A 57,112-nucleotide genomic window follows, 5' to 3' on the forward strand; every position below is an offset into this window, starting at 1 on the left:
TGACTCGCTGTGGCAGCCACTTTAGTGAAACCGTTGCTGCAAACAAGAGGTTTGCAGCAACGGTTTAACGCTTTAGTGATGCTCGCGTGTGGCGCGGAATTTAATATCCGGCCAGCGCTCTTCGGTCAGGCTCAGGTTGACCCGCGTTGGGGCTAAATAGGTCAGGTGACCGCCGCCGTCGATGGCGATGTTTTCGTGCGCTTTGGTGGTGAATTCGTCGAGTTTCTTGCGGCCGTTGCACTCAATCCAGCGCGCACTCCACACGTTGACCGCTTCGTACGCGCATTCGACCTTGTATTCTTCTTTCAGTCGGCTGGCGACCACATCGAACTGCAGCACCCCGACGGCGCCTAGGATGATGTCGTTGCTGCGCTCCGGGAAGAACACCTGCGTGGCGCCTTCTTCGGCCAGTTCTTGCAGGCCTTGGCGCAATTGCTTGGACTTGAGCGGGTCTTTCAGGCGCACGCGGCGGAACAGCTCAGGTGCGAAGTGTGGAATACCGGTGAAGCCCAAGTCTTCGCCGGTGCTGAACGTATCGCCGATCTGAATTGTGCCGTGGTTGTGCAGGCCGATGATGTCGCCCGCGTAGGCTTCTTCGAGCTGTTCGCGCTCGCTGGAGAAAAACGTCAGGGCGTCGGCAATCTTGATGTCTTTGCCAAGGCGCACGTGGCGCATCTTCATGCCCTTTTCATACTTGCCGGAGCAAATGCGCATAAAAGCGATACGGTCGCGGTGCTTGGGGTCCATGTTGGCTTGGATTTTAAACACGAAGCCGGTGAAGCCTTCTTCGCTCGGCTCAATCACGCGTTCGTGGGCGGCGCGCGGCTGCGGCGCGGGGGCGGCCTCGACGACGCAGTCCAGCACTTGATCGACGCCGAAGTTGCCCAGCGCGGTGCCGAAAAACACCGGCGTCATCTCGCCCTTCAAAAACAGCTCTTGCTCGAATTCGTGACAGGCGCCTTGTACTAGCTCAAGCTCTTCCACAAAACGCTCGTACAGATCGCCGAGATGGGCGCGCGCTTCGTCCGAATCGAGGTGGTCGATGCGGCGCTCTTCGGTGCGTTCGTGACCGTGACCGGCGGTGTAGACGATGATGTAGTCGCCGGCGAGGTGGTACACGCCTTTGAACTCTTTGTAGCAGCCGATGGGCCAAGTGATCGGTGCGGCTTTGATGTTGAGTACCGCTTCGATCTCGTCCAGCAGTTCGATCGGGTCGCGAATGTCGCGGTCGAGCTTGTTCACAAAGCTCACAATCGGCGTGTCGCGCAGGCGGCAGACGTCCATCAGGGCAATGGTGCGTGGCTCAACGCCTTTACCGCCGTCCAGCACCATCAGAGCGCTATCGACCGCCGTCAGGGTGCGGTAGGTGTCTTCGGAGAAGTCTTCGTGGCCCGGGGTGTCGAGCAGATTGATCATGCAGTCGCGGTAGGGGAACTGCATCACCGAGGTGGTGATGGAGATGCCGCGTTGCTTTTCCATTTCCATCCAGTCAGAGGTGGCATGGCGGTCAGATTTGCGCGACTTCACCGTGCCGGCCACTTCAATGGCCTTGCCCATCAACAGCAGTTTTTCGGTGATGGTGGTCTTACCCGCGTCGGGGTGAGAAATAATGGCGAAGGTACGGCGCTTGGCGACCTCGGCAGCCTGACGGGACATGCGGGAAAACCTCGGGGATCAAAAGGGCGTCATAAAAGCCCGCCATTATAGCGCAAGCCGTCGGCGTGCTGCGTTGTGTTACGGTAAAAGGCTGTAGTGCCCTGCAAGGGCTGTTTTGTTGGTGGGCTGTGCAGCTTTTTTAACAATTTTGCCCTTGGTTGTCGGCTATTTTGCACGCTTGTAAAAAAAGCGCTCAAACCGAGGCATTTCGCGGCTTTGCCGGTTGAATCACGTGGCCATGCGGCCTAAAGTTCGCGCCGAACGTCCATGCTGGAACGATCCATTCGGCTCAAGTACTGCCGACGAGAGGTTAGCCGTTAGCGGCCAATCCTCGGCGACAAGCCTTGGGAAGTAGGCGAACCAAAGTGGGGATACTGAAGCGGCGTTCACTCCCCCTGACATTCACTCACTATGAGGATTTCTGGCATGTCGTCACAGCCGATCAAGCTTAACGATTACTTCTCTCCTGAAACGTTTCAGCGCATGAAGGCATTCGCCGATCAGCAAGAGACGCCTTTCGTCATGATCGATACCGCCACCATTGCGCGGGCTTATGACGAGCTGGAAAACGGCTTCCCGTTTGCCAAGGTGTTTTACGCGGTTAAAGCCAACCCAGCCGCTGAGCTGATCGACCTGCTGCGCGATAAAGGCTCGAATTTCGACATCGCCTCTATCTATGAGCTAGACAAGGTGATGGGCCGTGGCGTGGGCCCTGAGCGCATTAGCTACGGCAACACCATCAAGAAAGCGCGTGATATTCGCTACTTCTACGATAAAGGCGTGCGTCTGTTCGCCACCGACAGCGAGCCGGACTTGCGCAACATCGCCAAGGCCGCGCCGGGCTCCAAAGTTTATGTGCGCATCTTGACCGAAGGCGCCACCACGGCCGATTGGCCGCTGTCGCGCAAGTTCGGCTGCCAAACCGACATGGCCATGGACTTGCTGATTCTGGCGCGTGATTTGGGCTTGGTGCCTTACGGTATTTCGTTCCATGTGGGCAGCCAGCAGCGCGATATCGGCGCGTGGGATGCCGCGATCGCCAAGGTCAAAGTGATCTTCGAGCGCCTGAAAGAAGAAGACGGCATCGAGCTGAAAATGATCAACATGGGTGGCGGCTTCCCCGCCAACTACATCACCAAGACCAATGATCTGGCGACGTACTCGCGCGAGATCACCCGCTTCTTGAAAGAAGACTTCGGTGATGAGCTGCCGGAAATCATCCTAGAGCCGGGTCGCTCGCTGATTGCCAATGCCGGCATCTTGGTCAGCGAAGTGGTGTTGGTGTCGCGTAAGTCGCGCACAGCGGTCGAGCGCTGGGTGTTTACGGACGTGGGCAAGTTTGGTGGCCTGATCGAAACCATGGATGAGGCGATCAAGTTCCCCATTCACACCGAGAAAAACGGTGAGATGGAAGAAGTGGTCATCGCCGGCCCGACCTGCGACAGCGCCGATATCATGTACGAGAACTACAAGTACGGGCTGCCGTTGAATCTGGCCAGCGGTGATCGCATGTACTGGTTGTCCACCGGTGCCTACACCACCAGCTACAGCGCGGTTGAGTTCAATGGCTTCCCGCCGCTGAAGTCGTATTACTTGTAAGTATCGTGCGCTGATGTTGAAAAGCCCGCCCTTGTGCGGGCTTTTTCGTGTCTTCAAAGGGTCATGGCGCTGTCATACTGTGTACCGAAATGAACAGTGTTGGAGTCAGCATGACCCGCCGTAGCAAAATCGTCGCCACCCTTGGTCCTTCGTCCAGCTCGCGTGAGCAGATCGCCGCCTTGATCGCCGCCGGCATGGATGTCGCCCGTCTTAACTTCTCCCACGGCAGCGCCGACGATCACCGTGAACGTGCTCGTTTAGTGCGCGAAGAGGCCGCCAAACAAGGCCGCTTTGTGGCGCTATTGGGCGACCTGCAAGGGCCGAAAATCCGCATCGCGCGCTTTGCTGAGGGCAAGATTGAGCTGGCGCACGGCGCGGCCTTTCGACTGTCGATGAGCCATGATCGCAGTGCCGGCACGCAAGCGGTGGTGGGCTTGGATTACCCCGACTTGGTCAAAGACTGCGCCCCCGGCGATGAGCTACTGCTCGACGATGGCCGTATCGTGTTGCAAGTGGTGGCGGTGGATGCCGATGGCGTCGATACGCAGGTGACGATTGCCGGCCCGCTATCCAATAACAAGGGCATCAACAAGCGCGGCGGCGGTATCTCTGCCGAGGCGCTGACCGCTAAAGACCGCGCCGACATCCAGCTGGCGGCGGATATGGCGGTGGATTACCTCGCCGTGTCCTTCCCGCGTGAAGCGGCGGACATGCATCTGGCGCGTGAGTTATTGCAGCAAGCCGGCGGGCATGCCGGGTTAGTGGCCAAGATTGAACGCGCCGAGGCGGTGGCCGACTTGGCCGTGCTGGAGGATTTGATCCGCGCCAGTGACGCCGTGATGGTGGCCCGTGGTGACTTGGGGGTAGAAATCGGCGATGCCGAGCTGATCGGCATTCAAAAGCTGATCATTGCCCGTGCCCGCGCGCTGAATAAGGGCGTGATCACCGCCACGCAAATGATGGAGTCGATGACCAAGAGCCCGATGCCGACCCGCGCTGAAGTGTCGGATGTCGCCAACGCGGTGATCGACCACACCGACGCGGTGATGCTCTCCGGTGAAACCGCCGCAGGCGATTACCCCGTCGAGGCCGTAGCCGCCATGGCGCGCATTTGTTTGGGCGCTGAGAAACACGCCGAGCAAGTTCCCGCGGCTGAGGCGCGCGTCGAAACCTTTGCCCGTTGCGATCAAACCATCGCCGTGACCGCGATGTACGCGGCCAATCATTTTCCCGGGATTAAGGCGATTGTCAGCTTGACGGAAAGCGGCGCCACGCCGTTGACCATGTCGCGCTCACGCACGCAGGTGCCGATTTTTGCCCTGTCACCGCATGCGGCAACGCAATACCGCGTGGCTCTGTACCGTGGCGTATACCCGATTCCCTTTGATGTGGCGGCGCACCCGCGTGAGCATGCCAACCAAGCGGCGGTGGATGAGCTGCTGGCGCGTGGCTTGGTGCAGCCCGGCGATTGGCTGGTATTGACCAAAGGCGACTACCTTAATAGTCAGGGCGGGACCAATACGCTGAAAATCATTTGTGCCGGTGAAAAGGTGTTCTGATGGGCATTCTGCTCAACTGTGACATGGGCGAAAGCTTCGGCGCGTGGCGCATGGGCGAGGACGAGCTGGTGATGCCCTTGGTCGATCAAGCCAACATCGCCTGCGGCTTTCATGCCGCCGACCCATTGACCATGCAGCGCACGGTCAAGCTGGCGCTGGATAACGAGGTCAGCATCGGCGCGCATCCGGCCTACCCGGATCTGGTGGGCTTCGGTCGCCGCGCCATGGCCGTTGAGCCAGAAGAAGTCGAAGCACTGCTGCTCTATCAAATCGGCGCGCTGGACGGTCTTTGCCGCGCCGAAGGCAGCCAGGTCGATTACGTCAAACCGCACGGCGCGCTGTATAACGCCATCGCCAGCGATGCCAGCCTGTTGCGCGCCGCGCTGAGTGCGTGCGCGCGCTACCGTGAAGGCTTGCCTTTGATGGTACTGGCGCGGGTGGATAACAGCGCCAGTCAGCGTATTGCCGAGCAGCTTGGTGTGCCGCTGCTGTTTGAAGCCTTCGCCGACCGTGGTTATGCCGCCGATGGCAGCTTGTTGGTGCGTGGCACGCCCGGTGCGGTGCATGGCGAAGACGAGCTGATCTTGGCGCAAGCGCTGGCCTTTGCGCGCGGCGAACCGGTGAGCTTGGCCGGCGGCGGCACGCTCACCCTGCAAGCCGATAGCCTGTGCGTACACGGTGACCACGCGCATTCGCGCGCCGTGTTGCGTCGGCTGCGGGCGGCGTTGGACGCCCTCTGATGCACCTCGAACCTGCCGGTGCCAGCGCCGTGCAGGTGCTGTTTGATGAGGCGCCCAGCCCCGCCTTGAGTGAGCGCTTGGCCCAGTTGGCGTGCACCCTGCGCGAGCGCGTGCCAGCCGTAGATGACGTGGTGCCGGCGTGGAACAGTCTGCTGGTGCATTACCGTTTGTCGCAGTGCGACTACCACCAAATGGTGGCCCAGCTGTGCCCGCTGCTTGAGCAGTGGCAAGCGCAGCCGGTGCGCGTTACTACTGCAGCGGCTTTGACCATTGAGGTCTGCTACGACCCGCGCGTGGCGTTGGATTTGCCGTGGCTGGCCGAGCAGTGTCGCTGCTCGGTGGCGGATGTCATCGCGCAGCACCACGCGGCGACTTATCGCGTGGGGGCGATCGGCTTTGCGCCGGGCTTTGCTTATCTCAGCGGCTTGGCGGCCGGTTTAGCGCAACCACGCCGCAGCACCCCGCGCACGGCGGTGCCGGCGGGCAGCGTGGCGATTGCCGAACAACAATGCGCCATCTACCCGCGCACTTCACCGGGCGGCTGGCACGTGGTGGGGCGCACCGCGCAGCGCTTGTTTGATCCTCAGCACACGCCGCCCAGCCCATGGCGCATCGGGGGCGAGGTGCGCTTTGTCGCCATCGACTACGCCACATTTATTGCCCAAGGCGGCCAGCTGTGAGCGCCCTGCAAGTCATTCAGCCAGGGCCGTTAAGCCTGCTGATGGATGGAGGTCGGCATGGCTGGCTGCATCAGGGGGTTTCACCGAGCGGGCCGCTCGACGTCTTGAGTGCGGCGTGGGCCAATCGTTTGCTCGATAACCCAGCGCATGCGCCCCTGTTGGAGGTCAGCCTAGGCGGCGTGCAACTTCAAGCGCTGGACGATTGCCAGCTGGCCTTCACCGGCGCGCAGATGCCCTTGCAGGTGGCGGGCGTTGCCCAGCATCACGCGTCGAGCTTTATTTTGCGCGCCGGCGAGCGGCTGGAGATTGGCTACGCGCAGCGCGGCCAGCGCGGTTACTTGGCGATTGCCGGTGACTTTGCTGCGCCCGCGGTGTTGGGGAGTGTGGCCACCCAAGTGCAAGAAGGCTTAGGCGGGCTGCACGGTGACGGCCGCCCTTTGCAGGTGGGCGATACCTTGCGGGGTGGTTCGACCTTGTTACGCACTCAGCGCAGTGTGCCGTGGCGCTTTCGTCCGTCACTGGCTGCGCAAGTGGTGCTCCGCTTGTTGCCGGGCGGCGATGTCGCAGCGTTCAGCGCCGCCAGCAAAGAAGCCTTTTTTGCCCAAACGTGGCAGCTCAGCGCCGCCAGTAATCGCATGGGCGCCCGTTTAGCCGGCAGCGCGTTGGCAGAGCCACCCCGGCTGATCTATTCCAAAGCCATGACCTTAGGCGCAGTCCAAGTACCGCCAGACGGGCAGCCCATCGTGCTTATGGCTGATCACCAAAGCATGGGCGGCTACCCGCTGCTCGGCTGGGTTCACCCGCTCGACTTGCCCGCTTTGGCGCAACTGCCTGCCGGTGGTCATGTGCGCTTTAGCAGCGTGAGTTTGGATGACATGCAGGCCGAATGGCGGACCTTTTACGCCTTCTTCACGCCCTAGCGGCATATCGTGCGCGCTAGGCTTTGCCGCGAGCGATGAAATCTGTCAGTTTGAGCATTATCGAACTGACAGGAGCGCCTATGAACGCCGCCACCGAGCTATCGCGAGCCGATGCCGCCACGCCACAAGCCTTGCGTGCCTTGATCGAAAGCCGCCGCGCCGTGCGGCGCTTCACCGCCGAACCGGTGCTCAAAGAGGTCATTCGTGACTGCCTAGAGCTGGCCGTGCTGGCACCCAACTCATGCAACTTGCAGCCGTGGAGCTTTCAGGTCATCCAAGACCCTGCGTTGCTCGCCCGCTTGCACCCGGTGTGCATGAGCCAGAACGCCGCCAAAGCGCCGCTGATCATCGCCGTATTAGCGCGCCCTGACACTTGGCGCACGGCATGCGCTGGGGTTATCCAGCACTGGCCAGAAGGCGAGCCTCCCGCGCTGATCGAACGGTTTTACCGCAAAACCGCACCGTTTCAATACAACCAAGGGCTGCTCGGCTGGCGCGGTTTTTTAAAGCGTCAATTGCTGCGCATCGTGGGACTGAAAAAAGCCTTGATGCGCACCCCCAACAGCCATGCCGACATGCGCGTGTGGGCAGTAAAGTCCACCGCGCTGGCGGCAGAAAACCTCATGCTGGCGTTCCAGAGCCACGGCTATTGCACCTGCCCGATGGAAGGCTTTGATCAGGTACGCCTGCGCCGCGTGCTGAGCCTCCCTAAGCAGGCCATCCCCATCATGTTGCTGGCCGTCGGCAAACCCGGCGACAAGGCCGTATACAATCCGCGCTTGCGCTTCCCCTTGGATCAACACGTCAGCTGGCATTAACCATGAGCGATCAAGCAAACAAACCACTACACATCGAAGACCTGGTGCTCGGCGAGGGCAAAACCTGCGTCAAAGGCGCGCTGATCACCACCCAATACCGTGGCTGGCTCGCCGATGGCAGCGAGTTCGACTCCTCGTACGCACGCGGCAAACCCTTCCAGTGCGTGATCGGCAGCCGCCGCGTGATCGCCGGCTGGGACCAAGGCCTGATGGGCATGCAGGTCGGCGGCAAACGCAAACTGTTCGTCCCCGCGCATTTGGGCTACGGCGAGCGCAGTGTCGGCAGCATCCCGCCGAACTCGGACTTGTGGTTCGAGATCGAGCTGCTCGAAGTGCTCACCCGTGATGATTAAGCCCGCGCGGTGAAACGCGACGAGCTTATTCCCAATACAACCCATCCACCTGCCAGTGCTCGGCCAGATAGTCGATCAGTGCGCGCACGAGCGGTTGTTGATAGCTGCGCGATAGGTACACCGCCCACAGGGCATGGCGTGGTGGTGGGGTGTCGAGCAGCAGGGCGTTTAGCTTGCCCTGATTGAGTAATGGCTTGGCCAGATCGCAGGGCAGTAGAGCGATGCCCATGCCGCGCAGGCAGGCGTTGAGTAAGGTGCCCATGTCGTTGGCGAACAGTTGGCCGTGTATCGGCTGAGCGAGCACGCCGGCGTTGTGCAAAAAGTGCCAGTGTTGTTGGCCAAGATGCACTAGGCAGCGGTGCTGGCTTAGTTCGCTGGGGCTATTGGGGACGCGGTGCTGCGCTAAATAGCTGGGGCTGGCACAGACCACTGAATCAATCGCCAACAAGCGGCGGGCGATTAATTGTTCATCCGGCTGCACGGCAAAGCGCAGGGCAATATCGACGCGCTCATCCACCAGCTGCGCATTGTGATCAGACAGTTGCAAATGCACGCGCACCGCAGGGTGCAGCTGCATAAACGCGCTGAGTTGATCGAGCAGGCTGTTTTGCCCAACGCCCGCTGGGGCGGCAATGCGGATATCCCCTTGCAGGGCTTGTTGGCTACGGGCGCTGGCTTCCAAGGCGGCGGCTTCGTTGAGCAGGCGTTCGCAGTGCACCAGCGCATCACTGCCGGCGCTGGTGAGGCTGACGCGGCGCGTAGTGCGGTGCAGTAAGCGCAAATTCAGCCACTGCTCCACCTCTTGCACATGGCGGCTCACTTGCACGCGGCTGAGCTGTAAATGCTCGGCGGCAGCGGTAAAGCTGCCGCGATTAGTCACTTCTACAAAGCTGCGCAGGGCGTCGAGTTTGTCCATTTTTGTTTCTTTATGCGTAATAAACTGCTTCATTAAAGCGCGTTTATCGCGCCTTGGCTGCTCAATAAGCTGTTCTCCGTGCAATCACCCACAGGAGACACACCATGAACATTGCAGTTTTAGGCGCTAGCGGCTGGCTGGGCTCAACCATCAGTGCAGAAGCCTTAGCCCGCGGTCACCGCGTGATCGGCTTGGCGCGTAACCCGCAAGGCCTGCCGGAAGGCGTTACCCCACGTGCGTTCGATCTAAATACCGAGCAATCACTGGCCGAGGCGCTGGCTGGCGCAGACCTGCTGATCGCCAGTGTGGGCGGGCGCGCTGCCGGCAATCACGAGATCGTGCCGGCCACCGCCGCGCGCTTGTTGGCCGAGCTGCCTAAAACGGGCGTTAAGCGCCTGTTGTGGGTGGGCGGCGCCGGCAGTTTAGAAGTAGCGCCGGGCGAAGTCTTAGTCGCTCAGCCAAGCTTTCCGGCGGAATACAAAGCCGAAGCGATCGCCCAAGGTGAAGCGCTGGCGGTGTTCCGTGATAGCCCAAGCCCGCTGGCGTGGACGTTTGTAAGCCCCGCCGCAGAAATCTTCCCCGGCGAGCGCAGCGGCGCTTATCGCTTAGGCGGCGACCAGTTGCTGGTGGATGGCGAAGGCCGCAGTCGCATTACCGCCAAAGACTACGCAGTGGCCCTGCTGGACATAGTTGAGCAAGGTGCTCCTGCGCAAAAACGCGTTAGTGTGGCGTATTAAGGGGCTAGTGGCAGGCGTAGCGACAACAAGGCTGCTGCAAGCGAGCATCAAGCGGGCGGGTTAGCCATAGGCGTAACCCGCCCCACGCTGTATGGAGATGGTATTTATCTGACAGTTGACAGGCAGAAAAGGAAGAAAAGAGAAAAGGGGACTGATTTTAGGCACGGGTTTTCCGAGCCTAGTGCTGAGCATGCAAGTTATGGCCTTTCACTGCACATAGGCTTTTGCAAAGGCTGCGATTTTCTGGGTGGCCTGATAATCGACCAGTTGCAGGCCGCGTTCCTGGATGCTGTCCTTGGCTATCTGCACCGCTTTGCGGTGGCGGGGCGAATCGTTCTCTGCTATGAGCACGTTTTTCAGCTGAATAACCCCTTCCCGTTCTGCACGCACGAACTTCATCAGCCACTGATCGCAGTGGTCGAGGATCGCGCTCGGTTCGGCCTGATCAAAAGCTAAGGGCTTGATGGCGGCCACAACCTCACTGCGATGAACCAAGGGTAGGTGCAGCTTGGTCAGGTCACCGGTCAGGGTGTCATCACGGAAGCTGCGGATAGAGGCTTCCGTGAACAGGGTGCGAATTTCACGCACCATGACTTCCTCTCGACGATCACGCGCCATGCCTTGGCGGTCGATATAGCGGCCAAACAGCTCATCAAGCGTCGCGTCAAAGTTTTCCACCAGGATCGAGCGCATGGGGCTGAAGCGAATCAGCGACTCCTTGGGCTCGGTCAGGAAGCGGAAGTGGTTAACGATTTGGCTCTCTTGTGCTTCTGTCGTCATCGCTCGCACAGCATCCAGCTCGTTCTGGGCTATTTCCAGGGCCTTGGCGAAAACTGGGGCGCAGCCGAAGAAATGGTTAACCCTTTCCAAGTTCTCACTGGCCAGCCTGTACTCCATGCGCCTGCTGGCCGGGGCCGAGAGAACGATGCCGGCATTGGCAAACTCATCAGTTTCGACAAAAGGCGCAAAGCGCACGATGCAGTAGATGCAGGCGTCGCTCATATGGGTGTGCTGTTAGCCCCCTGCATCAGCTGGCCAGACGATACTGGTCTGCGTCCTGTTGCACCATGCCCAGCTCTTCCAGGGCATCCAGTACGGCCTGAACAGCGACCTTGGGTGAGCGTTTGAACTGGGCGGCGAGTGCGTCGGCGGGTAGTGGGCTTTGGCCGAGCGCATGGCGTACGGCAGCGACCTGTTCGCGCATTTGCTTGGGCCAGGTGAGCTTGCCGGTGGCGGCTGCGGCGGCCGGGATGGATTCGAAATCCGTTGTGTCGTCTAGCTCGGCTTCGCTTTGCTCCGGCGCGACGGCGGCGCTCGGGTTCTGGTACTCGGGGCGCAGCCAGCGGATATGACCACGGGCTTCCTCTGCAGCGCGTTCGCTGTTCAGCGCGACAAGGCGGCACAGCAACTCTTCTTCTGCTTCTGCCTGGGCTTCGGACTTATCCGGTAGCGGTGTGGTAGCGCCTGGCTTACCAGCCAGTTGCTCGGCCAAATCACTCCAGCCATAGGCGGCGAAGACAGCACGATCTAGTTCATCGTGCAGTTCGCGCAGCAAGGAGACCAGGCCCTGTTCGTGGATGGTCTTGTCTTTGGCGTTCAGCTGCTCGCCGGCACGCAGCTTTTCCAGCACGTTATACATGCCGGTTAGGGTGAGCCCTGGGTGCTGGGCCTGCTGGCGTTTGCGGTGTGCGTCCAAGCGTTCGGCCAGTTCGTAGATTCGCGCCTGCTGGGCGTGTGTGGCATCTGGGAAGGGGAAGGTTTCGAAGCAGTGGTTCTTTGTATAGCGAGCACGATCCTCAAGTGTTCCCCCAGCAGCAAAGGCCCATAGAGCATGCAGGCGGCTGCTGAGCACGCCGAAGAACAGCGGTGAATCAAGCGCAATTGCCATCAAAGAGCCGTCAGCTAGTGCTGTGCATGAATCTAGTAGTACGAATAGACGATGCTTGGCCACTTCCGAGGTGGCAATAAACGATGAGGTATTGGACAGTGCGGCACGCATGCCTGGGCGAGCTTCACCAAACAGCCACCAGCGCTCTCGGTGAGCTTTGCGATTTACATGGTCGCGAAATGGCTTCACTTCGGTTAACAAGCGCTGATAAAGCAAAGGATGCATGCACTCTGCATCCTGTTGCTCCAGGCCAAAGAAGTCGATTACCCATTCGGGTTGCCGGACTTTTGTCAGATCACTACCTGTCCAGTACTCGCGGATAACAGCTGCGTCAGCTCCATCATTCAGTAGTTTGCTGCGTGTCTCGGGAGTCAGGCGGAAGCCATCTCCTACGAGCTTTACACCCTGGAAACACGTGCCGGCAGAGGCCTTCAGAGGCTGGGCAGCTGAGACCTTAGCTCCGACGCTCAGGTCGGCGGAAATGGCTCCTTGCATCTGTACGAGCTGAGCGTCGATGACATCGCTTTCCTGCTCAGAAGCCTCCTCTCGGACTACGGTCGAGAGGCAGCCAGTCAGTGATTCCGCGGTGCCGACGGTCATCGCTATGCGCACAGCGGCGCCGTCCCCGGCGTCAACCCAGGGGTGATCGGGAATGGCATATGCAAGGCTTAGCGGTTTCTTGGCGCTGATTTGAGCCTCAAGGATGCGACGATTGAAGGTCTGCTTGATGCTGTTTGTAGTGATAAAGCCAAAGCGTTTTGCCTGCCCGGCGCGTGTCGTTTCAGCAGCGATATGCCACCAGTACATAACGAAGTCCGCCGACTCAGGTACCTCCGGCCAAGTGCCGCGCACGGCATCGACATAGCCGTCGCCCAGCGCCGTCCGCATGCGCTTGTTACCTATAAACGGCGGATTGCCCACGATGTAATCCGCCTGCGGCCACTCGGCCTTGCGTGGGTTGCGATAGATGTACTGCTCCACTTGCGCCGACTCATCCGGCACCTGTTCGTCGGTAATCGGGCTGGTCTTGGTGGTGATGCCGTCCCAGCTGGTGATGGGTTTGCCGGTTTCGTCGCGCAGTAGCTCCACGGCGTCATAGGCAATCAGTGCATCGCGGTGTTCGATATTGTGGAAGTCACGCAGCACCGGCTCGGGCGGGTTGACCTTGCCGTGGGTGCGGAAGTGCCATTGCAGGTAGCCGATCCACAGCACCATTTCGGCGATACGGGCGGCGCGCGGGTTGATCTCCATGCCGAGGAACTGATGTGGGTCGACGGTAAGGCCTTCGGTGTCCAGCATGCCGGTTTGGCCCAAATCGCCCAGCAGGTTGAGCACCTCGCCTTCGAGGCGCTTCATGTGCTCCAGGGTGACGTAAAGGAAGTTGCCGCTGCCGCAGGCCGGGTCGAGTACGCGTACGTCGCACAGGTGGCGCTGGAAGGCTTTCACTTCTGCAATGGCTTCCTTGTGCTTGCCCAGGCTTTCGTAGGTCAGTGCTGCCGCCTGTACTTCCTTCCACTCGGCGCGCAGTGGCTCGATCACGGTAGGCAGCACCAGGCGTTCAACGTAGGCGCGAGGGGTGTAATGCGCGCCCAGCTTATGGCGCTCGCGCGGGTTCAGCGCACGCTCCAGCAGGGTGCCGAAGATGGCCGGTTCCACATGGCGCCAGTCAGCCTCGGAGGCCTTTAGCAGCAGCTCCATCTGATCGCGGTCGAGGGCGATGGCCGACGCCTCGGCGAACAGGCCGCCGTTGAACTTGAGCACGGTGCTTTCCAGAATCGGCGAGAACCCGCCGCTGTTCATGGTTTGCCAGAGGTGTTCGAGCATCGGCGCAAAGGTGTCGGGCTTGTTCTTCAGGCGCTGCAGCAGTTCGGTAAAACCACGCTCGGGCAGTAGGCCAACGTCCTCGGCAAACATGGTGAACAGGGCGCGCATCAGGAAGCTGGAAACCAGCTGTGGTGAGTGACCAGCGGCCTCCAGGGACTTCGCCAGTTTGGCCAACTGATCGGCAATTTCGCGGGTGACCTTGGCCGAGCGGCGTGCCGGGTCGAGGCTGAGTGGGTCAAGCCAAACGGCACTAAGGCGCTCGCGCACGTCTTCTTTGCGCAGGTCTTCAAGGCGGATGCGGTGGCTGCGTGAATCTGGGTAGGGCGTGTAGGTGGCGCCGGAGCGGCTGAACTCGGCATACAGCTCGATGTTACGGCCCACGTCCACCACCAGGATGAACGGCGGGCGGCCTTCTTCGGCGGGCAGAGCGCGGGCGTACTGGTCGGCCTGGTTGTGGGCCTTGAGCATGGCCTTGTCCCAGCCGGAGCTGTCTAGGGTCTTGCCGGTTTGCTTGGCCTCCAGCACGAAGCTGCCGCGCTTGTAGAGGTCAATAAAGCCATTGTTGCTGCTGCCGTCAGGCTGGTTGATGACTACGCGGCGCTCAAACACATAGGCGTTGTCGCGGGTGTCGTCGCCGGCAGGCTCTGGCAGTGGCAGGCCAAGGAGGCTGCACAGCTCGGTGAGGAACAACTGGTAGTTGGCGCGCTCGGTGCCGCCAGCGTCTTTCCAACGAGCGAGGAAGGTGTCCAAGTGTTCCATCACGGTATTGCTCCGACAACTAGAAAAGCTGGGATTCTAACGGAGAGGTCAGGTCTAGGGTATGGCATCGCAAAACTGCGTAGTTGAGTGCAGTTTGGAGCGAAAAAGGGAGCGAAAACGAAAAAAGGACTGAAAAAGGGACTGATTTATTTTCTTAGGCATGCCTAGTGTGGTGCGCTGTGGCTATAAGTTGCCGGGCTCTGCGGTTGTTTCGGCTGGCGGTAAGCGTAGCCAACCTAAGACTTCGGGCGCTTGAATCGTCCAGCGGCCGGCTTGTTGGGTAAGCGCTAAGTTTTCGCGGGCGTTGCCGAAGGGGCCAGGGTTCTGTTGGGCAATCTCTAGGCTTGTGGCGCCCACACTGGCGATCACCGCGACGTGGCCATAGCGGTTGAGCAGCGATGGGCCAAATACCAATAAGTCATCCGCTTGCGGCGCTGTGCTGCCGCCGTTGTGAAACTGCAGCATGGCACGTTGGGTGTTCAGCTCGCCCTCGTTAAGGCGCGGGTCGAAGAAGTCTTTGGCGTGGCCGTAGGTGTCAGGCATGCGGTGGTTGTGGCGCTCGAAGTAGTAGCGCTTAACGAACTCTACGCACTGGTAGCGCAGGCCTAGGTTGTAGCCGTCTTTACTCAGGTGGCGGCCCTGCACGGTGTTGACCCCGCCGTTGTAGTAAATCGCTACGCCGTTTAGGGCGTCGAGCTGTTCGCCGACGGTATGGCGCGGGTTGAGGTTGATGCGTGTGATTGCCGCATAGCTCGCCAGCGCAAGCACTGGCAGTAGGCCGGCAATCAGCAGGGCGAGTCGGCGTTTAGTCATGGGTTAGGCCGCCTGCGCTTAACGCGCCTTGCGCTCGTGCTCGGCAATTTCACTAAAAGCTTGGCGGTGTGCGGCTTGCGCGGCGTAATCGCCACGCACTTCAGAGGCGTTTTTGCCGGTGAGGTTGCCACCGGTAAGCGCATCGCGGGAGAAAAGCACGGCGAACTTGCGGCCTTCTAATTCGAGATAGAGGTAGTAATAGTCTTCGGGCTTATTCGGCTCGGCAAACGCGCTGTAGGTGTAGCGGATGCGGTGGCTGAGTTGTGGTGGGTTTTGGATGACCGCACTGGTGTCGATGTCGTCATGTTCGGTGAGGTAAAACGCCTCGTTAAGCACATACGGCAGCTCGGCCAATTGTTCGGCGCTAAAGGGCTTAAGCTGGCGGCGCAGCATGGTGACGTTGCTGGCACTGCCATCGGCCTCAATGTTGCGTGGCTGGTATATGCCTTGGGTAAACCATTGGCTGGCGTCGAACATCTCCTCAACCTCGAAGCCGCCGTAATACATCATAATTTTCTTGGCCATTTCGCCTTCCTGTGCATTTAAGTAGAGCCCCGTCATGAGGCTTGCGGCTAGGGCAATGCTGCCTAGCAGAAATGCAGGGCGATGATTCACTGTTGGATTGTGCATGGCTGACGTCCTTGTGCCTGAGGCTCAACATTGTGCATGCGAAGGTGTGCCGTTGGTGTGCTTGCGGTCACTGTTTGGCTGTGCGCATAAATGCGCCAGAAAGCACAAAGCCGCGCAGTGCGCGGCTTTAAAGGTGGTGGGCCCACACGGACTCGAACCGTGGACCAAAGGATTATGAGTCCTCTGCTCTAACCAACTGAGCTATAGGCCCCCAGAAGGAGCGGGGATTATACGGAGGGCTTTGCGCGAGTGCCAAGGGTGTTGTGTTGCTTAAGGAACTGTTCGGCAAATTGGGCGGCAGGGATTGGATGGCTGATCAGAAAGCCTTGGCTGAGTTGGCAGCCTTCGTTACGTAAGAATTGTTCTTGCTGATGTGTTTCAACGCCTTCGGCGACCACAGTGAGGTCGAGGTTGAGGCCCAGCGCGAGTATGGCGCGGGTAATGGCGACGTCGTGTTGGTCGTGGGGTAGGCCTTGAATGAAGGCTTTGTCGATTTTAAGGGTGTCCAGCGGTAGCTGTTTGAGGTAGCGCAAGGAGGAGTGGCCGGTGCCAAAGTCATCCAGCGCTAGCTGCACGCCGAGGGTTTTTAGTTGTTGCAGCGTGTCGAGTGTGTCGTCGGCCTGCTGCATGATGAAGCCCTCGGAGATCTCCAGCTCAAGCTGATCAGCTGGGATTTGGTAGCTGTCGAGTAGGCTGCGAATTTGCTCGACCAAGCCTGGCTGTTGCAGTTGTGCGCCAGCTAGGTTGATGGCCAGTGGGCCAAAGTGGCCGTAGGCACGATGCCATAGGGCGAGTTGTCGGCTGGCTTGCTCCATGACCCAGTCGCTGATGGGGAGAATCAAGCCGCTTTCTTCGGCCAGCGGGATGAAGTCCAGCGGGCTGATGAGGCCTTTTTCTGCGTGGTTCCAGCGGATTAGTGCTTCTGCGCCGCACAGCTGGCCATCGCTAAGGCGAGTTTTGGCTTGGTAGTACAGCTCAAACTGATTGTTCTGCAGCGCGTGATGGAGTTGATGTTCGAGTTGTACGCGACGCAGGGCTTGCTCGGTTAGCTCCTTGCTGTAGAAAGCAAAACGATTGCGGCCTTGGCGCTTGGCGCGGTACATGGCGGCGTCGGCGTGGCTGATCAGCTCGGCGACGTTGTTGCTGTCTTGAGGGTACAGGCTGATGCCAATGCTGGCGTGGAGAAAAAACTCGTGTTCATCGGCGCGTAATGGCTGGTTGAAGCAGTTCAGCAGTTTGCGCGCGGCGTGTTCGGCGTCTTGGCTGGTGCGCCGGCGCGGCAGCAGAATGATAAATTCATCGCCGCCTAGGCGGGCAAGGGTGTCGTCGTCTTCTAGCTGTTGCTGCAGTCGTTCAGCGACGGCGCGCAGGAGGAGGTCGCCGACGGGGTGACCGAGGCTGTCATTGATGTGCTTGAAGCGGTCCAAGTCGAGGAACAGCACGGCGCCGCCTAGCGGTGTGCCTTGGGCGTTGCGCAGGGCTTGCTGCATGCGCTGCTCAAGCAGTAGGCGGTTGGGTAGTTGCGTCAGCGGGTCGTGCTGGGCGAGAAACTCAAGCCGTTGCTCGGCTTGCTTCAATGGGGTGATGTCGCTGAACACTGCGACGTAATGGCTGAGCGCGCCATGGGTGTCACGCACAGCGCTGATGTTGAGCCATTGCGGGTATTCTTCGCCGGACTTGCGCCGATTCCATAGCTCGCCTTGCCACTGCCCTTGGTCGGCAATGTGTTGCCACAGTTGCTCATAAAACTCGCTGGTGTGGCGGCCTGAGGACAGTAGCCTTGGGTTTTTGCCGAGCGCTTCTTCGCGGCTATAGCCGGTGATGCGGGTGAAGGCTTGATTGACTTGGGTGATGCGGCGCTGGGTGTCGGTCACCAAGACGGCTTCCATGGTGCTGGCAAACACAGTGGCGGCTTGGCGTAGTTCGTCCTCGAGCTGGCGTTGGGCTGTGACGTCGCGGGCGATGGTGAGCATGCAGGCGTCGCCGTTGATGGTGATTTGGCGCGCCGAAAGTAAGCAGGCGCGCAGGTCGCCGCTGAGGTGTTGGATGGACGTTTCGAAGTCGGTCACCGAGCCCTCTTGTTGCAACTGGGCTAGCATGGCTTGGCGGTCGCTGGGGTTGGCCCACAGATTCAGCGCTAAGGTGCTGCTGCGTTTGGCATCGTCAATGGTGATGCCGGTGATGCGCTCAAAACCCTGGTTAACTTCGAGAATCTGCCCGTCGCGCAGGCGCGTGAGGACTAAGCCATCGGGGCTGCTGTGAAAGGCTTTGGAGAACATTTCTTGCGAGAGCTGGATGTCGCGCTCGACATGTCGCAGCACGGTGACATCGCGCATCACGACAGTGAGTTGTGCGTCGGTATCAGGCAGATCCAGAGGGCTGGCGGAGATCAATACATCCACACGCTCACCTTGGCGCGTGATGAGGTGGGTCTCTAAGTTGTTGATGGTTTGCTGTTGCTCGATCAGTTTGAGGATTTTCAAGCCGGTTTCAGGCTCGCCCCAGAGACCCAGTTCGCCTGGGGTTTTTTCGATTAGTTCGCGCATATTCCAGCCGAGACGCTGTTCAAGCGCAGGGTTGGCCATTAATACGCGCCCATCATTGCGGCGGCACACGACCAGCATGTCGGGGCAATGCTCAAACACGGCGGCAAACCGCGCTTGGGAGGTTTGTCTAGCGATGTCGGCACTGCGACTGGCGTGGATGTTGATCAGTAAGCCGCGGCGCAGGCTCTGCTGGCCTTCTTGTATGACGGTGGTGATTTCATGCACCCAGCAGGGGTGGCCCTTGTGGTCGAGCAGGCGATATTCCAGCGTGTGGGCGAGACCGGCTTGGGTGCGGTTACGGGTTTCTTGCAGTACGCGGCTGGCGTCATCGGGGTGTAGGCGGCTTTCCCAGAAGCCCGTTTGCAGCCATGCGCTGGTTTCGAAGCCGAGCAGGGCTTCAGCCTGCGGGGAGACATAGCGAAACTTCCAGCTAGGCAGTTCCATTTCCCACGATATGGCAGACAGGCCTTCGACCAGTGCTTGGTATTGCTGCATGTTGTGGCTGATGACATGGGCCATGGCCTGACGTTGTTGGGCGTCGCGATATAACCGTCGATTGTTCCGCCATAAATACAGCGCCACGATCAATATGCCCAGTAGCGCGAGTAACGCGAAGAGTGTGCGTTGTTGCCACAGGCTGTCTTCGGCCAGGCGTGCACCGAGCCATGGCTCTTGCAGCGCTTCGTGGGTGTCGGCCGGCATCTGGCTAAAAATTTTGTTAAGGATGCCCGGCAGCAGGCTGTTCTTGGGCGTGGCCATGCTGAGTGAGTAGCGCCAGCTCAGTTGTCCGCTGCGTTGAATGTTGCTGAGGCCTAAGTGATGCAGCGCCCAATTGCTGGAGGCCAAGTCGTTCACCGCAGCATCAATTTGTCCCAGAGCGAGTGCGCTCAGTAGGCTACCGACATCCGCAAAGGGGTAAAGGTTGAGCGCGGGTTTAATCGCGGCAAGACGCTCGTGGGGCATGTAATCGCGAATCACCCCAACTTTGAGTTTTGCTAGGGCCTTAAGGTTGTGCGGTTGCGGGCCTTGTTGGCGGCTCAAAATAATTACGGGGTATTCAATATAAGGCTGGCTAAAGCTCAGGTATTGCTCGCGCTCGGCGCTGCGCACAATGCCGGCCAGTACTTGCACGCGGTTGTCTCTGGCTAGCTGCAGCGTATGGCTCCAGTTGTTGCTGGGAACCAAATTAATAGTGGCACCGACTTGGGTGGCGGCATGCCGTAGGTAGTCGGCCGCTAAGCCCAGATGCTGGCCTTGTTCAACGTACTCAAAGGGTGGCCAGTAGGGGTCGCTGGCTACTTGCCAGACAGGGTTTTGCTGTAGCCATTGACGCTCGGCTGCAGTGAATACAGGGGGCTCTTGTGCGGCGGCGGGGTTGGCGTGCAGTAGAAGAACCAAGCCCAGACTTGACGCCAGATTGAGGCAAAGTGATTGCCAGAAACGCATCAGTCACTCCTTATCTAATGCTTGGAGTCTAGTCGCCCGCACAGCAAAACGCCCAGTCGAAACTGGGCGTTTTTTGTTGCAGCGGCTGAGCTTATTCGTCGAGGAATGAGCGCAGGTGATCGGAGCGCGAAGGATGGCGCAGCTTGCGCAGGGCCTTGGCTTCAATCTGGCGGATACGCTCACGCGTCACATCGAACTGCTTACCAACCTCCTCAAGGGTGTGGTCGGTATTCATGTCGATGCCAAAACGCATGCGCAGCACTTTGGCTTCGCGCGCGGTTAGGCCGCCGAGAACATCGCGAGTCGCTTCTTTGAGGCTCTCAATGGTGGCGACATCGATCGGCAGCTGCATGGTGCTGTCTTCGATGAAGTCACCCAGATGCGAGTCTTCGTCGTCGCCGATCGGGGTTTCCATGGAGATCGGCTCTTTAGCGATCTTCAATACCTTGCGGATTTTGTCCTCAGGCATTTCCATGCGCTCGCCCAACTCTTCCGGTGTCGGCTCGCGACCCATTTCCTGCAGCATTTGGCGGGAAATACGGTTGAGCTTGTTGATCGTTTCGATCATGTGCACTGGAATACGAATGGTGCGGGCTTGGTCGGCAATTGAGCGGGTAATCGCCTGACGAATCCACCACGTGGCATACGTTGAGAACTTGTAACCGCGACGGTATTCGAACTTGTCCACCGCCTTCATCAGGCCGATGTTGCCTTCCTGAATCAAATCGAGGAACTGCAGGCCGCGGTTGGTGTACTTCTTGGCAATCGAGATCACCAAGCGCAGGTTGGCCTCAACCATTTCCTTCTTCGCGCGCAAGGCTTTGGCTTCGCCAATCGACATGCGGCGGTTGATGTCTTTGATCTGCGCGATGGTCAGCGTGGCTTCATCTTGCATTTCGAGCAGACGTTGCTGGCAGCGGACTATTTCGTCACGGCGAGCGCTTAACGCCTCGGCGTACTTGGGCTTGCCTTTGAGCACGCCGTCGACCCACTTCAGATCGGTTTCGTTGCCGGGGAAGCTGCCAAGGAAATCACCGCGCGGCATGCGGGCATCACGCACGCACAGCTGCATGATGGCGCGCTCTTGCTCGCGAATGCGATTGAGTGAGCCGCGCACGAAAGCAATCAGAGCTTCGTACTGCTTAGGCGCCAGCTTGATCGGCATGAATAAGGTGCCGAGCAGCTCTTGAGCTTCGATGAACTTGGCTGAGTCGCGCTTGTGCTTTTTCAGCAGCTTTTGCACCGCAGCCAGTTGTTCGGCGACCGCACCGAAGCGCAGCTTGGCTTCTTCAGGGTCTGGCCCGTCAGTGCCGCTGTCATCGTCATCATCATCGCTGTCGTCGTCATCGTCGTCATCGCTGTCGTCGCTGTCGTCGTCTTTGCTGGCGCTGTCGTCGTCGCTGCTGGCGGCGCTGGGCTCGCCATCATCGGGATCGATGTAGCCGATGAACAGGTCGGTCAGGCGACCGCCTTCTTCAAGCAGGCGATTGAATTCGGCCAGTACGCCCTCGATGGTGCCGGGGAACATGGCAATAGAGCACATGACCTCGCGGATACCTTCTTCGATGCGCTTGGCGATCACGATTTCGCCTTCGCGGGTCAGCAGTTCCACGGTGCCCATCTCGCGCATGTACATGCGCACGGGGTCAGTGGTGCGACCGGCTTCGGTTTCGACAGCGGCCAGGGCGGCGGCAGCTTCTTCTGCGGCGGATTCGTCCGTGTCGGACTCGGCCATCAGCAGGGTGTCGGCATCGGGCGTGTTTTCGTAAACAGTGATCCCCATGTCGTTGATCATGCGAATGATGTCTTCGACCTGTTCCGGATCGGAAATATCGTCCGGCAGGTGATCGTTCACTTCGGCATAGGTCAGATAGCCTTGTTCGCGGCCACGACTAATGAGTTCTTTGAGACGGGATTGTTGAGCTTTTACGGACATGTCGACCCTTTGCGAGGCAAGTCAAGGGTGAAGAAACAAGCTGGCCATTATATCGCCAAGCGTGGGTGAATTGCCAGTCACGCCTCGGGGGGCGGCTGGCTTTTGCGACTTAAGAGTAGACGCAGTTCGTCTTTGTGCGCGTCACTTAGGCCATTTTCACGTGATTGCTGCAGCAGTTGCGCGATGCGTTTATCGCGTTGTTGTTGCAGCAAGTGTTGCAAGCTATCGAGAAACTGTTGGCGCTGGTTGTCGCCATTGATCAGCCATTCGCGCTGGGCGAGGGCGCTCAGTAGCTTGCCTTGTTCGGTGCCGTGCCAGCGTGCCAGCAGGTGCACAGTGGTTTGTTCGGGGTGCTTGCGCAGCGACTCTAGGAGGGCGGCCAGCAGTTGTGAATAGCTGTCTTCGCCGCTCGTTAGGGCTTGGGTGTCGCCGGCCTCTTGCGCCAGTTCTGGGTGGAGCAGCAAGCAGCGTAACGCGCCCAGCAGAGGCGGCTCTACCGCAACGGCTACGCGTGGTGGCGGGTCTTTGCGCCAGTTTTTTTTGCCAAACTTATCGCTGTTCCACGGTTTGCGCGGCTTATCGGTGTTGGCGATGTGCGCGCTGGCGTCGGCGTAAGGCGGCGGGCCGCTGTCTTCTTGGTTGTTGAAGTAGTCGCCGGGGTAGTCGTGCTCGCTGGCGGCGGGGGCGGCGATTGCTAAGCTGGCGCTGTCGAGGCCGGTCAGTTCGCTGACGCGTTTGAGCATCAGGCTGCGCAGTTTTTCGCCCGGCACTTTGGCCAGCAGTGGCGCGGCGAGCGTGGCGAAGTGTGCTTTGCCTTCCAGGCTTTTGGGGTCGGCTTCGTGGCTGAGTTGCTGAAAGAAGTAGTCAGCCAGCGGCATGGCGTGTTGCACGATGCGCGCTTGAAAGGCGTCGAGGCCTTCGGCGCGGATCAGGGTGTCGGGGTCTTCACCTTCAGGCAAAAACAAAAAACGCACTTTGCGCCCGTCTTCCAAGGTGGGAAGGGCGGACTCTAAAGCGCGCCAGGCGGCGGCGCGGCCAGCTTTGTCGCCGTCAAAGCAGAACAGTATCTGCGGCACGAGGCGGAACATGCGCTTGAGGTGTTCTTCGCTGGTGGCGGTGCCGAGGGTGGCGACGCCGTTGCGGATGCCTTGTTGGGCGAGGGCGATGACGTCCATATAGCCTTCCACCACGATCAGCTCATTGAGTTGGCGATTGTGCTGGCGTGCTTCGAACAGGCCGTAGAGTTCTTGGCCTTTATGGAAGACGGGGGTCTCAGGCGAGTTGAGGTACTTGGGTTTGTCGTCGCCCAATACGCGACCGCCAAAGGCAATCACGCGGCCGCGGCTGTCACGAATGGGGAAGATGATGCGGTCGCGAAAGCGGTCATAGCGGCGGCCGCTGTCGGGGTTTTCGACCACGAGCCCCGCATCAATCAGGGCTTTTTGCTGCAAGCTGTCACCGCCCAGGTGTTGGCCGAGGTTGTCCCAGCCGGGCGGGGCAAAACCTACGCCGAAGTCGCGGGCGATTTCGCCGCTCAGGCCGCGCTTCTTGAGGTATTCCACGGCTTTGCTTCTGGCGGGGTGGTTGCGCAGGGCTTGCTTGTAGAACTGGTTGGCGGCTTCGAGCAGTGGGTACAGCGGTGAGTCTTTTGGCTCGCGGCGTTGCTGTGGTTGGCCTGGGCGGGTGTCTTCACGGACAACTTCAAGGCCGGCGCGGCGGGCGAGATCTTCCACGGCCTCGGGAAAAGGCAGGTGGTCGTGCTCCATCAAAAAGCTCAGCGCATTACCGCCGGCACCGCAGCCGAAGCAGTAGTAGAACTGTTTGTCTGGGCTGACGCTAAATGACGGTGTTTTTTCGTTGTGGAACGGGCAGCGGGCGCTGTAGTTCTTGCCGGCTTTTTTTAGCTGGATGCGCGAGCCCACCACTTCGACAATGTCAATGCGGTCGAGCAAATCATCCACGAAGCGTTGCGGAATCAAGCCAGCCATGGGGTGTTAGCGGTTCCGGCAAAAAAGTCGGGTGGAGTAGTGGTGTGCGATAAACGCAAAACGCAACCCGTAATCGACTGATGTCGCGGGTTGCGTTTTACGAGATCGCGAACGCCAGAGGCGTTGTCGCGCAAGCAGTGCTGAGGTGGCGGCGTGAGCCGGCCAGTCAACTCAGTACAGACGCTCGCGACGACGGGTTTCGCGAGAAACTTTCTTCGCATGACGCTTAACGGCAGCGGCTGCCTTGCGCTTGCGCTCAGTAGTGGGCTTCTCATAGAACTCACGACGGCGAACTTCAGCCAGAACACCGGCTTTTTCGCAAGAGCGCTTGAAACGACGCAGGGCCACGTCGAAGGGTTCGTTCTCTTTCAGTTTGACGAATGGCATCCAGATCGTACCTTTAAAAAGTGTGTTGCCTAATTTTTGAGTTACCAAAGCATTCGTTCGGCAACGGAATTCAAGGGGTGCGGATATTACCGCCACTTGTCGCGCAATGCAAAGGGTGTGTGCGTATCAATCGGCGAACGGCTGACTTGCGCGAGCGGGGAGACTATCATGGCGCGCTTTGTAATGCAGTGGAAAAGCAAATAATGCGCGTGTTAGGGCTCGAAACCTCGTGCGATGAGACCGGTGTCGCCTTATATGACAGCGAGCAAGGCCTGCTGGCCGATGCCTTGTTTAGCCAGATCGAGCAGCACCGTGTGTACGGTGGTGTGGTGCCGGAGCTGGCTTCGCGCGATCACGTGCGCCGCGCGGTGCCTTTGGTGCGTGAGGTGCTCGCCGAGGCCGGCTGTGCTTTGCAAGACGTTGATGCGATCGCCTATACCGCAGGCCCGGGCTTAGTTGGGGCTTTGTTGGTGGGGGCGTGTACAGCGCAGGCCATGGCCACTGCATTAGGTATTCCTGCGGTGGGCGTGCATCACATGGAAGGGCATTTGTTGGCCCCCATGCTGGAAGACACGCCGCCACAGTTCCCGTTTGTGGCGTTGTTAGTGTCTGGTGGCCACACCCAGTTGGTCCGTGTGGAGGGTATCGGGCGCTACGAATTGCTCGGTGAGTCGCTCGACGATGCTGCCGGTGAGGCGTTTGATAAGACGGCCAAGCTGCTGGGCTTGGACTACCCGGGCGGGCCGGAAATCGCCCGTTTGGCCGAGCAAGGGCAGGCGGGGCGCTTTGTGTTTCCTCGGCCGATGACCGATCGTCCCGGCTTGGATTTCAGCTTCAGTGGCTTAAAAACCTTCACCTTGAATACATGGACGCAGTGTCAGCAGAGTGGCGATGCCAGCGAGCAGACGCGCGCCGATGTGGCGCATGCGTTTCAGCATGCGGTGGTAGAAACCTTGGTGATTAAGTGCCGCCGCGCGCTGAAACAAACCGGCTTGAAGCAGCTGGTGATTGCCGGTGGGGTGAGTGCCAATACGCAATTGCGTCAGAGTTTAGAGGCCATGCTGGCCAAGCAAGGTGGACGGGTGTTTTATGCGCGGCCGCGGTTTTGCACAGATAATGGCGCGATGATCGCCTATGCCGGTTGTCAGCGTTTGCTCGCGGGGCAGCACGAAGGGCCGCAGGTGCGAGTCCATGCGCGTTGGCCCATGCAAGCGTTGCCCGCTATTTAAGGTGCGCTGGCTGGCGGTTAAAAATGCCGCTCTTTGCCGGCGAGTAAATCTTTCAGGTTGTGCTTGTGGTGCCAGAGTATGAGGGCGCACAACACGGTAAAAGGTAATAAAGCGCTGGGTTTTTGCCACGCCAGTAACGGTAATACCAACGGAGTGGCAATGATTGACGCCAGTGAGCTGGTGCGCCACAGGTAGAACACCAAAGCCCAACTGGATAACGCCAGCAAGGCGGCCGGTGGATATAGGCCGAGCAACATGCCCGCCGAGGTGGCGACGCCTTTGCCGCCGCGAAAGCGATAAAACACGGGGTGTAGGTGGCCAATCACCGCAGCCAGCCCGATCCATGCTTGTTCTTGCCCTGACAAACCATAGGCACGGGCGATCAAGATCGGCACAAGGCCTTTGCTGAGATCGCCCAGCAAGGTGGCAATCGCCAGTTTGCGGCTGGAGGTGCGCAACATGTTGGTGGCGCCGGGATTGCCCGAGCCTAACGTGCGCGGATCGGGCCGGCCGCTGACACGGCTTAGCCAGATAGCGAAGGACACTGAGCCCAACAGGTAGGCGCCAAGCGCCAGTAGCCAGAACATGAGCACACCTTGATTGTGGTGCTTGGATGATAAACAGCAAGGCTTGGCCTTGTCGCCCGCTGAATGAGAGCTTGCGCGTGGATTATGTAGTGATCGAAGCCCTAGAGGCTCAGGCCGTGATCGGTGTCTATGACTGGGAACGCGAGATTCGTCAGTTGCTCAGTCTTGATCTGACTCTTGGCTGGGATAATCGCCCAGCCGCCGCCAGCGATGATCTCGCACAGGCGCTGGACTACGCCGCAGTAGCCGCGCGCACCACCGACTTTATTGAGCAGTCCAGCTATGAGCTGGTGGAAACCTTAGTCGAAGACCTTGCCGCGTTGCTGCAACAAGAATTTAACGTGCCGTGGCTGCGCATTCGTTTGCGCAAGCCCGGCGCGGTAGCCAATGCGCGCAGCGTCGGCGTGGAGATTGAGCGCGGGCAGCGATGATGCAGGTGTACTTAGGCCTCGGCAGCAACATCGAGCGTGAAAGCAATATCACCCGCGGCTTGGACGCCTTGCAGGCGCTGTTGGGGCCGCTGGACGTGTCGCCGGTGTTTGAAAGTGAGGCGGTGGGTATCGTCAGTGCGCCGTTTTTGAATCTGGTGGTCGGCGCACGCACCGAGCTCAGCTTGCAGGCTTTGGATGCGGCGCTAAAAACCATCGAGTCGGCCAGTGGGCGTTATGCGCCCGATCGCCAAGGCCTGACGTTGGATATCGATATCCTGCTCTACGGGGATTGGCACGGCTGCCATGCGGGGCTGACGTTGCCGCGTCCGGAGCTGCGCAAAAATGCTTTTGTGTTGTGGCCCTTGGCTGAGCTGGCCCCGCAACTGCGCTTGCCCGATAGCGGTGACACCGCACACAGTGCATGGCAAGCCTATGCCAGCACGCAGACGTTGGCGCCCGTGCCCTTTGCTTGGCATGGGCAGGCGCTAACGCCGCCTGCCTTACTGTCCTGAGGCTTGTTTAAAGCTCGCGAGCGCTTGTAAGCGGGCTTGCTGCAGCGCCTTGCCTAGCTCGGCGCCGTCTAAACCTTGAGCTAAGAGCGGCTGCGCACTGACGCTGAGATAGGCGCTCGCCGCTGCGCGCAAGTAATCGGCTTGCGGGTAGGGCTGCAGGCCCAGCTCGTTGCGTCCGCGCGAGTCAGCCTCGCAGGCTCCGACAAACCCTTCCAAGCGCTCACTGCGACGGCTCAGGTCGAGCTTTTGAAACAGCTTAAGCAGTGTTTCGGCACGCAGCTCAAAGGCGCGGTGGCAGTGCGTGTGCAGTTCGCACACCAGCAAGGCAAGCTCTTGACAGTCGCGTGGCACTTTAAAGCGGGCATTCACGCGTTTGACCAGTTTGAGTCCGCGCGTCTCGTGGGCGATATGCCGTGGCCATTCGGCCGCTGGTGTGGTGCCTTTGCCCAAGTCATGCAGCAGTGCCGCCCAGCGTGCTGGCAGCGGCAGGTTGAGCACGGCACTTTGCGCGACCACTTGCATCACGTGCTCGCCGGTGTCGATTTCGGGGTGGTGTTGTTCCGGCTGCGGTACGCCAAACAGCTGCGCAACCTCGGGCAGTAGCTCACGCAGGGCGCCGCAGGCGTGCAGGGTGCGAAAGTACACATCGGGGCGCGGTTCCATCAGGGCGCGCGCGGTTTCTTTCCAGACTCGCTCGGCGGTCAGGGCGCTAAGCTCGCCGCTGTCGGCCAACTCGCGCATCAGGGTTAGGGTCTCATCGGCCACGCTAAAGCCTAAATCGGCAAAGCGAGCGGCAAAGCGCGCCACGCGTAAAACCCGCAACGGATCTTCGGCAAACGCAGGCGATACATGGCGCAGCACTTTGGCCGCCAAGTCCGCTTGTCCGCCGTAGGGGTCGATCAGCTGGCCGTCGTCGCCTTCAGCCATGGCATTGATGGTCAGATCGCGGCGGATCAGGTCTTGCTCTAGCGTCACATCGGCGGCGGTGTGAAAAGTAAAACCGCCGTAGCCGACGCCGCTTTTGCGTTCGGTGCGCGCCAGCGCGTATTCGGCACCGGTTTTGGGGTGCAAAAACACCGGGAAGTCAGCGCCCACAGGGCGAAAGCCTTGGGCTTGCATTTGCGCTGGGGTGGCGCCAACCACGACGTAGTCAATGTCGTGCACGGGACGGCCGAGTAAACGGTCGCGCACCGCGCCGCCGACTTTATAGATCTGCATAACCTGCCTCTTTGCGGGGTTAGCCGCATTGTCGCGCGGCGAGGTGGCTACGGCCAGAGCCAAGGTGTGCTTAGCGTCCTTGAGCGCGGCGGTCGCTGACCAGTTCGCCGCCGATGCCCCAGTTATCCAGCTCGACTTCGTCGATCACCACCACCGTGGTGGCGGGGTTTTTACCCAGCACATCGACCAGCAGTTGGGTGACACCAGCAATCAGCGCTTGTTTCTGTTCGCGGGTGACGCCTTCGCGGGTCACTTTAATGTTGACGTAGGGCATGTTGCGGCTCCGTGATGATTGGTTGAGGTTGAGGTTGAGGTTGAGGTTGAGGTTGAGGTTGAGGTTGAGGTTAAGGTTTTGGCTGCGCAGCGAATAGCGCGCTAAGCAGATGAGCATTGGCGCGGGCTACGCCGAGCAGTACCAACAGCAGTGCGGCGACGGTGGACCATCGCCATGGTTCAGCCAACAGCCAGATACCCGCCACTGCCGAGGCTGGCGGAATCAGCCCCATCAGCATGCCCATGCCGGCAGCGCCCAAGCGCGCCACGGCGCTTAAGTACAGCGGCATGGCTATCAGCATGGCCAGCACGCCTTGGTAGCCGGCCTGCAGTAACAGTTGTTGACTGGGCAAAAGCTGCCAGTCGCTACCGAGCACGGCGACATACCACGGCGCATATAAAACGGCGGGCGGCACACTGAGGGCGGCCATGGTGGTCAGCAGGTCGATGCGCCAGCGCCGCACCAGCACCGTCATCAGTGCCCAGCAAAGCGTAGCGCTGACGATAAAAGCATCGCCCAGGCCGAGCGTAGGGGTATGCCACGTTTCCACGATGAGGCAGAGCAGGCCGGCGAGCATTAGCAGCAAGGCTTGCTGGCGTGCGCGGCCTAACGGTTCGCCGAGCAGCCAGCGGGCTAGCAGGGCAATGGCAAACGGTAGCAGGCCAGGCAGCAGTACCGCGGCGTGGGCTAGCGAGGTCTGGGCAAAGCCTTGATAGACCAAACCGGCATAGCCCAGCCCGCCGATGGCGGATAAACACAGCAGGCGCGGGTTAAGCAGCGATCTTTTGCCGTAGTAAAGCCACAGCGGGGTGATGAGTACGGCGGCGGGAAATAGGCGCAGGGCGAGCATGTCCCACGGGCTTAAGGCACTCAACGCGCCATAGCGTGAGACGAGCATAAAGCCGATCCAAATCAACAGGGTGGCGGCGGCGATGAGGCTGCTGGGCATGGTGTATCTCCTTGATACGCAGCAGCTTACGTGGCATTTTTGTTCGCGTATAACGATTAAAATCGAACGAATCGTTCTCTTTTTAAGATTAATTAGGCTGATCATGTTGCGCTTACCCGAACTTAGCGATTTGCAGGTATTTCATACCGTGGCGCAGACCGGCAGCGTGACGCTGGCGGCCAAGCACCTACACCGCGTGCAGTCCAGCGTCAGTAGCCGCCTGAAGGTGCTGGAAGAGCAGTTAGGGGTGGATTTGTTTATTCGCCAAGGCAAGGGCATGCAGCTAAGCCCTGCCGGTGAGCGCTTGTTGGGGCATGCCGAAGATTTGCTCAGCCGCGCCGCGCAGGCGGTGCAGGTGGCGCGCAGTGATGAGCCGTGCGGGCCGTTGCGCGTGGGCAGCATGGAAAGCACCGCTGCGGTGCGTTTGCCGCCCTTGTTGGCGCAGTTGCACCGAGCGCATCCTGCGCTGGAGATTCAGTTGGCCACGGGGCCGAGCCATCCATTGAGCGAACAAGTGCTGGCGCAGAGTTTGGACGCCGCGTTTGTCGCCGAGCCGCCCGAGCATCCGGAGTTACAGCGGCGGGTGCTGTGGCAGGAGCGCTTGGTGTTGGTCGGCACCGCGAGTGCACCGAATACCTTATTGGCGTTTCGTCAGGGCTGCGCGTATCGCGGCGTGCTGCAGCGCTGGTGTCAGCAGCAGACGCTAACCCCACGGGTGATTGAGCTCAATTCATATCATGCGATCTTGAGCTGTGCCAGCGCGGGCATGGGCTTGGGTATCGTGCCGGAAAGTGTGTTGGCCAGTTACCCGTGGCGCGCGGCGCTGCACGAGCAGGCGCTGCCGGCGGCACAAGCGCAGGTGCCGACCTATCTGGTGTGGCACGCGGCGCGCCAGCACGCAGGGGTGTCGGCCTTACTGGCGTTGGCTGAGCGCAGTGTGACGGTTAGATCGGCGGAATGATCAGGTCCATGCGCGGTTGTTGTTCCTCCTCGTTGGGCGCTACCGGTTTGGGCGGCATGTGTACGCTGCTGACGCGCTGGTCGCCCTGCATGATGTCAAGGTGCACATCAAAGCCCCACAAGCGATGCACGTGCTTGAGCACTTCGCTGGCGGAGTCAGCCAGCGGGCGGCGTTCGTGTTGAGTGTGGCGGAGGGTCAGTGAGCGGTCGCCGCGGCGGTCAACATTCCATACTTGAATATTGGGCTCGCGATTGCCCAAGTTGTACTGCCCAGCCAGCGTTTGCCGTAGCGCGCGAAAGCCGCTTTCGTCGTGAATGGCGGTGACATTCAGCTCGCGTTGTTGATCGTCATCGAGGATGGCGAACAGTTTGAAGTCGCGCATTAACTTGGGTGACAGGTATTGCTGGATAAAGCTTTCGTCTTTGAAGCTTTTCATCGCAAATTTCAGCGTGCTTAGCCAGTCGCTGCCGGCGATGTCGGGAAACCAATAGCGGTCTTCGTCGGTCGGCGCTTCGCAGATGCGGCGAATGTCGCGGAACATGGCAAAGCCCAGCGCATAAGGGTTAATGCCGCTGTAGTAGGGGCTGTCAAAGCCCGGTTGAAACACCACGGCGCTGTGGTACTGCAGAAACTCGAGCATAAAACCATCATTGACCAAGCCTTGATCGTAGAGGTCATTGATCAGGGTGTAATGCCAGAAACAGGCCCAGCCTTCGTTCATCACTTGAGTTTGCCGCTGCGGGTAAAAGTACTGCGAAATCTTGCGCACGATACGCACCACCTCGCGTTGCCAAGGCTCTAGCAGCGGGGCGTGCTTCTCGATGAAATACAGCAAGTTTTCTTGTGGCTCGCTGGGGAAGCGCGGCTCTTTTTTACCGCTGCCTTTGTCGTGCGGCTTAGGAATGGTGCGCCATAGGTCGTTGATTTGGCGTTGCACCGCTTCTTCGCGCTCTTGTTGGCGCAGACGCTCTTCATCGGCCGAGATCGGATACGGGCGCTTGTAGCGATCGACGCCGTGGTTCATCAGCGCATGGCAGGAGTCGAGCAGCTCTTCGACGGCATCAATGCCGTGGCGGTCTTCGCATTGGCGAATGTAGTTTTTGGCGAACACCAGGTAGTCGATGATCGAGCTGGCATCGGTCCACGTGCGGAACAGGTAGTTGCCCTTAAAAAAACTGTTGTGGCCGTAGCAGGCGTGGGCGATCACCAAGGCTTGCATGCACAGGGTGTTTTCTTCCATCAGGTAGGCGATGCACGGGTCGGAGTTGATCACGATCTCGTACGCCAGCCCCATGTGGCCGCGCTTGTAGCCTTTTTCGGTGGCGAGAAAATGTTTGCCGAATGACCAGTGGCTGTAGCCAATCGGCATGCCGACGGCCGCGTAGGCGTCCATCATTTGCTCGGCGCTGATCACCTCGATTTGATTGGGGTAGGTGTCGAGCCCGTAACTGGCGGCGATCCGAGCGATTTCACGGTCGTATTCGCGGATCAGCTCGAATGTCCATTCGGAGCTGGTGGCGATGTATTTACGTTTTTTCATGCTTCGACCCTCCGCTTAAACAGCTCACGGAACACCGGATAAATATCGGCGGCGGACTCGATTTGCTGCTGCGAGAAGTAATCGGGGAAGCTTTCCTGTACCTCTTCGTAGGCATGCCACAGGGCTTGATGCTCGCGCGGGGTGATCTCCACATAGGTGAAGTACTGCATGTGCGGCATGATGTCGTTGACCAGCAAATCGCGGCAGATGGGCGAGTCATCGTTCCAGTTGTCGCCATCGGACGCTTGCGCGCCGTACAGGTTCCACTCGTTGGTGGGGTAACGCTCGACGATCACTTCGTGCATCAGCTTGAGCGCGCTGGAGACAATCGTGCCGCCGGTTTCGCGTGAGTAGAAAAACTCCTCCTCATCGACTTCTTTGGCGCTGGTGTGGTGGCGGATAAACACCACGTCGATGCGCTCGTAGTTACGCTTCAAGAACAGGTACAAGAGGATAAAAAAGCGCTTGGCCATGTCTTTGGTGGCTTGAGTCATCGAGCCGGACACATCCATCAGGCAGAACATCACGGCCTTGGAGGTGGGCACGGGGTGCTTCACCAACAAGTTGTACTTCAGGTCAAAGGTATCGAGAAACGGCACCGCCTCAATGCGCATGCGCAAGCGGCTGATGTCGTCTTGCAGCAGGCGAATCGCGTGCAGGTTATCGGGCTCCTCGCGTTGCAAACGAGCCAGTTCTTCTTCCAGTTGGGCAAGGCGCTTGCGCTTGCCGTGCGTCAGGGCAATGCGTCGTGCGTTGGCTGAGCGCAGGGTGCGCACGATGTTGATGCGCGACGGGTTGCCTTCGCTACTGATGCCGGCGCGCACGGTTTTGAAGCTGTCGGCGCCGGTGAGGTGGCGCTTGATCAGATTGGGCAGGGCGAGGTCTTCAAACATGAAGTCGAGGAACTCGTCTTGGGTGATTTGAAACACGAAGTCGTCCATGCCTTCGCCTTGATTGCTGGCGCTGCCCTGACCGCGCCCCGCACCGCCGGAAGGCGGGCGCTGAATGCGGTCGCCTTGGCTGAACTCTTTGTTGCCCGGATGCACGTTGTGTTGACTGCCGCCACGGCCGTGGTGAAACACCGGTTCGTCAATATCGCGACCGGGAATGCTGATCTGCTCGCCGTGCTCCATATCGGTGATCGAGCGGCGGCTGACCGCCTCTTCGACGGCTTTTTTGATGTGACCACGGTAGCGGCGCAAAAAACGCTGGCGGTTTACCGTGCTCTTGTTTTTACCGTTTAGACGACGGTCAATCACATGGCTCATAGGCTAGGCCCTCCGGGCCGGCGACTGCGGCGTGCAGCGTGGCACGGCGCAGGTCGCGGTATGCGGGCAACGGCTTGCGCTTATTGCGACTTGCGCACGCGCAGGTACCACTCCGACAGCAGGCGGACTTGCTTCTCGGTGTAGCCGCGCTCGACCATGCGTTTGACGAAGTCGTTGTGCTTTTGCTGATCCTCTTTGCTGGCTTTGGCGTTGAAGCTGATGACCGGCAGCAAGTCCTCGGTGTTGGAGAACATCTTTTTCTCGATCACCGCGCGCAGTTTTTCGTAGCTGTTCCAGTTGGGGTTCTTGCCGTTGTTGTTGGCGCGCGCGCGCAGCACGAAGTTGACGATCTCGTGGCGGAAGTCTTTGGGGTTGCTGATGCCGGCGGGCTTTTCGATTTTCTCCAGCTCTTCATTGAGCGAGGCGCGGTTGAGGATTTCGCCGGTTTCCGGGTCGCGGTATTCCTGATCTTGAATCCAGAAGTCGGCGTACAGCACGTAGCGGTCGAAGATGTTTTGCCCGTATTCGCTGTAAGACTCCAGATACGCGGTTTGGATTTCTTTGCCGATAAATTCGACATACCGCGGCGCCAAGTACTCTTTCAAAAAGCGTAAATAGCGCTCGCGCACTTCGGCGGGGAATTGCTCCTGCTCGATTTGCTGCTCCAGCACGTACAGCAGGTGCACAGGGTTGGCGGCGACTTCGTGCGGGTCGAAGTTGAATACCTTGGACAGAATCTTGAAGGCAAAGCGGGTGGATAGCCCGTTCATGCCTTCGTCGACGCCGGCGGCATCGTGGTACTCCTGCATCGACTTGGCTTTAGGGTCGGTGTCCTTGAGGTTTTCGCCGTCATACACCCGCATCTTGGAGAAGACGTTGGAGTTTTCAGGCTCTTTGAGGCGGCTGAGTACCGAGAACTGCCCGAGCATTTTCAGCGTGTCGGGCGCGCAGTGCGCGGCGGCCAGCGAGCTTTCGCTGAGCAGTTTCTCGTAGATGTGCACCTCTTCGGAGACGCGCAAGCAGTACGGCACCTTGACGATATAAATGCGGTCGATGAAGGCTTCGTTGTTCTTGTTGTTGCGGAAGGTGTGCCACTCGGCCTCGTTCGAGTGCGCCAGCAACACGCCTTGGAAGGGCAGTGCGCCCAAGCCTTCGGTGCTGTTGTAGTTGCCTTCTTGGGTGGCGGTGAGCAGTGGGTGCAGCACCTTGATGGGGGCTTTGAACATCTCGACGAATTCCATCATGCCTTGGTTGGCGCGGCACAGCGCGCCAGAGTAGCTGTAGGCGTCGGGGTCGTTCTGTGGAAAGTCTTCAAGCTTGCGGATATCGACTTTACCGACCAAGGCGGAGATGTCTTGGTTGTTCTCATCGCCGGGCTCGGTTTTGGCGATGGCCACTTGGTTGAGAATCGACGGGTACAGCTTAACCACGCGGAACTGGCTGATGTCGCCGCCAAACTCGTTCAGGCGCTTGGTCGCCCACGGCGACATGATGCTATTGAGGTAGCGCCGTGAAATGCCGTACTCCTGTTGCAAGATGTCGGCATCTTCTTCGGGGTTAAACAACCCCAAGGGCGACTCAAACACCGGCGAGCCTTTAATGGCATAGAACGGCTGCTTTTCCACCAAGTGTTTGAGCTTCTCGGCCAGCGATGATTTGCCGCCGCCGACCGGACCCAACAGATACAGGATTTGTTTCTTTTCTTCTAAGCCTTGGGCGGCATGGCGGAAGAACGAGACGATTTGTTCGATGGCGTCTTCCATGCCATGAAAGTCGGCGAACACCGGATAGCGGCGGATGACTTTATTGGAAAAAATGCGCGACAGGCGTGGGTCGCGCGAGGTGTCGACCAACTCCGGCTCACCAATAGCCTTAAGAATGCGCTCGGCGGCGCTGGCGTAGGCCCCCGAGTCTTGCTTGCACAGGTCTAGATATTCTTGCAGGGACAGCTCTTCCTGCTGGGTGGTCTCGTAGCGCGACTGATAATGACTAAAGATACTCATGCTCTGCACCTCGCACACGGGCTTGGCGACGGTAAACAGGCAAGTGCGCAGGAGCAGGTGGCGTGGTGCTCCCCCGAACACCGACGGTGGGTGCCGTCAGCCCTGTCAGCCGAGTCGCCGGCTGTTCCAGATTGGGTTGGCCTGACCTAAGCATAGTTGCTTTAGCCGCGACGCAAGGGTGGATTAACCCTGCAAAAAGCAAGGTTGTGACCGCCAAGTCACGCCGCCTGGGTCTTGGCGGGGGTTATCCACAGATGAAAAAAACAGGCGAAAAAAAGCCCGACACGCAAAGCGGGTCGGGCCGGTGTTGCGCGGGTGCGTGTTTACAGCTTGGCGGCCTCGGCCAGATCCGCCGGCAAGAAGTCCTTGCTGGAGTCGTAGTCAGGCTTTAACCACTGCTGCAGCGCTTGCAGATCTTCTGGGCTTAGGGTGCCGGCAGATTGCTTTAAACGCAGGTTGTTGAGGATGTAGTCGTAACGCGCATTGTTGTAGTCGCGCACGGCGGTGTACAGCGAGCGCTGCGCGTTGAGCACGTCAACGATGTTGCGTGTGCCCACTTGGTAGCCAATCTCGTTAGCTTCCACGGCGCTTTGCGTTGAAATGATGGTCTGACGGCGCGCTTGGATCTGCTCGATGTCGTTGTTCACCGCGCGATGGCGGTTACGAGTCTCTTGCACCACTTGGCGACGCAGGCTTTCGCGGTTTTGCTCGGACTGATCCAAGCGCTGTACCGCCTCGTTCACTTTCGAGCTGGTCAGACCGCCGGTGTAAATCGGAATGCTCAACTCCAGGCCCACGGTGGTCTGCGACATCGCATTGCCGGCCAAGCTGTTGCTTACGCCGAAGCCGTCGTTATCGCCTTGGCTATAGCTGGCCACGGCATCCAAGGTGGGCAGGTGGCCAGACTTTTGCTGACGCAGGCTTTCGCCGGCAGCGTCGACACCGTAATTAGACGCCAGCAAACCGAGGTTTTGCTTCAGTGCGGTGTTGACCCACTGGGTGGCGTCGTTCGGCGCGGGTGGCTGCACAGGCAGCTCGTGGCCCATGCCGACGAGGGTTTCATAGAATTTGCCGGTCAGGCGGGTCAGGGCTTGCAGAGCGTCTTGCACCACATTGGCGGCGTTCAGGCGATTGGCGCGCGCACCGTCATAGCCGGCTTGTGCTTCCAGCACGTCCGTCTTATCAGACAGGCCGACTTCAAAACGCTCGCGCGCTTGGTCGAGCTGACGCTTAAAGGCGGCTTCTTCGGCGACGCTGGCGGAGAGGTTGTCCTCGGCGCGTAACACCGCGAAATAGCCTTCAGCGGTTTGCAAAATCAGGTTTTGTGCGCTGTTGGAGTAATCCAAACCGGCTTGCTCAGAGACTGCCTCAGCCGCTTGCAGCTGGAACCAGCGATCGGCACGGAACAACGGCTGCGTGAGGCTGGCTTGATACACCAAGCTGCCACGGTCAGCGGTTGAGCGACCGGACTGGTCGAAGTCGGTGCTGGTGTCGTTGTAGTTAGCGCCGGCGCCAATTTGTGGCAGCAGGCCTGCGCGGGCTTGTGGCACGCCTTCTTTGCGCGCTTGGGCGTCGGCAAAGGCCGCCGCGAGGTCAGAGCTGTTTTTCACCGCATCGCTGTACAGCGATACCAGATCGGTCTTGCTGGTGACGGCGGTTTCGGCGTGGCCGGCGATGGCGGCAGTAGCCAGCGCAACGGCAAGAGACAATCGACGCAACATGGTGGTTAGATTCCTGTAATGGCCAGTTTGCTAATCATGGGGGCGAAGCTTACGAAGTCCAAGCCCAAAAACGCACCAATAAACGGGCTGCTGGGTTGCACACAAAAAAACAATGGCGCTAAGAATAGGCGATACGGTGTCGCTTGTGTGACTTAAAAGCCCGGTGCCGCAGTTCTTCTGGGGCTGCCTTCGGTCAATTCGCCGTGGATGGACTGTGCCGGCGCTAGCGGCGGCGACGCACCTTGGTTAGACTGCCGAGGTCTTGTCGGGGTGCCTTAATAGGCTGAGATCGGTTGTTACCGAAGCCCGTTGAACCTGATCGGGTTAACACCTGCGTAGGAAACAAGTGCATGCCTTAACGGTATTTTGCCTGTTTGCTGCTGGTGGCCCGACACTCGCCAGAATCTGCAGGAGAGTACCGCATGAATGCCCCGCAACAGCCGCCCAAGGCCATGGGTGATGTCAATCAGCAAGCCGTTCAGCCGCTGCCTAACTCGCGCAAAATTTATGTGCCGGGCTCACGCGATGATATCCGCGTACCGATGCGCGAGATCAGCCTAAGCGATACTCCGACCGATTTTGGCGGCGAGAAAAACGCGCCGGTTCTGGTGTACGACACCTCAGGCCCGTACACCGACCCCAATGTTAAGATCGACCTGCGCCAAGGCTTGCCAGATGTGCGCAGCCGCTGGATCGACGAGCGCGGCGATACCGAAATTCTGACCGGTTTGTCATCTGACTTTGGTCGCGCCCGCTTGGCGGATGCTGAGCTGGCCAAGCTGCGTTTTGCCCATGTGCGTACGCCGCGCAAAGCCAAGGCTGGGCAGAACGTGAGCCAGATGCACTACGCGCGTCGCGGCATCATCACGCCGGAGATGGAATACGTCGCCATTCGCGAGAACATGAAGCTAGAGCTGGCGCGTGAAGCCGGCTTGTTGGCGCAGCAGCATCCGGGGCACAGCTTCGGGGCCAATATCCCCAAGCAAATCACCGCCGAGTTCGTGCGTGAAGAAATCGCCCGTGGTCGCGCGATCATTCCAGCCAACATTAATCACACTGAGTTGGAGCCGATGATTATCGGCCGCAACTTCTTGGTGAAGATCAACGGCAATATCGGTAACTCGGCGCTGGGCTCGTCCATCGAAGAAGAAGTCGAGAAGCTCACCTGGGGTATCCGCTGGGGTTCCGATACCGTGATGGACTTGTCCACCGGCAAGCACATCCATGAAACCCGTGAGTGGATCATCCGTAACTCACCCGTGCCTATTGGCACCGTGCCGGTATACCAAGCGCTGGAAAAAGTCGGCGGTATCGCTGAAGACCTGACTTGGGACTTGTTCCGCGACACCTTGGTCGAGCAGGCCGAGCAGGGCGTGGACTACTTCACCATTCACGCGGGTGTGTTGCTGCGCCACGTACCGCTGACCGCTAAGCGCGTCACCGGCATTGTCAGTCGCGGCGGTTCGATCATGGCCAAGTGGTGCTTGGCGCATCATAAAGAGAACTTCCTCTACACCCATTTCGAAGAAATCTGCGAAATCATGAAGGCCTACGACGTGTCCTTCTCGCTGGGTGATGGCTTGCGTCCGGGTTCGATTGCCGATGCCAACGACGAAGCGCAGTTCGGCGAGCTGGAAGCGCTCGGCGAGCTGACCAAGATTGCGTGGAAGCACGACGTGCAAACCATGATCGAAGGCCCCGGTCACGTGCCCATGCACATGATCAAAGAGAACATGGATAAGCAGCTGGAATGCTGTGACGAAGCGCCGTTCTACACCTTAGGCCCGCTGACCACCGACATTGCGCCGGGTTATGACCACATCACCTCGGGGATTGGTGCGGCGATGATCGGCTGGTTCGGTTGCGCCATGCTGTGTTACGTCACGCCCAAAGAGCACCTCGGCCTGCCGAATAAAGATGACGTGAAAACCGGCATCATCACCTACAAGATCGCCGCGCACGCCGCCGACTTGGCCAAGGGGCATCCGGGGGCGCAGATTCGCGATAACGCGCTGTCGAAGGCGCGCTTCGAGTTCCGCTGGGAAGACCAGTTCAACCTAGGGTTAGACCCCGATACCGCGCGCAGCTATCACGATGAGACCCTGCCCAAAGACTCGGCCAAGGTGGCGCATTTCTGCTCCATGTGTGGGCCTAAGTTCTGCTCGATGAAAATCACCCAAGAAGTGCGTGAGTACGCTGCCGCGCAAGAAACCGGCGAGCGCATTGAGGCGGTGGATTTGAGCGTGGAAGAAGGTCTGCAAGCCAAAGCTGAAGAGTTCAAAGCGCAAGGCAGTCAGCTGTATCACAAGGTCTGATCCTGCGGTATTCGGCACAAGGCGCAGCCGTTAAACGCTGCGCCTTTGTTGTTTTTGCGACTTTCAACGGCGGCTGTCGCCAGCTAGGCTAACTAGACGTTAATGAGGAAACCCCCTGTGCAAGCGCTAACCCTAAACCGCAGTGACGTTGAAGTGCTGGAGCGGCAAACCTGCTTCCAGGGCTTCTATCGTCTGGATCGGGTGACGTTGCGCCATGCGCTGTTTGAAGGCGGCATGGGCGCGCCGATTAACCGCGAGCTGTTTGTGCGCCACGATGCCGTGTGCGTGCTGCCTTACGATCCGCTGAACGATAGCGTGGTACTGGTCGAGCAGTTTCGTATTGGCGCTTTGGATAAGAGCGCGCAGCCATGGTTGGTCGAGCTGGTGGCCGGTCTGATTGATAAAGACGAAGTGCCCGAAGAGGTCGCCCGCCGTGAGGCGGTGGAAGAGGCCGACTTAACGCTGGGCGACTTATGGCCGATCACGCGTTATTACCCATCGCCCGGTGGCTCGGATGAGCGCGTGCATCTTTATCTGGGACGTTGCGACAGCCGCGGCGCCGGTGGCGTGCACGGCTTGGCGGATGAAGGTGAAGACATTCGCGTGCAAGTCTGGCCCCTGGCGGACGCCTTGGCGGCGGTGCGCGACGGGCGCATCGATAACGCCGCCAGCATCATTGCCTTGCAATGGCTGGCGCTCAATCGCGATGAGGTGCGTGCCCGGTGGGCATGACCCTAGCCAAGCCACGCTATCGGGTTGATTTGCCCGGTTTGCAGGCGACGTGCGAGGCGAATTACTACCGCCTGCTGCGCTTGATGCCGCAGCTGCGTGAGCCCGACGCCTGCCGCGAGCTTGTGCTGGCGCGCGATGGCGTGGATTTTGGTCAGATGCGTATCGACGTGCTGGAGGAATGCCCCTACACCAGCGTGCTGCAAATTACCCTGCGTAGCCCGCTGAGCTGGCTGCCACAGCCGCGCTTGTTGGTGCGTGCTTATCACGATGCGCGCATGGCTGAGGTGGCCGGTGCTGAGCGCTTACGCAGCCTGCGCGGGGTTTACGGCTATCCTAATCAGGGTATGCATCAGCCCGATGAAAAGGCGCAGCTGAACGCTTATCTGGCTGAGTGGCTGGGGCAAATTCTAGAGTGTGGTCTGGCGCGTGATGCGCTGGACTTGGATGTATCGCCTTGAGTGTGACGTGGCTGGCAGTAATGCTGGCGCACTGCTGCCATGCTCAAGTGTCGAATGTTGACGTGCTAAACGCTGCGCCATGGTTGGTGCCGCTGAACGAAGGAGACGGCGTTGTACAGCCTGATCGACGCCCCGAATGACCGCCCGTTAACGGTGGTGCAGTTATCCGATAGCCACTTGTTTGCTCAGGCGGACGGCCGTCTATTGGGCATGGAAACCGCGCACAGCTTGGGCAAAGTGGTCGAGCGCGTGCAGGCCGAGCAAGCACAGATAGACTTGCTGCTGGCCACCGGTGATCTGGCGCAGGATGCCTCCTTGGCCGCCTATCAACAGTTTGATGACCTGACCCGCCCGTTAAACGCGCCGCAGCGTTGGCTGGCCGGCAATCACGACGAATGCGCACCGATGCAGCAGTTTTGTCAGGCTGATCAGCGTCTGGCGGAAGTGACCGATATCGGCGCTTGGCGGGTGATCATGCTCAACACCCATGTGTTGGGCAGTGTGGCGGGCTTTCTCGATGACGAACAACTGCGCACCTTAGACCAAGCCTTGGCCAGCGCCGGTACACGGCATTGCTTGGTGGTTTGCCATCATCATCCGGTGAGTGTTGGCTGCGCTTGGCTGGAGCCGATCGGTATTCGTAACGCCGCTGTTTTGCTGGCGCGCATCGATGCCGCACCCCAGGTTAAAGCCTTGCTGTGGGGGCATATTCATCAAGAGTACGACCAGCCGCGTGGGCATGTGCGCTTGCTGGCGACCCCGTCGACGTGCGTGCAGTTTTTACCGGGCAGCGAAGAGTTCAAAGTCGACAGCCAGGCGCCGGGCTATCGTTGGCTGCGCTTGCATCCCGATGGCGGCGTAGAAACAGGCGTATCGCGGGTGAGTGATATTGCCTTTGAAGTGGATTACAGCGTCAAGGGCTACTGAGTCGGCGTCACTGGGTTAAGCTGCTGCGACTCTTTTATCCAAGGTGCCCTGTGACTGCCTCATTACCTTTGCTGATTTACCTGCACGGCTTTAATAGCTCACCACAATCGTTGAAAGTTCGCCTGTTGGCCGATGCCTTGGCTGGCCTTGGCTTGGCTGAGCGCCTGTATGCGCCGCAGCTGCCGCATAGCCCAGCACAAGCTTTGGCGTTGCTTGAGCAGCGCGCCGCAAGCGAAGCACTGCCGCCAGTGTTGATCGGTAGCTCCTTGGGCGGCTTTTATGCCACCGCGCTGGCGCAGCGACATGGCTGGAAGGCGCTGTTGATTAATCCCGCCGTGCGGCCCTCACGCTGGGTGGCGGATTATCTCGGCGAGCAACGCAATTATCACAGCGGTGAAACCTGGCAGCTGACGCAAGACTTTGTCGATCAGATTCAGCAACTTGAGTGCCCAGCGCCGTGCGCGCCCGAACGCTATCAGGTATGGTTGCAAACTCAGGATGAAACCCTCGATTATCGCGATGCGGTGAGCTACTACCGTGGCTGCGCACTGCGCGTTGAGCCCGGTGGCGAGCACGGTTTTCAAGGTTTTGCGGCACATATTCCGGCCTTGCTGGCCTTTGCCGGCTGGCCAGCTGAGTACTGGCAGGACAGCGCCCAGCCGCAGCAATTACGCACGCGCTAACACACCCTTCGCGATCACAGATAAGTACAAGGCCTATGACCAGTTATAACGCCGATGCCATTGAAGTCCTCTCCGGTCTTGACCCGGTGCGTAAGCGCCCGGGCATGTACACCGACACCGCACGGCCTAACCATCTGGCGCAAGAAGTCATCGATAACAGCGTCGACGAAGCGCTGGCCGGCCACGCCAGCTGCGTGACTGTGGTGTTGCACGCCGATAATTCGCTAGAGGTCAGTGATGATGGTCGCGGCATGCCGGTGGATATTCACCCCGAAGAAGGCATCAGCGGCGTAGAGCTGATTCTGACCAAGCTGCACGCCGGCGGTAAGTTCTCGAATAAGAACTATCAATTTTCGGGCGGCCTGCATGGCGTCGGTATCTCGGTGGTCAACGCGCTCTCAACGCGGGTGGATGTGCGGGTCAAACGCGATGGTCAGGAGTACCAGATCGCTTTCGCAAGCGGCTTCAAAGCCAGTGAGCTGGAAGTGATCGGCAGCGTCGGCAAGCGTAACACCGGCACCACCGTGCATTTTTGGCCGGATGCGCAGTATTTTGATTCGCCCAAGTTTTCCGTTACCCGCTTAAAGCACCTTCTTAAAGCCAAGGCCGTGCTCTGCCCCGGTTTGAAGGTGGTGTTTGATGATCGCAACAGCGGCGAAGTGTTGGAGTGGCATTACCAAGATGGCCTGCGCGCTTATTTGCTGGACTCCATCGGCGATGTTGAGCGCCTGCCCGAAGTGCCGTTCCACGGTGCCATGGCCGGCAGCAAAGAAGCCTGCGATTGGGCTGTGTTGTGGTTGCCCGAAGGCGGCGAGAGTCTGCAAGAAAGCTACGTCAACTTGATCCCCACCGCGCAAGGCGGCACCCACGTTAACGGTCTGCGTCAGGGCTTGCTCGATGCCCTGCGCGAGTTTTGCGAGTTCCGTAATCTGCTACCGCGCGGGGTTAAGCTGGCGCCGGAGGACATCTGGGAGCGCATCAGCTATGTGCTGTCGATGAAAATGCAGGAGCCGCAGTTCTCCGGACAAACCAAAGAGCGACTGTCCTCGCGAGAGGCCGCCGCGTTCGTCTCCGGCATTATCAAAGATGCCTTTAGCCTGTGGCTGAACCAGCACGCCGAGATCGGCCAGCAGTTGGCTGAATTGGCCATCAGCAACGCCAATCGCCGCCTTAAAGCCGGCAAGAAAGTCGAACGTAAAAAGATCACCCAAGGCCCAGCTTTGCCCGGCAAGCTGGCCGACTGTGTGGGGCAGGACCCAGCGCGCAGCGAACTGTTCTTGGTCGAGGGTGACTCGGCCGGCGGCAGCGCCAAGCAAGCCCGCAACAAAGAGTTTCAGGCCATCATGCCGCTGCGCGGCAAGATTCTGAACACTTGGGAAGTCGATGGCGGCGAAGTGCTTGGCAGCCAAGAAGTGCACGACATCGCCGTGGCCATCGGGGTTGATCCGGGGGCGGCTAACTTGGCGCAATTGCGCTACGGCAAAATTTGCATTCTGGCCGACGCCGACTCCGACGGTTTGCACATCGCCACCTTGCTCTGCGCCTTGTTCGTGCAGCATTTCCGCCCCTTGGTGGAGGCGGGCAATGTGTTTGTCGCCATGCCGCCGTTGTACCGCATCGACTTGGGTAAAGAGGTCTATTACGCGCTGGATGACGCCGAGCGTGACGGCATTCTGGAACGCTTGATCGCCGAGAAGAAACGCGGCAAGCCGCAAGTCACCCGCTTTAAGGGCTTGGGTGAAATGAATCCGTTGCAATTGCGTGAAACCACCATGGATCCCAACACCCGTCGCTTGGTCCAGCTGACCTTGGAGGACGAGCAAGGCACGCTCGAAATGATGGACATGCTGCTGGCGAAAAAGCGCTCCAGCGACCGCAAGAGCTGGCTCGAAAGCAAAGGCAACTTGGCTGAGGTTTTGGGGTGATCGCACATCGTTTATGGGCCCTGCTGCTGAGCGTTTTGGCCGGGGCAGTGCACAGTGCAGAGCCCTTGCCGTTGACGCTTGAACGCGCCGTGGCCGTCGAGGGCTTGTTTGGCGGTAACTTGTCTGGGCTGACCGCCTGTCGCGGCGAGTTGTGGGCGATTTCAGATCGGGTCGATGACGCTGTGTTTCGCCTGCACGAAGACGGCGAGGTAATGCGCGCCGAAGCCTTGATGATCAGCCTGCCCGAAGCCCCGCCGAGCCCGTTGCCGTTCGGCATGCAAGCCCGCAACTGGGTGGCGGCCAAAGTGCGCGGTAATGAGCTGGACTTCGAAGGCATCGACTGCGACGCCGAGGGCAATCTGTATCTGGTCAGCGAATCGCGCGTGGCGGTGCTGAAAGTGGCCCCCAGCGGGATTGCGCAGTGGCTGCCGTTGCCCGATCAGCTGTGGTATCAAGCGCGCGCGCGAGGCTTATTTCAACGCTTTAACGCTTACACCGAAGGCTTGGCGGTGAGCCCTGATGGTCAGCAGATTTGGCTGGCCGCGGAGCGCGAGCCGCGCGGCTTATTGACCGTGAAGAACACCGCCAAAGGCTGGCAGTGCGTTGCCGGTTGCGTCTTGTCGGTGGACGCCGGCACGCGCTTGGCGTGGGATGGCAGCAACACTGCCATCGCCTTGGATTACACCGCACTGAGCTATTACCAAGGCGCTCTGTTTACCTTAGAGCGCGCGGCGCATCAGTTGTGTCGGCGTGATGTGCAAAGCACCGAGGCCAAGCGCTGCTGGTCATTTGCGGCAACGCTGCAAGATGATCTCTATCGCTACGACACCCCGTATGGCGTTGCCGAGGCTTTGGCCATCGATGCACAGGGCGCCTGGCTTGGCGTAGACAACGGCAACAAGCCGCGCTTGAGTGATGGCGACCCACGCCCGTGGCTGTTCCGCTTTACCTTGCCGCAAGGCGGGTGGCTGGCGCGATGAGTGAGCAGCCGCCGGCGTCGAGCACCCGCAGCTCTGGCCGCGTGATGATGATCATCGCGTGGATTATCGGCATTTGGTTGGCCGCGCGTTTTTTTGCCCAGTTAGAAGAGCGCCAAGTCAATCCCAACAGCGTGCCAGTGAGCGAGCAGCTGAGTGATGGCTCGGTAGAGGTCATCTTAAAGCGCAATCGTCACGGCCATTACGTTGCCTCCGGCACCATCAATGGTCAGCCGGTGGTGTATTTGTTGGATACCGGCGCCACCGATGTGGCGATTCCGCAGGCGTTGGCGCAGCGTTTAGCGCTGGAGCGTGGCGCGCCGGTGCAACTGGCGACCGCCAATGGCGTGAGCAGTGGCTACCGCACCCAGTTACAACGGCTCACCTTGGGTGATCTGCGCCTGACCAATGTGCGCGCCACCGTTGCGCCCAACCTGACCGGCGGCGAAGTGCTGCTGGGCATGAGCGCACTGAAACAATTGGAATTCACCCAGCGCGGCGACGAGCTTCGCCTGCGCTTGGCAACATCGACACGGGAAGCACAATAAGCATGAGTGACACCCAAGACCTCAGCCTCGAAGGCGTTGAGCGCCGCTCGCTGGCAGACTTTACCGAGCAGGCGTACCTCAACTACTCGATGTACGTGATCATGGATCGCGCCTTGCCGCATATCGGCGATGGCCTCAAGCCGGTGCAGCGCCGCATCGTCTACGCCATGAGCGAACTGGGTTTAAGCGCGGACTCCAAGCACAAAAAATCGGCGCGTACCGTCGGTGATGTGCTGGGTAAGTATCACCCGCACGGCGACTCGGCCTGTTATGAAGCCATGGTGCTGATGGCGCAGCCGTTCTCTTACCGTTACCCGCTGGTCGATGGCCAAGGTAACTGGGGCGCGCCGGATGATCCAAAGTCGTTCGCCGCCATGCGTTATACCGAGGCGCGCCTGTCGCGTTACTCCGAAGTGCTGCTCACCGAGTTGGGGCAAGGTACGGTGGATTGGCAGCCCAACTTCGACGGCACCATGGACGAGCCCAAAGTGCTGCCGGCGCGCCTGCCCAATTTGCTGCTCAATGGCACCACTGGGATTGCCGTGGGTATGGCCACCGATGTGCCGCCGCATAACTTGCGTGAAGTTGCCGCGGCGTGCATCCGCCTACTGGAACAGCCCGAGGCCAGTCTTGAGCAATTGTGCGAGCACGTGCCGGGGCCGGATTTCCCGACCGAAGCGGAAATTATCACCCCGCGCGAAGACCTGCTGAAGATTTATCAAAGCGGTCGTGGCTCGGTGCGCATGCGGGCCGTGTACCACATTGAAGACGGTGACGTGGTGGTGACCGCGCTGCCGCATCAAGTCTCCGGCGCCAAGGTGCTGGAGCAAATTGCTGGGCAAATGCAGGCCAAGAAGCTGCCGATGGTGAGCGACCTGCGCGATGAGTCGGACCACGAAAACCCCACGCGTATCGTGATCGTGCCGCGCTCCAATCGCATCGATAGCGCTGAGCTGATGCGTCACCTGTTCGCCACCACAGATCTGGAGTCGAGCTACCGCGTCAACATCAACGTGATTGGCTTAGACGGTCGTCCGCAAGTTAAAGGCCTGCGCGAGCTGCTGTCGGAGTGGCTGGTGTTCCGCATCGGCACCGTGCGCCGCCGCTTGGAATTCCGTCTCGATAAGGTCGAGCGTCGTTTGCACCTGTTGGAAGGTTTGCTGACAGCGTTTTTGAATCTGGACGAAGTCATCCACATCATTCGCACCGAAGATCAGCCCAAACCTGTCCTGATGGAGCGTTTTGGTCTGACCGAAGTGCAGGCCGATTACATCCTCGATACGCGCCTGCGCCAGTTAGCGCGCCTTGAGGAAATGAAGATTCGTGGCGAGCAAGACGCGCTGGCCAAAGAGCGCGCCGAACTGCTGGCGTTGCTGGGCAATGAAGGCAAACTGCGTAATCTGGTGCGTGAAGAGCTGATTGCCGATGCCGAAACCTACGGCGATGACCGCCGCTCGCCCTTAGTGGTGCGCAGTGAGGCCAAAGCGATGTCGGAAGCGGACTTGATGCCGACCGAGCCGGTGACCGTGGTGTTGTCGGAGAAGGGCTGGGTGCGCTGCGCCAAGGGGCACGATGTGGATGCGGCGGGTCTGTCTTACAAAGCCGGCGACAGCTTCTTGGCCAGCGCCATCGGCCGCTCGAATCAACAGGCGGTGTTCTTGGACAGCGCCGGCCGCAGTTACTCGTTGGCCGCGCACAGCTTGCCGTCTGCGCGCGGGCAGGGCGAGCCGCTGACCGGACGCCTGCAACCAAGCACCGGCGCGGTGTTTGAGCAAGTGTTGCTGCCGGAAGAAGACGCACTGCTGATTGTTGCCAGCGATGCGGGCTATGGTTTTGTGGTCAAGGGCGCCGACTTGTTGGCGAAGAATAAAGGCGGCAAAGCGCTGCTTAACTTGCCCGAAAACGCTCGCGTGTTGCCGCCCAAGCCGGTCAAAGCGTTGGACGATGACGTGCTCGCGGCCGTGACCAGCGAAGGGCGTTTGCTGCTGTTTAAAGTGGCGGATTTGCCGCAACTGTCCAAGGGCAAGGGCAATAAGATCATCGGTATTCCCACCGAGCGCGCGAGTAAGCGCGAAGAGTTACTGGTGGATCTGGCTGTGGTTCCCAGTGGCGCGAGTCTGGTGTTGCAGGCGGGTAAGCGCAACCTCACCTTAAAGCCGGATGACCTTGTGCATTATCACGGTGAGCGTGGTCGCCGCGGCAATAAGCTGCCGCGCGGCTTCCAGAAGGTGGATCGGCTTGAAGTGAATGCGCCGGTGGCTTAATCCGCAGCGCTTAAAGCAACAACGCCGAGCATTGCTCGGCGTTGTTGCTTGCGGGTACAAGATTTATTGCTTCTGCTCAGGTGCGGCTGCTGGTGTTTTGGATGCCGAGTGGCCAAAGGTGGCTTGCCATTCTTCATTGAGTTTTTGAATTGGGAATCGGTACTGCAAGTCAGTGAAGCGTGCTGTGGCTTCGCCCAATTGCTCGTCAATGTAGGTGTTTGCAATAAGGTCGGGATGCTCCTTGCGCAAGCTTTCGATCATCATTGCGCGCGAGAAATACCTAGCTTGTATCAACTTAAATGCTGTATCTGCCTGACTCTCTTCCAGAGCGTTAAGTATCCCAAGGTCGTGGCGCAGTTCGCGAATATTGGTCTCTACTTGGGTTTCCAGAAAGAACGGTGTGAGGCTGTCCATCGCCAGATGACCACCCAAAACATAGCCACCAAAACCAGTGGCAAGCAGGCTGATAGCTAAAGCACCGCAGCGGAGTAGACGGTTCATGTGGCGGAGTAATCCTTACGCGGCCCGATAGGGGTTAATGCACGAACATTCGATTGAGACGTCCAGCCATTTTGCGCACTAACCAACGCGGGCTAAAGCGCGGGCTGGCGGCTATCAGGCAGTTGAGCAAGCCCGGGGTGATAATGGCGCGGTTTTTGGCCAAGCCTTTAACCGCGATTTGGGCCACATGATCGGTGCGCATCATCAGCGGGCTGCCTTCAATGGGGCTGACATCCATGCCGGCACGGTCAAAAAACTCGGTGCGCGTCGGGCCGGGGCACAGCACGCTAACGTCAATCCCTAACGGTTTCAGTTCTTCGCGCAGGCCCTCGGACAGGCTCAGCACATAGGCTTTGCTGGCGTAGTAACTGCTCATCCATGGCCCAGGCTGAAAAGCGGCGATCGAGGCGACGTTCAGAATCTTGCCGCCTTGTTGCCGTGCCATTAACCCGCCAATGCCGTGGCAGAGCTGAGTAAGGGCGAGGATGTTGACCTCAAGCTCTTGTTTCTCGTCGGCCCATTCTTGCGCGAGAAAAGGCCCAGCCGTGCCAAGGCCCGCATTGTTGATCAGCAGGTTGATCGGCAGATTGCTTTCTTCTAGCTCTTGAATCAGGCCGGTGACTTGCAGTGGCTTGCTCAGGTCGCAGGCGCGGATCAGTACTTCAACGCCAAAGCGGCGCTGCATCTCCAGTGCCTGCGCGTGCAAGTGCTCTTTATTGCGCGCTACCAACAGCAGGCTTTGCCCTTGACGGGCTAAGGCTTCTGCCAGCGCCAGGCCAATGCCTGCGCTGGCGCCGGTAATGAGCGCATAAGCGCTCATTTATTGCTGTTGCTCTTCGAGCTGGCGCTGAAATTCGAGGAAGGCTTCTTCGTCATACCCTCCGTCGTCGCCCATCTGGGCCTGCTCTGCGCGGCTCACGTAGTCCTGATAAGCCGGGATACTGACGGCAGCCAAGATCGGGATAATCAGGAGCATGCCGATCCACAGTGCTGCCAGTACTTTTACCGCGCCAGAGTTTGGCGGTGGCGGCGGGCCAAAGCGGTTGGCGCCCTGCGTGCCGGGCATCACCAGCACCACAATGGGGAACACCCAGTTAACCACCGGCACAAGGTTGAGCAAGTACAGCCAGCCGCTCCAGCCGATGTCATGCAAGCGTTGCACACCGATGGTGACGCCATACACCAGAATGCCGATAAACGCGGCGATCATGATTAACCAACCCAGCGGCGCAATGGTGTCGCTGGCGATCAAACCACCACCGATAGCCGCCAGAGGAATGGCGGCAAACATCATGACCAAGCTCCACGCCAAATAGCGCAGGCGGCCAATCCGGCCGGATAGGCTGAGTGGTTTTAATTCGCCCACTTCGCCCATGTCTTCATACACCGCGGCTTGTGGTGTGGCGTACGGTGAGGCGGGGCTGGAGCTGCTGTCGACGGTTTGCACGCTGGCCGCGAACTCGGCTTGGCGAGCTAAAAACTTGTCGATAATGATGCCGCAGCCGGCACACTCGGCGCTTTTAGGCTGCTCGAAATCGCACTTGGGACACGTCATGCGGTCGCTGGCTTGCGCCTGCATGGCGGGGGAATCTTGTGTGGCGGCCGGCGTTTCTTCAGGGTGATCGTCGGTGGCGACCAAGCTGAGGCTGGCGCTGAGATCACTTTCTTTGCTGACGTGCGCGCCGGCACGTTGTAGCGCCGCGATGTATTTGTCCGCTTGCGCGTCATCCAGATCACGCTTGATGGCGACGGGGTTGCCGCTAAATAGCTGACGGATTTTGTCGATATCTGACTTGAATAGCTGGGCTAAATTGTTTTCGACCGTGGCTAGCTCGAAGTTCGGCATGAGTTGGCCAGAAAACACGATCTTGTAGCGAACGTCGCTCATCCTGAATCCCTTGTGCGAGTTGTAGTTATATCCCGCGGCACAGGGTACCCCGCACCTGCGCGGCTGTCAGCCCCTTGATGAGTGATTGCCAAGGCTGTCTAGATTGACGTAAAGCGTCGTCAATCTAGACAGCAAGTTGGGTGCCAGTGCTGGGGGTGAGCGATTAAACGGCTAAGCCTAAACGTTGCCGTGTGGTGTGGTATTCGCCGGCCATGCGCTCGACCAATGCGGCCACGCTCAGGCTGTCATGAATGCCGCCAACGCCCTGACCGGCCGACCAGACGGTTTTCCACGCTTTGGCTTCTTCGTCCATAGGCTTGAGCTTTTCGCCGTAATTAACATCGCCCTTATCGTTGAGCTTGGCCAGATCGTAGCCTGCTAGCTCGAGGCTTTGCCGCATAAAGCTGGCGGGCACGCCGGAGACCGCTGGTGTATGCACGATGTCGGCGGCTTGGGCGTCGAGCAACATGTGCTTGTAAGCATCGGGTGCGGCGCTTTCGGCGGTGGCGATAAAGCGAGTGCCGATATAGGCCAAGTCGGCACCGAGCGCTTGCGCGGCAAGAATGTCTTGGCCTTGGTTCATGCAGCCAGCCAGCAGCAGGGTTTTATCGAAGAACTGACGAATCTCGCTCACCAAGGCAAACGGGCTGGTGGTGCCCGCATGGCCGCCAGCGCCGGCGCACACGGCAATCAAACCATCGACCCCTGCCTCGGCGGCTTTTTGTGCGTGGCGTTTGGTGGTCACATCGTGGAACACCAAACCACCGTAGCTGTGTACGGCATCCACCACTTCTTTGGCGGCGCCAAGGCTGGTGATGATCAGCGGCACTTTATGCTTGATGCACAGCTCAAGATCCGCCTGTAGGCGGGGATTGGTCTTGTGCACGATCAGGTTAACCGCGTAAGGCGTGGTGCACTGACTGGCCAGCAGGCCGGCTTGAATTTCTTCTAACCAAGCCTCAAAGCCTGCGCTGTCGCGCTGGTTGAGTGCAGGAAAGCTGCCGACGATACCGGCTTGGCAGCACGCCAGTACCAGTGCGGGGTTGGACACCAAAAACATCGGCGCGGCGACCACAGGCAGGCGCAGGGATTGAAAGTTTTCCGGTAAGGCCATTGCAACTCTCCTTGAGTGAGCGGCACAAGAAAGACGCCGCAAAATGGTTGAGCAGTCTAGTCAGTGCCTGTTAGAGCACGACCCAGACTTAAAACGGGCGTACCACCACCAAAATAACGATGGCGAGTAAAAACAGCACCGGCACCTCATTAAACCAACGGTAAAACACGTGGCTGCGGGTGTTTTCATCGCGGGCAAAGCGCTTCATCTGCGCGCCGCACATATGGTGATAGCCAATCAGCAGGACGACCAAGGTGAGCTTGGCGTGCATCCAGCCTTGGCTAAAGTAATACGGGTAGTTGAGGTACAGCAGCGCGGCGCCAAGTACGACGGTGACGACCATCGAGGGCAGCATGATGCCGCGATAGAGCTTGCGCTCCATGATTTTGAAGCGTTCGCGGCTGGCTTGGTCTTCGCTCATGGCGTGGTAGACGAATAGTCGCGGCAGATAAAACAAACCAGCGAACCAGCAAATCAAAGCGATCAGGTGAAAGGCTTTCAGCCAGAGATACAGCATGCAGGTGACTCCACGGGGTTATCGGTTGAGTTGGTAATAGTGATCCAGCGCTTCACGCGTGACTAAGCCGGCTGGGCGGGGAGCGCTGCGTCGCCGGCGCACCATCAAGCACAGCACCTCGCTATTTTGGCTTTGCAGCTCGGCCAAGGCCTCGTGCACGGTGGCTTGCATCGGGAGCACACACAGGTCGCGGCGCTCGCCGGGCATGGTCAGCAAGTCGATATCGGTGCTGTTGTCGCTGGCCAATTGGCTGGCTAAGTCGGCAGCGCGCAGCAGGGTGATGGGTTTGTCGTCGCGCTCAATGATGATCCAGCGCGGTGTGCGCTGCGCAAATAAGCGCTTGGCGTGCTCGACCGTGACAACGCGCGGCAGGCAGATGAAGTCGCGCTCCATTAATGTACTGACCCCCACCGCTTGCATGGCTTGCACTTGCGGGCTGAAGCGAATGCCGATGCCTTGCTGGCGTAGCGACTGTAAAAATACCGAGCCTTGGCCAAGCACTTGTGCGGCGGTGAGGTTGGCAATGGCAACCACCAGCATGCCGGGAAACACAATGTGCGGGTTGTGGGTGAGCTCCAGCAAAGCGATCAGCGCGGCCAGTGGCGCTTGCAAGATCGCACCCATCGCCGCCGCCATCCCGAGCATGGCGTACAGGCCGCTGGGCGAGCGCAGGCCAAAAAGATCTTGCCCGATTAAGCCCAAGGCGCCGCCCATGCATGCGCCACAGACCAAGATGGGCGAGATCAGGCCCGCGGGTAGGCCAAAGCCAATGCTGGTGGCGGTAAGTAGAGTTTTTATCAGCGCTAAGCTGAGCAGAACACCCAGGGATAATTGGCCAATCAGGGCCGCGTTGAGGCTGTCGTAGCCCATGCCCATGGCTTCTGGCAGATACCAGCCAATCGCGCCAGTGAGCACGCCAATGCCCAGCAAGCGAATAAACAGCGGGCCGCGCTGCCAGCGCTGGCAGGCCAGCAGCCACCAGCTAAACAGCGCGCCTAACGCACCCAATACGATGCCGCAGACGATCAGCCAAGGCACTTCCCACAAGCTGCCTAACGCCAGTGGCGGCACATTGATCACGCTGGTGGAGCCATACACCAGCTGCGACAACAGCGCGCCGGTGACCGCAGCAAGGGTTAGTGGCAGCAGGCTGGCGAGGCTGAAGTCGAGCAAAATAATCTCGATCGCAAAAATCACCCCAGCCAGCGGGGTATTAAACGACGCTGCAATCGCTGCCGCCGCGCCACAGCCGACCAAGGTGCGCATGCTGTTATTGGGCAGGCGCATCCACTGGCCGATTAAGCTACTGGCGGCGGCACCCAGATGCACGGCCGGGCCTTCGCGACCGACGGAAAAGCCGCTGCCTAAGGTCATGACGCCGATATTGAACTGGTTGATCAGGCTTTTAACGCTGAAGTAGCCCTGATGGTGGGCAAAGCGTTCGAGGACATGCGGAATGCCCAAGCGCCGCTCGCTGGCGCTTTGTCGCCACAGGTACAAACCGATGACGGTAGCGCCGATAATCGGCAGCAGTAAGCGGCCGAGAGGCTCTAAATTTTCGAAGGCTTCGGCGTGGCTGCCGTTAATGGCGGCCAATACCCCTTCAACCGAGGCACGAAATAACAACACCACAATGCCGGTGACCAAACCGGCCAATAAACCGAGTAAAGCCAGCTGTGGCGCCGCCTCAACACTGGCTAAGCGTTCACGGAATTGGTCCAAAACGGGGCGGATATGCAGCTTCACACCTAGTCAGCCTTTTGCTGTGCGCGGGGCAGCGCTTTATTATGCATGCCTCTTATTTAGCGCATCCGGGAGACAGTCATGATCAAGGTAGGTATCGTCGGTGGAACAGGATACACCGGAGTAGAGCTGTTACGTCTGCTAGTACAGCACCCGGAAGTGCAGTTAGAGGTTATCACTTCTCGCTCCGAAGCTGGCCTGCCCGTATCCGACATGTATCCCAACTTACGTGGCCATGTGGATGTGGCTTTTAGTCAGCCGGATGTCACCACGCTTAAAGGCTGTGACTTGGTGTTTTTTGCCACGCCTAACGGCATTGCCATGCAGCAAGTGCCGGAGTTGTTAGACGCGGGCGTTAAAGTGGTCGACTTGGCCGCTGACTTCCGCCTGAGTGATCCAGCGGTATGGGAAAAGTGGTACGGCATGCCGCACGCCTGCGAAAACATTTTGGCCGAGGCGGTGTATGGCCTGCCGGAAGTCAATCGCGCCAAGATCCGCCAAGCGCGCTTAGTGGCCAATCCCGGCTGCTACCCCACCGCCGTGCAATTGGGCTTTTTGCCGCTGGTGGAGCAAGGCTTGATTCGTGGTGACTTGATTGCTGACTGCAAATCAGGCGTCAGCGGCGCCGGCCGACAGACACATCTGCCGAGCTTGCTGTGCGAAGCCTCAGAAAACTTTAAAGCCTATGGCGTGGCTGGCCACCGTCATTTGCCGGAAGTGCGCCAAGGCTTGGCGCGCGCTGCCGGTCACGACATCGGTCTAACCTTTGTGCCGCATTTAACGCCGATGATTCGCGGTATTCACGCGACCTTGTACGCGCAAGTGCCTGATCATGCCCTGGATCTGCAAGCGCTTTACGAGCAGCGCTACGCCAATGAAGCGTTTGTGGATGTCATGCCTGCAGGCAGCCATCCGGAAACCCGCAGCGTTAAAGGCAGCAACAACTGCCGCATCGCCATTCATCGCCCGCAAGGTGGCGATACCGTGGTGATCCTCTCGGTGATCGATAACTTGGTCAAAGGTGCGGCAGGGCAAGCGGTACACAACATGAACCTGATGTTTGGACTGGATGAGCAAGCCGGTCTTGGTCATGTGGCGTTGCTGCCCTAATGGCGAGTCGAGGCAAATCCAACAAGCCCGACTGGCAAGTGCGTGTGGTTCAGCCGGGCCAAGGCAGTTGGAAAAATGCCTGCCTCACCTTGCTGGTGGTACTTCTGCCGCTGATCGGGTGGGCGGGGTATCAATGGCGCGACCACGAAGTCGGGGCCGCGCTGGATGGGCACGATGCCTTAGTCGAGCAGCTAGCGGTGCTGGAAGATGACAACAGCAGTCTGCAGCAGCGCCAAGCGGTGCTCGAAAGCGGTGGTCGCTTAGCCCAGCAAGCCAGCGAGCAAAGCCGGCAAACGATCAAAATGCTCGAGCAGCAAGTATTCCAGTTACAGCAAGACTTGGCTTTTTATAAAGAAGCCGTCGCCCCTGGTAGTCGCCGTGAAGGTCTTACCATCTATGCCTTTGAGCTGCAGCCCACGGAAGATGCGCAGCTCTTTCGCTATAAATTCATGCTTAGCCGCATGGGCGAAGGCGAGAAAGCGCTGAAAGGCCGTTTGAAGATTGAGGTTTTGGGCAAGAGTAAGAAAAAAGCGCGCAGCTTACCTCTGGCCGAACTGTCCGAAGGGGTCAGCGACGACGGCATTCGCTTTAGCTTTAAGCATTATCAGTTGTACCCGGCGGCAGGGCGGTTTGCCGAGCTACGCTTGCCTGAGGATTTTAGCCCGCAACGTATTCGCATCATGGCTGAGGTCGAAGGGCAAAAGCAGCCCGTCGAGCGCACCTTTGACTGGATTAATCAGGAGTAACATTGTGTTCAACAAGAAAAACCCGCGCGCCGATATGAGCCAGTTTTCAGGGCAAACCAGTGTGATTGCGCACAACACCTGTGTGAAAGGTGATATCGAGCTCAATGGTGCGCTGCAGGTGGATGGCTTAGTGCAGGGCACCATCAACGCCGACCAAGGCTTGATCCGCGTGAGCGACAAAGGCCGCGTCGAAGGTCGTCTACAAGCTCCGCACGTGATCATCAATGGCGAAGTGCAAGGTGACGTGTTCGCCTTAGAGCATGTTGAGCTGGGTGCCACGGCGCGAATTCGCGGCAATGTGCACTACCGCCTGATGGAAATGGCCATGGGCGCGCAAATAGAAGGCCAAGTAAAATACCTTGGCGACGGAAAAGTCAGCGCCAATGTGCTTGATGAAACGCAAGAAGCGCTGGCTAATAGTTGACCATTTTCCTCGGGTAACGGGATAATAAAGCGCGTTGTAATAGGGCCAGTGCCCGTGGAGAGCAAGAGATGTCTGTTGAAACCTTTGAGCCACTTGCCATTTTTTTCACCGATGGTGCGGCCAATAAGGTGAAAACCCTGATCGATGAAGAGGGTAATCCGCGCTTAAAGCTGCGTGTTTTCGTCACCGGTGGCGGCTGCTCAGGCTTCCAGTACGGCTTCACCTTTGATGAAGATGTCGCCGATGACGACACCATAGTGCAGCGTGATGGTGCCAGTTTGGTGGTCGACCCCATGAGCTTTCAGTACTTGTCTGGCTCAGAAGTGGACTATCAAGAAGGTCTAGAAGGCTCGCGCTTTGTGATCAAAAACCCGAATGCTGCCACCACGTGCGGCTGCGGTCAGTCGTTCTCGATTTAATTTCTGCTAGTCAACGCAAAAGCGCCCAGGTGGCGCTTTTGTCGTTTAGGCGGGATAGATTGCGCCCAGAATGCGTAACCCACGCGCGCCGGTCACGGCAGGGCGATTGGCCGGCGTACCATGCAGGCAGCACTGGGCGAACCAGGCGAAGGCCATGGCTTCAAGCCAGTCAGGATCGACGCCCAAGGCTTGAGTGCTAGTAACGTCAATCTGCGGCAAGGCGCCTTGCAACAACGTCCGTAAGTAATGATTGTGCGCGCCGCCACCGCAAATAAGCAGTTGTTCGCAGTGGGGCTGATTATCCAGCAGTGCTCGGCTAATGCTGTGGGCGGTGAGCGCGCACAAGGTGGCTTGAATATCGGCGGCGGCTAATGGCTGGCCGAATTGCTTAAGTTGGGCTTGTAGCCAAGCTGGGTGAAAGTATTCGCGCCCTGTGCTTTTGGGCCCCTGCTGGGCAAAAAAGGGATCTTGCAGAAACTGCTTGAGCAGCGCGCCGTTGACCGTGCCGTTGGCAGCCCAGTCGCCGTTAGCGTCATAACTTTGGCCGCGGTGCAGGCGAATCCATGCATCCATCAGGGCGTTGCCGGGGCCGCAGTCAAAGCCTAAGACATCACTGCCCGGCGTCAGTAGGCTTAGATTGCTAAAGCCGCCAATATTGACCAGCGCGCGCGGGGTCACGCTGTCAGTGAACAGTTGCTGGTGAAAGGCTGGGACTAACGGTGCCCCCTGACCGCCGGCGGCGATGTCGCGACTACGAAAGTCTGCCACGACGCTGATGCCGCAACGTTCGGCCAGTAAGGCCGGGGAGCCAATTTGCAGGCTAAAGCCACGTTTGGGTTCATGGCGTATGGTTTGGCCATGGCTGCCAATCGCACGAATATCGCTGGGTTTAAGTTGCTGCTGCGTGAGTAACTGTTTCACGCCGGCTGCCAC

50 protein-coding genes, 1 tRNA gene and 1 riboswitch (1 of these 52 running past the window's edge) are annotated in these 57,112 nt (G+C 59.2%); of the genes, 25 read left to right on the top strand and 26 right to left on the bottom strand.

The features are described 5' to 3' along the window. Positions 1 to 72: 72 nt before the first annotated feature. Positions 73 to 1,656 (bottom strand): peptide chain release factor 3, encoded by a 1,584-nt coding sequence (locus MKI83_RS04335; protein ID WP_241583611.1) that lies wholly within the window; start codon positions 1,654 to 1,656, stop codon positions 73 to 75. A 426-nt stretch (positions 1,657 to 2,082) separates the two neighbouring features. On the opposite strand from MKI83_RS04335, the gene MKI83_RS04340 reads away from it, so the two are divergent. From MKI83_RS04340 to MKI83_RS04370, 7 genes are all read left to right on the top strand, one after another. Next, on the top strand, positions 2,083 to 3,255 hold the full coding sequence (locus MKI83_RS04340; protein WP_241583612.1) for a type III PLP-dependent enzyme: 1,173 nt from the start codon (positions 2,083 to 2,085) through the stop codon (positions 3,253 to 3,255). Positions 3,256 to 3,365: 110 nt separating this feature from the next. Then, the gene (pyk, locus tag MKI83_RS04345; RefSeq protein WP_241583613.1) at positions 3,366 to 4,814 is read left to right on the top strand and encodes a pyruvate kinase; all 1,449 of its coding nucleotides are present in this window, start codon (positions 3,366 to 3,368) and stop codon (positions 4,812 to 4,814) included. After that, positions 4,814 to 5,554 carry a 5-oxoprolinase subunit PxpA gene (locus tag MKI83_RS04350; protein ID WP_241583614.1) on the top strand — a complete coding sequence of 247 codons (741 nt, stop codon included), beginning with the start codon at positions 4,814 to 4,816 and terminating at the stop codon, positions 5,552 to 5,554. The genes pyk and MKI83_RS04350 overlap by 1 nt, the downstream gene beginning before the upstream one ends. Further along, on the top strand, positions 5,554 to 6,234 hold the full coding sequence (locus tag MKI83_RS04355; protein ID WP_241583615.1) for a 5-oxoprolinase subunit B family protein: 681 nt from the start codon (positions 5,554 to 5,556) through the stop codon (positions 6,232 to 6,234). Before MKI83_RS04350 ends, MKI83_RS04355 begins: the two co-directional genes overlap by 1 nt. Then, the gene (locus MKI83_RS04360; RefSeq protein WP_241583616.1) at positions 6,231 to 7,154 is read left to right on the top strand and encodes a 5-oxoprolinase subunit C family protein; all 924 of its coding nucleotides are present in this window, start codon (positions 6,231 to 6,233) and stop codon (positions 7,152 to 7,154) included. Before MKI83_RS04355 ends, MKI83_RS04360 begins: the two co-directional genes overlap by 4 nt. A gap of 80 nt (positions 7,155 to 7,234) precedes the next feature. Beyond that, positions 7,235 to 7,972, top strand: a complete 738-nt coding sequence (locus MKI83_RS04365; protein WP_241583617.1) for a nitroreductase family protein — start codon at positions 7,235 to 7,237, stop codon at positions 7,970 to 7,972. Positions 7,973 to 7,974: 2 nt separating this feature from the next. Continuing rightward, positions 7,975 to 8,325: an FKBP-type peptidyl-prolyl cis-trans isomerase gene (locus MKI83_RS04370; protein ID WP_241583618.1), complete on the top strand. Its 351-nt coding sequence runs from the start codon at positions 7,975 to 7,977 to the stop codon at positions 8,323 to 8,325. A gap of 25 nt (positions 8,326 to 8,350) precedes the next feature. Here the strand turns inward: MKI83_RS04370 and MKI83_RS04375 are convergent, their stop codons facing one another. Beyond that, on the bottom strand, positions 8,351 to 9,241 hold the full coding sequence (locus MKI83_RS04375) for a LysR family transcriptional regulator (protein ID WP_241583619.1): 891 nt from the start codon (positions 9,239 to 9,241) through the stop codon (positions 8,351 to 8,353). Positions 9,242 to 9,345: 104 nt separating this feature from the next. Between MKI83_RS04375 and MKI83_RS04380 the strand changes: the two genes are divergently transcribed. Next, positions 9,346 to 9,978, top strand: coding sequence for an NAD(P)-dependent oxidoreductase (locus MKI83_RS04380; protein WP_241583620.1), 633 nt, complete (start codon positions 9,346 to 9,348; stop codon positions 9,976 to 9,978). 207 nt (positions 9,979 to 10,185) lie between these two features. Here the strand turns inward: MKI83_RS04380 and MKI83_RS04385 are convergent, their stop codons facing one another. The 9 genes from MKI83_RS04385 to rpsU form a co-directional block, all read right to left on the bottom strand. Then, positions 10,186 to 10,980 carry a DUF3037 domain-containing protein gene (locus tag MKI83_RS04385; protein WP_241583621.1) on the bottom strand — a complete coding sequence of 265 codons (795 nt, stop codon included), beginning with the start codon at positions 10,978 to 10,980 and terminating at the stop codon, positions 10,186 to 10,188. A 25-nt stretch (positions 10,981 to 11,005) separates the two neighbouring features. Then, on the bottom strand, positions 11,006 to 14,449 hold the full coding sequence (locus MKI83_RS04390; protein WP_241583684.1) for a class I SAM-dependent DNA methyltransferase: 3,444 nt from the start codon (positions 14,447 to 14,449) through the stop codon (positions 11,006 to 11,008). Positions 14,450 to 14,632: 183 nt separating this feature from the next. Further along, entirely contained in the window at positions 14,633 to 15,262 is a 630-nt protein-coding gene (locus tag MKI83_RS04395) for a CHAP domain-containing protein (protein ID WP_241583622.1), read from the bottom strand. 18 nt (positions 15,263 to 15,280) lie between these two features. Beyond that, complete coding sequence (locus tag MKI83_RS04400) at positions 15,281 to 15,892, bottom strand: hypothetical protein (RefSeq protein WP_241583623.1); 612 nt, start codon at positions 15,890 to 15,892, stop codon at positions 15,281 to 15,283. A gap of 134 nt (positions 15,893 to 16,026) precedes the next feature. Beyond that, positions 16,027 to 16,103: transfer RNA gene (locus MKI83_RS04405), tRNA-Ile, on the bottom strand. Between the two features lie 16 nt (positions 16,104 to 16,119). After that, the gene (locus tag MKI83_RS04410) at positions 16,120 to 19,884 is read right to left on the bottom strand and encodes an EAL domain-containing protein (protein ID WP_241583624.1); all 3,765 of its coding nucleotides are present in this window, start codon (positions 19,882 to 19,884) and stop codon (positions 16,120 to 16,122) included. Positions 19,885 to 19,975: 91 nt separating this feature from the next. Then, positions 19,976 to 21,820, bottom strand: coding sequence for an RNA polymerase sigma factor RpoD (gene rpoD, locus MKI83_RS04415; RefSeq protein ID WP_241583625.1), 1,845 nt, complete (start codon positions 21,818 to 21,820; stop codon positions 19,976 to 19,978). Positions 21,821 to 21,897: 77 nt separating this feature from the next. Beyond that, on the bottom strand, positions 21,898 to 23,808 hold the full coding sequence (gene dnaG, locus MKI83_RS04420) for a DNA primase (protein ID WP_241583626.1): 1,911 nt from the start codon (positions 23,806 to 23,808) through the stop codon (positions 21,898 to 21,900). 171 nt (positions 23,809 to 23,979) lie between these two features. Next, positions 23,980 to 24,195 (bottom strand): 30S ribosomal protein S21, encoded by a 216-nt coding sequence (rpsU, locus tag MKI83_RS04425; RefSeq protein WP_241583627.1) that lies wholly within the window; start codon positions 24,193 to 24,195, stop codon positions 23,980 to 23,982. Positions 24,196 to 24,398: 203 nt separating this feature from the next. Between rpsU and tsaD the strand changes: the two genes are divergently transcribed. After that, positions 24,399 to 25,424: a tRNA (adenosine(37)-N6)-threonylcarbamoyltransferase complex transferase subunit TsaD gene (gene tsaD, locus MKI83_RS04430; protein ID WP_241583628.1), complete on the top strand. Its 1,026-nt coding sequence runs from the start codon at positions 24,399 to 24,401 to the stop codon at positions 25,422 to 25,424. Between the two features lie 17 nt (positions 25,425 to 25,441). Here tsaD and plsY read toward each other — a convergent pair whose 3' ends face one another. Next, positions 25,442 to 26,011: a glycerol-3-phosphate 1-O-acyltransferase PlsY gene (plsY, locus tag MKI83_RS04435; protein ID WP_241583629.1), complete on the bottom strand. Its 570-nt coding sequence runs from the start codon at positions 26,009 to 26,011 to the stop codon at positions 25,442 to 25,444. A 77-nt stretch (positions 26,012 to 26,088) separates the two neighbouring features. On the opposite strand from plsY, the gene folB reads away from it, so the two are divergent. Then, positions 26,089 to 26,442 (top strand): dihydroneopterin aldolase, encoded by a 354-nt coding sequence (folB, locus tag MKI83_RS04440; protein ID WP_241583685.1) that lies wholly within the window; start codon positions 26,089 to 26,091, stop codon positions 26,440 to 26,442. Continuing rightward, positions 26,439 to 26,954: a 2-amino-4-hydroxy-6-hydroxymethyldihydropteridine diphosphokinase gene (folK, locus tag MKI83_RS04445; protein ID WP_241583630.1), complete on the top strand. Its 516-nt coding sequence runs from the start codon at positions 26,439 to 26,441 to the stop codon at positions 26,952 to 26,954. Before folB ends, folK begins: the two co-directional genes overlap by 4 nt. Here folK and MKI83_RS04450 read toward each other — a convergent pair. The 3 genes from MKI83_RS04450 to MKI83_RS04460 form a co-directional block, all read right to left on the bottom strand. Next, positions 26,943 to 28,172, bottom strand: a complete 1,230-nt coding sequence (locus MKI83_RS04450; RefSeq protein ID WP_241583631.1) for a multifunctional CCA addition/repair protein — start codon at positions 28,170 to 28,172, stop codon at positions 26,943 to 26,945. The two genes, folK and MKI83_RS04450, sit on opposite strands and share 12 nt — an antisense overlap. A gap of 70 nt (positions 28,173 to 28,242) precedes the next feature. After that, positions 28,243 to 28,563: a tautomerase family protein gene (locus MKI83_RS16905; protein ID WP_272493005.1), complete on the bottom strand. Its 321-nt coding sequence runs from the start codon at positions 28,561 to 28,563 to the stop codon at positions 28,243 to 28,245. Then, on the bottom strand, positions 28,517 to 29,395 hold the full coding sequence (locus tag MKI83_RS04460; protein ID WP_241583632.1) for a DMT family transporter: 879 nt from the start codon (positions 29,393 to 29,395) through the stop codon (positions 28,517 to 28,519). Before MKI83_RS04460 ends, MKI83_RS16905 begins: the two co-directional genes overlap by 47 nt. A 103-nt stretch (positions 29,396 to 29,498) precedes the next feature. On the opposite strand from MKI83_RS04460, the gene MKI83_RS04465 reads away from it, so the two are divergent. Further along, positions 29,499 to 30,356 carry a LysR substrate-binding domain-containing protein gene (locus MKI83_RS04465; protein WP_241583633.1) on the top strand — a complete coding sequence of 286 codons (858 nt, stop codon included), beginning with the start codon at positions 29,499 to 29,501 and terminating at the stop codon, positions 30,354 to 30,356. Here the strand turns inward: MKI83_RS04465 and MKI83_RS04470 are convergent. From MKI83_RS04470 to MKI83_RS04485, 4 genes are all read right to left on the bottom strand, one after another. Next, a complete protein-coding gene (locus MKI83_RS04470) occupies positions 30,340 to 31,896 on the bottom strand; it encodes a SpoVR family protein (protein ID WP_241583634.1) in 1,557 nt (518 codons plus the stop codon). The genes MKI83_RS04465 and MKI83_RS04470 overlap by 17 nt on opposite strands. Beyond that, positions 31,893 to 33,164 (bottom strand): YeaH/YhbH family protein, encoded by a 1,272-nt coding sequence (locus MKI83_RS04475; protein WP_241583635.1) that lies wholly within the window; start codon positions 33,162 to 33,164, stop codon positions 31,893 to 31,895. Before MKI83_RS04475 ends, MKI83_RS04470 begins: the two co-directional genes overlap by 4 nt. An 80-nt stretch (positions 33,165 to 33,244) precedes the next feature. Then, positions 33,245 to 35,167, bottom strand: coding sequence for a PrkA family serine protein kinase (locus MKI83_RS04480; protein WP_241583636.1), 1,923 nt, complete (start codon positions 35,165 to 35,167; stop codon positions 33,245 to 33,247). Positions 35,168 to 35,490: 323 nt separating this feature from the next. Then, the gene (locus tag MKI83_RS04485) at positions 35,491 to 36,888 is read right to left on the bottom strand and encodes a TolC family outer membrane protein (RefSeq protein ID WP_241583637.1); all 1,398 of its coding nucleotides are present in this window, start codon (positions 36,886 to 36,888) and stop codon (positions 35,491 to 35,493) included. A gap of 256 nt (positions 36,889 to 37,144) precedes the next feature. After that, positions 37,145 to 37,247, top strand: a riboswitch (TPP riboswitch). A gap of 63 nt (positions 37,248 to 37,310) precedes the next feature. Here MKI83_RS04485 and thiC point away from each other — a divergent pair. From thiC to parC, 9 genes are all read left to right on the top strand, one after another. After that, on the top strand, positions 37,311 to 39,203 hold the full coding sequence (gene thiC, locus MKI83_RS04490) for a phosphomethylpyrimidine synthase ThiC (protein WP_272493006.1): 1,893 nt from the start codon (positions 37,311 to 37,313) through the stop codon (positions 39,201 to 39,203). 117 nt (positions 39,204 to 39,320) lie between these two features. Further along, complete coding sequence (locus MKI83_RS04495) at positions 39,321 to 39,935, top strand: NUDIX domain-containing protein (RefSeq protein ID WP_241583638.1); 615 nt, start codon at positions 39,321 to 39,323, stop codon at positions 39,933 to 39,935. Then, positions 39,926 to 40,393: a DUF1249 domain-containing protein gene (locus tag MKI83_RS04500; protein WP_241583639.1), complete on the top strand. Its 468-nt coding sequence runs from the start codon at positions 39,926 to 39,928 to the stop codon at positions 40,391 to 40,393. The genes MKI83_RS04495 and MKI83_RS04500 overlap by 10 nt, the downstream gene beginning before the upstream one ends. Positions 40,394 to 40,504: 111 nt before the next feature. After that, positions 40,505 to 41,320 carry a 3',5'-cyclic-AMP phosphodiesterase gene (cpdA, locus tag MKI83_RS04505; protein ID WP_241583640.1) on the top strand — a complete coding sequence of 272 codons (816 nt, stop codon included), beginning with the start codon at positions 40,505 to 40,507 and terminating at the stop codon, positions 41,318 to 41,320. Positions 41,321 to 41,370: 50 nt separating this feature from the next. Continuing rightward, entirely contained in the window at positions 41,371 to 42,003 is a 633-nt protein-coding gene (locus tag MKI83_RS04510; RefSeq protein ID WP_241583641.1) for a YqiA/YcfP family alpha/beta fold hydrolase, read from the top strand. 35 nt (positions 42,004 to 42,038) lie between these two features. After that, complete coding sequence (gene parE / locus MKI83_RS04515) at positions 42,039 to 43,928, top strand: DNA topoisomerase IV subunit B (RefSeq protein ID WP_241583642.1); 1,890 nt, start codon at positions 42,039 to 42,041, stop codon at positions 43,926 to 43,928. Beyond that, positions 43,925 to 44,908, top strand: a complete 984-nt coding sequence (locus tag MKI83_RS04520) for an esterase-like activity of phytase family protein (RefSeq protein WP_241583643.1) — start codon at positions 43,925 to 43,927, stop codon at positions 44,906 to 44,908. Before parE ends, MKI83_RS04520 begins: the two co-directional genes overlap by 4 nt. Then, positions 44,905 to 45,453 (top strand): retropepsin-like aspartic protease family protein, encoded by a 549-nt coding sequence (locus tag MKI83_RS04525; RefSeq protein WP_241583644.1) that lies wholly within the window; start codon positions 44,905 to 44,907, stop codon positions 45,451 to 45,453. Before MKI83_RS04520 ends, MKI83_RS04525 begins: the two co-directional genes overlap by 4 nt. 2 nt (positions 45,454 to 45,455) lie before the next feature. Further along, entirely contained in the window at positions 45,456 to 47,717 is a 2,262-nt protein-coding gene (gene parC, locus MKI83_RS04530; protein WP_241583645.1) for a DNA topoisomerase IV subunit A, read from the top strand. Positions 47,718 to 47,780: 63 nt separating this feature from the next. Here parC and MKI83_RS04535 read toward each other — a convergent pair whose 3' ends face one another. The 6 genes from MKI83_RS04535 to MKI83_RS04560 all read right to left on the bottom strand — a co-directional run bounded on the left by MKI83_RS04535 (position 47,781) and on the right by MKI83_RS04560 (position 53,483). Then, positions 47,781 to 48,218 carry a hypothetical protein gene (locus MKI83_RS04535; protein WP_241583646.1) on the bottom strand — a complete coding sequence of 146 codons (438 nt, stop codon included), beginning with the start codon at positions 48,216 to 48,218 and terminating at the stop codon, positions 47,781 to 47,783. Positions 48,219 to 48,252: 34 nt separating this feature from the next. Then, on the bottom strand, positions 48,253 to 49,038 hold the full coding sequence (locus MKI83_RS04540; protein ID WP_241583647.1) for an SDR family NAD(P)-dependent oxidoreductase: 786 nt from the start codon (positions 49,036 to 49,038) through the stop codon (positions 48,253 to 48,255). After that, on the bottom strand, positions 49,039 to 50,106 hold the full coding sequence (locus MKI83_RS04545; protein ID WP_241583648.1) for a DUF805 domain-containing protein: 1,068 nt from the start codon (positions 50,104 to 50,106) through the stop codon (positions 49,039 to 49,041). 163 nt (positions 50,107 to 50,269) lie between these two features. Continuing rightward, entirely contained in the window at positions 50,270 to 51,220 is a 951-nt protein-coding gene (locus MKI83_RS04550; RefSeq protein ID WP_241583649.1) for an NAD(P)H-dependent flavin oxidoreductase, read from the bottom strand. Between the two features lie 88 nt (positions 51,221 to 51,308). Further along, positions 51,309 to 51,737: a protoporphyrinogen oxidase HemJ gene (gene hemJ, locus MKI83_RS04555; protein ID WP_272493007.1), complete on the bottom strand. Its 429-nt coding sequence runs from the start codon at positions 51,735 to 51,737 to the stop codon at positions 51,309 to 51,311. Positions 51,738 to 51,755: 18 nt separating this feature from the next. Continuing rightward, positions 51,756 to 53,483: a chloride channel protein gene (locus MKI83_RS04560; protein ID WP_241583650.1), complete on the bottom strand. Its 1,728-nt coding sequence runs from the start codon at positions 53,481 to 53,483 to the stop codon at positions 51,756 to 51,758. Positions 53,484 to 53,561: 78 nt separating this feature from the next. On the opposite strand from MKI83_RS04560, the gene argC reads away from it, so the two are divergent. The 4 genes from argC to erpA all read left to right on the top strand — a co-directional run bounded on the left by argC (position 53,562) and on the right by erpA (position 56,179). Further along, entirely contained in the window at positions 53,562 to 54,590 is a 1,029-nt protein-coding gene (gene argC / locus MKI83_RS04565) for an N-acetyl-gamma-glutamyl-phosphate reductase (RefSeq protein WP_241583651.1), read from the top strand. Then, positions 54,590 to 55,336, top strand: a complete 747-nt coding sequence (locus MKI83_RS04570) for a DUF6776 family protein (RefSeq protein WP_241583652.1) — start codon at positions 54,590 to 54,592, stop codon at positions 55,334 to 55,336. The genes argC and MKI83_RS04570 overlap by 1 nt, the downstream gene beginning before the upstream one ends. A 4-nt stretch (positions 55,337 to 55,340) precedes the next feature. Then, positions 55,341 to 55,760 (top strand): bactofilin family protein, encoded by a 420-nt coding sequence (locus tag MKI83_RS04575; RefSeq protein WP_241583653.1) that lies wholly within the window; start codon positions 55,341 to 55,343, stop codon positions 55,758 to 55,760. Between the two features lie 68 nt (positions 55,761 to 55,828). Then, a complete protein-coding gene (erpA, locus tag MKI83_RS04580) occupies positions 55,829 to 56,179 on the top strand; it encodes an iron-sulfur cluster insertion protein ErpA (RefSeq protein WP_241583654.1) in 351 nt (116 codons plus the stop codon). A gap of 45 nt (positions 56,180 to 56,224) precedes the next feature. Here erpA and MKI83_RS04585 read toward each other — a convergent pair whose 3' ends face one another. Further along, positions 56,225 to 57,112: the 3' portion of an anhydro-N-acetylmuramic acid kinase gene (locus MKI83_RS04585; RefSeq protein WP_241583655.1), read on the bottom strand. Its footprint extends 207 nt past the window's final position; 888 of the gene's 1,095 nt are visible here — the last part of the coding sequence; its start codon lies off the right edge, out of view; it ends in the stop codon at positions 56,225 to 56,227.

The sequence above is a fragment of the Atopomonas sediminilitoris genome (assembly GCF_022601735.1).
Taxonomy (GTDB): Bacteria; Pseudomonadota; Gammaproteobacteria; order Pseudomonadales; family Pseudomonadaceae; genus Atopomonas; species Atopomonas sediminilitoris.

Coding starts and splice junctions, on each gene's coding strand:
- MKI83_RS04410 (WP_241583624.1), bottom strand. CDS start 19,884: ATGCGTTTCTGGCAATCACTTTGCCTCAATCTGGCGTCAAGTCTGGGC.
- rpsU (WP_241583627.1), bottom strand. CDS start 24,195: ATGCCATTCGTCAAACTGAAAGAGAACGAACCCTTCGACGTGGCCCTG.
- tsaD (WP_241583628.1), top strand. CDS start 24,399: ATGCGCGTGTTAGGGCTCGAAACCTCGTGCGATGAGACCGGTGTCGCC.
- MKI83_RS04340 (WP_241583612.1), top strand. CDS start 2,083: ATGTCGTCACAGCCGATCAAGCTTAACGATTACTTCTCTCCTGAAACG.
- MKI83_RS04545 (WP_241583648.1), bottom strand. CDS start 50,106: ATGAGCGACGTTCGCTACAAGATCGTGTTTTCTGGCCAACTCATGCCG.
- MKI83_RS04335 (WP_241583611.1), bottom strand. CDS start 1,656: ATGTCCCGTCAGGCTGCCGAGGTCGCCAAGCGCCGTACCTTCGCCATT.
- MKI83_RS04365 (WP_241583617.1), top strand. CDS start 7,235: ATGAACGCCGCCACCGAGCTATCGCGAGCCGATGCCGCCACGCCACAA.
- MKI83_RS04400 (WP_241583623.1), bottom strand. CDS start 15,892: ATGCACAATCCAACAGTGAATCATCGCCCTGCATTTCTGCTAGGCAGC.
- MKI83_RS04370 (WP_241583618.1), top strand. CDS start 7,975: ATGAGCGATCAAGCAAACAAACCACTACACATCGAAGACCTGGTGCTC.
- MKI83_RS04525 (WP_241583644.1), top strand. CDS start 44,905: ATGAGTGAGCAGCCGCCGGCGTCGAGCACCCGCAGCTCTGGCCGCGTG.
- hemJ (WP_272493007.1), bottom strand. CDS start 51,737: ATGCTGTATCTCTGGCTGAAAGCCTTTCACCTGATCGCTTTGATTTGC.
- MKI83_RS16905 (WP_272493005.1), bottom strand. CDS start 28,563: ATGCTCATCTGCTTAGCGCGCTATTCGCTGCGCAGCCAAAACCTTAAC.
- MKI83_RS04385 (WP_241583621.1), bottom strand. CDS start 10,980: ATGAGCGACGCCTGCATCTACTGCATCGTGCGCTTTGCGCCTTTTGTC.
- MKI83_RS04390 (WP_241583684.1), bottom strand. CDS start 14,449: ATGGAACACTTGGACACCTTCCTCGCTCGTTGGAAAGACGCTGGCGGC.
- MKI83_RS04375 (WP_241583619.1), bottom strand. CDS start 9,241: ATGGACAAACTCGACGCCCTGCGCAGCTTTGTAGAAGTGACTAATCGC.
- MKI83_RS04395 (WP_241583622.1), bottom strand. CDS start 15,262: ATGACTAAACGCCGACTCGCCCTGCTGATTGCCGGCCTACTGCCAGTG.
- MKI83_RS04480 (WP_241583636.1), bottom strand. CDS start 35,167: ATGAGTATCTTTAGTCATTATCAGTCGCGCTACGAGACCACCCAGCAG.
- folK (WP_241583630.1), top strand. CDS start 26,439: ATGATGCAGGTGTACTTAGGCCTCGGCAGCAACATCGAGCGTGAAAGC.
- MKI83_RS04465 (WP_241583633.1), top strand. CDS start 29,499: ATGTTGCGCTTACCCGAACTTAGCGATTTGCAGGTATTTCATACCGTG.
- MKI83_RS04460 (WP_241583632.1), bottom strand. CDS start 29,395: ATGCCCAGCAGCCTCATCGCCGCCGCCACCCTGTTGATTTGGATCGGC.
- argC (WP_241583651.1), top strand. CDS start 53,562: ATGATCAAGGTAGGTATCGTCGGTGGAACAGGATACACCGGAGTAGAG.
- MKI83_RS04550 (WP_241583649.1), bottom strand. CDS start 51,220: ATGGCCTTACCGGAAAACTTTCAATCCCTGCGCCTGCCTGTGGTCGCC.
- MKI83_RS04570 (WP_241583652.1), top strand. CDS start 54,590: ATGGCGAGTCGAGGCAAATCCAACAAGCCCGACTGGCAAGTGCGTGTG.
- parC (WP_241583645.1), top strand. CDS start 45,456: ATGAGTGACACCCAAGACCTCAGCCTCGAAGGCGTTGAGCGCCGCTCG.
- plsY (WP_241583629.1), bottom strand. CDS start 26,011: ATGTTCTGGCTACTGGCGCTTGGCGCCTACCTGTTGGGCTCAGTGTCC.
- MKI83_RS04450 (WP_241583631.1), bottom strand. CDS start 28,172: ATGCAGATCTATAAAGTCGGCGGCGCGGTGCGCGACCGTTTACTCGGC.
- parE (WP_241583642.1), top strand. CDS start 42,039: ATGACCAGTTATAACGCCGATGCCATTGAAGTCCTCTCCGGTCTTGAC.
- erpA (WP_241583654.1), top strand. CDS start 55,829: ATGTCTGTTGAAACCTTTGAGCCACTTGCCATTTTTTTCACCGATGGT.
- dnaG (WP_241583626.1), bottom strand. CDS start 23,808: ATGGCTGGCTTGATTCCGCAACGCTTCGTGGATGATTTGCTCGACCGC.
- MKI83_RS04475 (WP_241583635.1), bottom strand. CDS start 33,164: ATGAGCCATGTGATTGACCGTCGTCTAAACGGTAAAAACAAGAGCACG.
- MKI83_RS04470 (WP_241583634.1), bottom strand. CDS start 31,896: ATGAAAAAACGTAAATACATCGCCACCAGCTCCGAATGGACATTCGAG.
- MKI83_RS04350 (WP_241583614.1), top strand. CDS start 4,814: ATGGGCATTCTGCTCAACTGTGACATGGGCGAAAGCTTCGGCGCGTGG.
- MKI83_RS04540 (WP_241583647.1), bottom strand. CDS start 49,038: ATGAGCGCTTATGCGCTCATTACCGGCGCCAGCGCAGGCATTGGCCTG.
- pyk (WP_241583613.1), top strand. CDS start 3,366: ATGACCCGCCGTAGCAAAATCGTCGCCACCCTTGGTCCTTCGTCCAGC.
- MKI83_RS04355 (WP_241583615.1), top strand. CDS start 5,554: ATGCACCTCGAACCTGCCGGTGCCAGCGCCGTGCAGGTGCTGTTTGAT.
- MKI83_RS04380 (WP_241583620.1), top strand. CDS start 9,346: ATGAACATTGCAGTTTTAGGCGCTAGCGGCTGGCTGGGCTCAACCATC.
- MKI83_RS04485 (WP_241583637.1), bottom strand. CDS start 36,888: ATGTTGCGTCGATTGTCTCTTGCCGTTGCGCTGGCTACTGCCGCCATC.
- thiC (WP_272493006.1), top strand. CDS start 37,311: ATGAATGCCCCGCAACAGCCGCCCAAGGCCATGGGTGATGTCAATCAG.
- MKI83_RS04535 (WP_241583646.1), bottom strand. CDS start 48,218: ATGAACCGTCTACTCCGCTGCGGTGCTTTAGCTATCAGCCTGCTTGCC.
- rpoD (WP_241583625.1), bottom strand. CDS start 21,820: ATGTCCGTAAAAGCTCAACAATCCCGTCTCAAAGAACTCATTAGTCGT.